Raw genomic sequence first — 56060 nt, 5'->3', positions numbered from 1 at the left:
CCGCCTGCGCCGCACACGGTCAACCAGTTGGCGCAGCACAGCGCCCTGGGCCAGGTGCTGGCCGCCGGCTGGCGCGCCATCAACCACAACCCGCGGTGCAGCCCCGACGAGATGCGCGCCGCCATGGAGGCGGCCGGCCGTCAGGTGGCGCACCAGCTGGAGCGCTACCTGCCGGCGCTGGCGACCATCGCCTCGGCCGCGCCGCTGCTGGGCCTGCTGGGCACGGTGATCGGCATGATCGAGATCTTCGGTTCGCAGGCGCCGGCCGGCTCGCTGTCGGGCGGCAACCCGGCGCAACTGGCGCACGGCATCTCGGTGGCGCTGTACAACACGGCGTTCGGGCTGATCGTGGCCATCCCGGCGCTGATCTTCTGGCGCTATTTCCGTGCCCGGGTGGACGGCTACGTGCTGGAGCTGGAGCTGGCGGCCGAGCGCTTCGCCCGCCACCTGGAGCCGCTGTGCCCCGGCGCCGCCAGGGAGGCGGCGCGGTGAAGTTCCGCCCGCACCCGCCCGAGGAGCCGGAGATCAACCTGATCCCGTTCATCGACGTGCTGCTGGTGATCCTGATCTTCCTGATGCTGACCACCACCTACAGCAAGTTCACCGAGCTGCAGCTGACCCTGCCCGTGGCCGACGCCGACGCGCAGCGCGACCGGCCCAGGGAGATCATCGTCGCCGTCGCCGCCGACGGCCGCTACGCCGTCGGCCAACAGCCCCTCGAAGGGCGCGGGGTGGACGCACTGGCCAGCGCCCTGCGCGCGGCCGAGGCGGCGCCGGACAGCGTGCTCATCATCAGCGCCGACGCCTCCGCGCCCCACCAGGCCGTGATCACCGCCCTGGAGGCGGCGCGTCGCATCGGGCTGCAGCGCATCACCTTCGCCGCGCAGTCGGGCGCGCGGCGCTGACCGAGGGCCCAGCGCCATGCCGCCGCGCGCCCGTGCCGGCCTGGAACGCGCGCTGCGCGCCGCCTGGGCCCGGCGCGGGCCGCTGGCCTGGGCACTGTGGCCGCTGGCGCAGCTCCACCGCGCGCTGACGACGCTGCGGCGCGGCCTGTACCGCGCCGGCGTGCTGACCAGCAGCCGCCTGCCCGTGCCGGTGGTCGTGGTCGGCAACGTCATCGCAGGCGGTGCCGGCAAGACGCCCACCACCCTGGCCATCGTGGAGCATCTGCGCGCGCGGGGCTGGCGCCCTGGCATCGTCTCGCGCGGCCACGGCCGCGTCACGCGCGACGTGCGCGAGGTGCAGCCGGGCGCCGACCCGCGCGACGTGGGCGACGAACCCCTGCTGCTGCGCCGCCGCGCCGGCGTGCCCGTGTGGGTGGCCGCCCGCCGCGCCGAGGCCGGGCGCGCCCTGCTGGCCGCCCACCCCGGCGTGGACGTGCTGGTCTGCGACGACGGCCTGCAGCACCTGGCGCTGGCGCGCGACGTCGAAGTCGCCGTGTTCGACGCGCGCGGCACCGGCAACGGCTGGCCGCTGCCCGCCGGCCCCTTGCGCGAGCCCTGGCCGCGCCCGGTCGACCTGGTGCTGCTGACCGACGGCGACGCCGGCGCCATCGCCCTGCCCCCCGGCGTGCCCGCGCACCGCGCCACCCGCACGCTGGCGCCCGAGGCCGTGCGCGCCGACGGCACCCGCGTGCCGCTGGCCGGCCTGCGCGGCGCGTCGCTGGCCGCCGTGGCCGGCATCGCCCGGCCCGAGGCCTTCTTCGCCATGCTGCGCGACGCGGGGCTGACGCTGGACAGCGCCACGGCGCTGCCGGATCACTACGATTTCAATAGCTATTCGCACATTACCCATGCGGGCCAGAGCCTGATTTGCACCGAAAAAGATGCGCTGAAGCTGTGGCACCACCGCCCCGACGCCCTGGCCGTGCCGCTGGCGCTGCACGTGCCGGCCGCCTTCCTCGCCGCGCTGGACGAGCGGCTGGCGCGCCGGCGCCCCGCGGGGGGCGGGCGATAAACTCGCGTCCACCTCTTCCGCGCACTGAGAACATGGACCCGAAACTCCTCGAACTGCTGGTCTGCCCCGTCACCAAGGGCCCGCTCGACCACGATCGCGAGAGGCACGAGCTGATCTCGCGCTCGGCGCGCCTAGCCTACCCGGTGCGCGACGGCATTCCCATCATGCTCGAAAGCGAGGCGCGCACGCTGTCCGACGAGGAGCTGGCCGCGCTGCCCCCGCGCACGCCACTGGTATGAGCTACCCCCAGGCTCCACTCGCTGCGCGATGTTCCGCCTCCCCCCTGGGAGGGGGCGCACCCGCCGGCCGGGGAAACCCCGGCCACGGGTGCACTGGCATGGCCTGCTCCGCGGCCATTGGGCTCGTTGAGTTTCATGAGTCGCGGGTGGTGCGCAGCGCAATGGATCACTAGGATGAGCTTCACCGTCCTCATCCCCGCCCGCCTCGCGTCCACCCGGCTGCCCAACAAGCCGCTCGCGGACATCGCCGGCAAGCCCATGGTGGTGCGCGTGGCCGAGCGCGCGGCGCTGTCCGGCGCGGCGCGGGTGGTGGTGGCCGCCGACGCGCCCGAGATCCTGGCCGCCTGCGCCGCCCATGGCGTGCGGGCGCTGGCCACGCGCGCCGACCACCCCAGCGGCAGCGACCGCCTGGCCGAGGCCTGCGAGCAGCTCGGCCTGCCCGACGACACCATCGTCGTCAACGTGCAGGGCGACGAGCCGCTGATCGACCCGGCCCTCATCGACGCCGTTGCCGATTTGTTGCCAAATCAGCCCACAGCCCGTATGGGCACTGCGGCGCACGCTATCAAAAGCGTAGAAGAATTCACCAACCCCAACGTGGTGAAAGTCATCACCGACGCCCAGGGCCTGGCGCTGGCCTTCTCGCGCGCGCCGCTGCCCTGGTGGCGCGACGGCTTCGCCGGCGGCATCACCGCCCTGCCGGCCGACCCGACGCCGCTGCGCCACATCGGCCTGTACGCCTACCGTGCCGGCTTCCTGCGCGCCTTCCCCCGGCTGACGCCGGCGCCGCTGGAGCGGTGCGAAGCGCTGGAGCAGCTGCGCGCGCTGTGGCACGGCCACCGCATCGCCGTGCACGTGGCCGCGCACGCGCCCGGCCCCGGCGTGGACACGCCCGAGGACCTGGCCCGCGTGCGCGCCCTGTTCGCCTGACGCCCGGTCGCCGGGACACGGGCCGGCGCATGCTATTCTTGCCCGCCGCCCGATCTTGCACGGGATTCGGCTACAAGACACGCCAGCCCGAACCACGGGCCTCCGGCCACACCACCTGAGGAGCACAATGAAACTCATTCTTCTGGGCGCCCCCGGCGCCGGCAAGGGTACGCAAGCGACCTTCATCTGCCAGAAACACGGCATCCCGCAGATCTCCACCGGCGACATGCTGCGCGCCGCCGTCAAAGCCGGGACGCCGCTGGGGCTTCAGGCCAAGAGCGTCATGGACGCGGGCGGGCTGGTCAGCGACGAGCTGATCATCAACCTGGTGAAGGAGCGCATCGCCCAACCCGACTGCGCCAACGGCTTCCTGTTCGACGGCTTCCCGCGCACCATCCCGCAGGCCGAGGCGATGAAGCAGGCTGGCGTCAAGCTGGATTACGTGCTGGAGATCGACGTGCCCTTCGAATCCATCATCGAGCGCATGGGCGGGCGGCGCCAGCACCCGCCCTCGGGCCGCACGTACCACGTCAAGTTCAACCCGCCCAAGGCCGAGGGCAAGGACGACGTCACCGGCGAAGACGCTGGTGCAGCGCGACGACGACAAGGAAGACACCGTGCGCAAGCGCCTGGACATCTACACCCAGCAGACCCGCCCGCTGGTGGACTACTACAGCGACTGGGCTGCCCGCGACGCCGCCGCCGCGCCCAAGTACCGCAAGATCAGCGGCACCGGCTCGGTCGAGGAGATCAAGGACCGCGCGCTGCAGGCGCTGGCGAGCTGAAGCGCCAGCCCCCGCACCCCTGCCCTGAACGCCCCGCCCTCCGCGGGGCGTTTTTGTTTTCCGCCCCGGGGACTTGCGCCACCCAAGAAACTGGTTAAAAATACAGATACTGGATATCAACACAGGTCAGGCCGATCATGAGTGACACGCCCAAGCTCACCGCCCGCCAGCAGCAGATCCTGCAACTCATCCAGAGCGCCATCGCGCGCACCGGCGCGCCGCCCACCCGCGCCGAGATCGCCGCCGAGCTGGGTTTCAAGTCGGCCAACGCCGCCGAGGAGCACCTGCAGGCGCTGGCGCGCAAGGGCGTGATCGAGCTCACGTCGGGCGCCTCGCGCGGCATCCGCCTGAAGGGCGCCGCCCGCGCCAGCCTGCGCGGCGACGCCTACAGCCTGCCGCTGCCCGGCATGGCGCAAATGGCGCTGCCGCTCATCGGCCGGGTGGCCGCCGGCTCGCCCATCCTGGCGCAGGAGCACGTCGACCAGACCTACCACCTCGAACCCAGCCTGTTCCCCCAGCGCCCCGACTACCTGCTGCGCGTGCGCGGCATGTCCATGCGGGACGCCGGCATCATGGACGGCGACCTGCTGGCCGTGCAGGCCACGCGCGAGGCTCGCAACGGCCAGATCGTGGTGGCGCGGCTGGGCGACGACGTCACCGTCAAGCGCTTTCACCGTCACCAGGGCCAGATCGAGCTGCACGCCGAGAACCCCGACTACCCCACCATCGTGGTGCAGCCGGGCGAGGCGTTCGAGATCGAAGGCCTGGCCGTCGGCCTGATCCGCAACAGCATGCTGATGTAGCCGCACGCCGATCACCGCACCGCCGCAGGTGGCGGGCGTGCAGGTGGCCCGGGCGCTGACGCGCCGCAGGCCATCCACACCCTGCAGCGGTGCGCCCGGCAGGCGCCAGACCGAACTCCGGCCAGCGCTCGCATCGAATCTCGCCTGTGTCCAACCTCGCTCGCACGAAAGGTTTTACATGGGACTGCACCTCGCACCTCGCCCCGCCGCCAACGTCGTCCATCTGGCCGACCACGCCGTGCCCAGCTACCGACGCCCGCGCCCGGCCCTGGGCCGCCCCGGCCCCACGCCGTCGCACGGCGGCGCCTGGGCCGCCATGGCGCGGCAGCGCGCCGCCGAGCGCGCGGTTTCCCCTGCGGCCCCGCCGCGCCCGGTCCTGGCCGCCGCCGTGCGCGTCACCCGCGTGCCGGACGCGGCGCCCGGCGCCGCCGGCCGGCTGCGCGTCTCGGGTCGGCTGATCGACGTGTGCGCCGAGCTGGAGCGCCTGGCCGAGGGCGTCGAGCGCTGAACGCGTGGCATCCCGCGCAGGCGGTCCGTGATCGACCCTCGACGCCAGGCGATCAACCTGCCGCGCCACCGGGCGCGGGCACAATGCGGGAATGAACATCGTGATCCTCGACGACTATCAAGACGCCGTGCGCAAGCTGGCCTGCGCGGCCAAGCTCGACTCCTATCCGGCCAAGGTCTACACCAACACCGTCAAGGGGCTGGGCCAGCTGTCGGTGCGCCTGCGCGACGCCGAGGTGATCGTGCTGATCCGCGAGCGCACGCAGCTCACGCGGGCGCTGGTCGAGAAGCTGCCGCGCCTGAAGATGGTGTCGCAGACCGGCCGCGTGGGCAGCCACATCGACGTGGCGGCCTGCACCGAGCGCGGCATCGCCGTGGCCGAGGGCGTGGGCTCGCCGGTGGCGGCGGCGGAGTTGACCTGGGCGCTGATCATGGCCGCCGCGCGGCGCCTGCCGCAGTACATCGGCAACCTCAAGCACGGCGCCTGGCAGCAGTCGGGGCTGAAGTCGGCGTCGATGCCGCCCAACTTCGGCCTCGGCACGGTGCTGCGCGGCCGCACGCTGGGCATCTGGGGCTACGGCAGGATCGGCCAGATCGTGGCAGGCTACGGGCGCGCCTTCGGCATGCAGGTGATGGTGTGGGGCTCGCCCGCGTCCATGGCACGCGCCCGCGCCGACGGCTACCACGCCGCGCCCACGCGCGCCGAGTTCTTCGCCCTGGCCGACGTGCTGTCGCTGCACCTGCGCCTGAGCGACAGCACGCGCGGCATCGTGCGGCTCGACGACCTGGGACGCATGAAGCCGACCGCGCTGCTGGTCAACACCTCGCGCGCCGAGCTGATCGAGGCCGACACGCTGGTCAGCGCGCTCAACCGCGGCCGCCCCGGCATGGCGGCGGTGGACGTGTTCGAGACCGAGCCCATACTGCAGGGCCACGCCCTGCTGCGGCTGGAGAACTGCATCTGCACGCCGCACATCGGCTACGTGGAGCAGGACAGCTACGAGCTGTACTTCAGCGCCGCGTTCGACAACGTCGTCAACTACCTGCGCGGCACGCCCACCCACATCGTCAACCCTGGCGCGCTGCAGGTTCGGCGCTGAGCGCGGATTTCAAGCATTTTCAGCCTCTAGCCCGCACGGGTATTGCGCTAAAAGCTATTATTTAGGTAGCAATCGACATGCCACTGCCGCTTGCCGCCCTGCACGATAATCTTTTGCCATGAACACTCCTCAATTCCTCACCGTCGGCATCGTCGGCACGGGCGCCATGGGCCGGGGCATCGCGCAACTCGCCGCCCAGGCCGGTTCCACCGTGCGCCTGTTCGACACCCAGCCCGACGCCATCGGCAAGGCGCAGGCCGCGCTGGGCGCCCAGTGGGACAAGCTGGCCGAGAAGGGCAAGCTCACGCCCGAGGCGGCCGCCGGCCACAAGGCGCGCCTGAAGCCCGCCGCGGCGCTGGCCGACCTGGCCGACTGCGACCTGCTGATCGAGGCCATCGTCGAGCGGTTGGACGTCAAGAAAAGCCTGTTCGCCGAACTGGAAGGCATCGTCCAGCCCGGCGCCGTGCTGGCGACCAACACCTCGTCGCTGTCGGTCACCGCCATCGCCGCCGGGCTGAAGCGCCCGGCGCGGTTCGCCGGCTACCACTTCTTCAACCCGGTGCCGCTGATGAAGGTGGTCGAGGTCATCGCCGGCCTCAAGACCGACCCCGCCGTGTGCGAGGCGCTGTCGCGGTACGCGCGCCAGCTGGGCCACACGCCGGTGCAGGCCGGGGACACGCCAGGCTTCATCGTCAACCACGCCGGACGCGGCTACGGCACCGAGGCGCTGCGCATCGCCGGCGAGAGCGTGGCCGACTTCGCCACCATCGACCGCATCCTGAAGGACCAGGTGGGCTTCCGGCTCGGCCCCTTCGAGCTGTTCGACCTGACGGCACTGGATGTCTCGCACCCGGTGATGGAGTCCATCTACCGCCAGTACTACGACGACCCGCGCTACCGCCCCAGCGTCATCACCGCGCAGCGCCTGGCCGGCGGCGTGGTGGGCAAGAAGGTGGGCGAAGGCTTCTACAGGTACGTGGACGGCGTGGCCCAGGTCGCGCCCGAGCTGCCCGTGCCGCAGGTGGACGACATCCCGCCGGTGTGGGTCTCCACCCGAGCCGCGCGCCGCGCCGAGCTGCTGCAACTGCTCAAGGACCTGGGCGCCCGGATCGAGACCGGCCAGTCGCCCTCGCCGCAGGCGCTCACCCTGGTGGCGCCGCTGGGCTTCGACGTGACCACGGTGGCCGTGGTCGAGCGCCTGGACCCCGCGCGCACCGTCGGCATCGACCTGCTGGTCGAGGACGCGGCCACCAAGCGCCGCGTGCTGGCCACCAACCCCGCCACGCGCGCCGACATGCGCGATGCCGCGCACGCCCTGTTCGCGCGCGACGGCAAGGCGGTGAGCGTGATCCGCGACTCGGGCGGCTTCGTCACCCAGCGGGTGGTGGCCACCATCGTCAACATCGCTTCCGACATGTGCCAACAGCGCGTGTGCACGCCGAAGGATCTGGAAACCGCCGTCACGCTGGGCCTGGGCTATCCGCTCGGGCCGCTGGCCATGGGCGACCGTTTCGGCCCCACCAACGTGCTGGAGGTGCTGTTCAACCTGCAGACCGTGTACGGCGACCCGCGCTACCGCCCCAGCCCCTGGCTGCGCCGGCGGGGAGCCATCGGCCTGTCGCTGCTGCACGAGGAGGCCTGAGACGATGGCCGCCGAACTGCGCAGCACGGTCGAGGGCCGCACCCTGGTGTTGACCATCAGCAACCCCGAGCACCGCAACGCGCTGGGGCCCGAGATCTACGCCCCCGGCGTGGAGGCGCTGAACGCCGCCGAATCCAGCCCCGAAGTGCGCAGCGTGGTCATCACCGGTGAGGGCGCCACCTTCTGCGCCGGCGGCGACCTGCAGCGGCTGCAGGCCAACCGGCAGAAACCCCCCGAGGTGCAGGCCGAGAGCATCGAAAGCCTGCACAACTGGATCGAGGCGATCCGCGCCTTTCCCAAGCCGGTGATCGCCGCCGTCGAGGGCGCCGCCGCCGGCGCCGGCTTCTCGGTGGCGCTGGCCTGCGACTGCATCGTGGCCGCGCGCGACGCGGTCTTCGTCATGGCCTACAGCAGCGTCGCGCTCTCGCCCGACGGCGGCGGCAGTTGGAGCCTGGCGCGCCTGCTGCCGCGTCCGCTGGCGGCCGAGCTGCTGCTGGCCGGCGAGCGCATTGGCGCGCAGCGCCTGCACGCGCTGGGCGTGGTCAACCGCCTCGCCGACACCGGCGGCGCGCTGGCCGAGGCGCTGGCGCTGGCCGACAAACTCAATGCCCGCGCGCCCAACGCCCTGGCCAGCGCCAAGGAGCTGCTGAACGAAGCGCCCGGCCATACGCTGACCGAGCACCTGGCCATGGAGCGCGAGCATTTCGTGCGCAACCTGCACCATCCCAACGCCGGCATCGGCATCGCTGCGTTCCTCGACAAGCAGACGCCGCGCTATCCCTAGCACGCCGGCGACGCGCTGGTCCCCCTCGTGACAACGGGGGCCTCCGCAGTCACTCAAACGACAGCCCATGGACGACCCCATTCTTACCATGGAGGAACGCGAGGCGATCAACAGTGGTCGCTGGTTCACCTCCCTTTCCCCATCGCTGCGACACGACATTCTTCGATGCGCCTACGTCAAACGCTATCCGGACGGCGACCTGATCTGCGCCCGGGGCGAGCCCCCAGAGCAGTGGATCGCCTGCGCCAAGGGGGCGGTGCGTGTCAGCTCGACCACACTGTCGGGCAAGCAGGTCACGCTGACCTACGTGGAGCCGGGCATCTGGTTCGGCGACGTGGCGATCTTCGACGGCGAGCGGCGCACGCACGACGCCTATGCGCATGGCGCCACCACCATCCTGTGCGTGGCGCGCGCCGACTTCCAGAAAATCCTGGCCCAGCACACCGAGCTGTACGAGGCTCTGCTGCGCTTGCAGGCGCGGCGCATCCGCCTGCTGTTCGGCCAGGTGGAGGACCTGAACACGCTGCCCCTGCGCTCGCGCCTGGCCAAGCAGCTCAGCCACCTGGTGCGCAGCTACGGCGTGCCCAGCCTGTCGGCGGACGACGAGGTGCGCATCACGCTGCAACTGGCGCAAGAAGAACTGGCGCAGTTGCTGGGCGCCTCGCGCCAGCGCGTGAACCAGGAGTTGAAGACCATGGAGCGCGAGGGCGTTATCCGCATCGAGCCGGCCGGCCTGGTGGTGCGCGACCGGGCGGCGCTGCTGCGCATCGGCGAGGCAGAGCAATAGCATCACTGAAGGAATCATGAGCAGTACCACCGATCAATTCGTCGGCACCCGTCCCGTCTCCGGCGCGCACGCGTTCGACGTGGGCGCCCTTTCGGCCTGGCTGGAACGGCATCTCGAGGGCTTTGCAGGCCCGCTTTCCGTGGAGATGTTCAAGGGCGGCCAGTCCAACCCCACCTACAAGCTCATCACGCCCGCGCGCAGCTACGTGATGCGCGCCAAGCCCGGCCCGGTCGCCAAGCTGCTGCCCTCGGCCCACGCCATCGAGCGCGAGTTCGCGGTGATGACGGGCCTGGCCGGCACCGACGTTCCGGTGGCGCGCATGCATGCCCTGTGCGAGGACGAATCGGTCATCGGCCGCGCCTTCTACGTCATGGAGTGCGTCGAGGGCCGCGTGCTGTGGGAGCAGTCGCTGCCGGGCTTGTCGCCGCCCGAGCGCGGCGCCATCTACGACGAGATGAACCGCGTCATCGCCGCGCTGCACAAGGTGGACTACCAGGCGCGCGGGCTCGGCAACTACGGCAAGCCCGGCAACTACTTCGACCGCCAGATCGGCCGCTGGAGCAAGCAGTACGTCGCCTCGGTGACACAGCCCATCCCCGAGATGGACCGGCTCATCGAGTGGCTGCCGGCGAACATCCCCGCCAGCGCCAAGAGCGACCTCACCAGCATCGTGCACGGGGACTTCCGGCTGGACAACCTCATGTTCCACCCCACCGAGCCGCGCGTGCTGGCGGTGCTGGACTGGGAGTTGTCCACGCTGGGCCACCCGCTGGCCGACTTCAGCTACCACTGCATGTCCTGGCACATCGACGCCGAGCTGTTCCGCGGCATCGGCGGGCTGGACTTGGCCGCGCTGGGCATCCCGAGCGAGGCCGAGTACATCCGCCGCTACTGCGAGCGCACCGGCTTCACCACGCCCGAGGCGCTGGCGCCGGATTGGAGCTTCTACCTGGCCTACAACATGTTCCGCATCGCCGCCATCCTGCAGGGCATCGCCAAGCGGGTGGAAGCCGGCACCGCCTCCAGCGAGCAGGCGCGCGCCAGCGGCGCCCGGGCCCGGCCGATGGCCGAGCTGGCCTGGCGGTTCGCGCAAAAAGCCTAGCGCGCCATCGCCGGCTGCGCCGGCATCCGATCCACTTCATTCCCACCAACCGAGGACGAGACGTCATGGATTTCGATTTCAGCCCCAAAGTCAAGGACATGCAGGCCAAGCTGCTGGCCTTCATGGACCAACACATCTACCCCAACGAGGCCACCTACCTGCGTGAAGTGGCCGAGAACCGCGCCAAGGGCAACGCCTGGATCCCCACCAAGGTCATCGAGGAACTGAAGCCCAAGGCGCGCGCCGCCGGCCTGTGGAACCTGTTCCTGCCGCGCTCGCCGCGCGCGCCCGAGGGCCTGTCGAACCTCGAATACGCGCCGCTGTGCGAAATCATGGGCCGCGTGACCTGGGCGCCCGAGGTGTTCAACTGCGGGGCGCCCGACACCGGCAACATGGAGACCATCGAGCGCTATGGCTCCGAGGCCAACAAGGATGAATGGCTCGAGCCCCTGCTCAAGGGCGAGATCCGCTCGGCCTTCCTGATGACCGAGCCGGCCGTGGCCTCCTCCGACGCCACCAACATCGAATGCTCCATCCGCCGCGAGGGCGACGAGTACGTCATCAACGGCCGCAAGTGGTGGTCCTCCGGCGCTGGCGACCCGCGCTGCGCCATCTACATCGTGATGGGCAAGACCGACCCCGAGGCGCCGCGCCACTCGCAGCAGTCCATGATCCTGGTGCCCTCCAACGCCAAGGGCGTGAAAGTGCTGCGCCCGCTCACGGTGTTCGGCTACGACGACGCGCCGCACGGCCACATGGAAGTGGTGCTGGACAACGTGCGCGTGCCCGCCGGCAACCTGCTCAAGGGTGAGGGCCAGGGCTTCGCCATCGCCCAGGGCCGCCTGGGGCCGGGCCGCATCCACCATTGCATGCGCTCCATCGGTGCGGCCGAGCGCGCGCTGGATATGATGTGCCAGCGCCTGAACCAGCGCGTGGCCTTCGGCAAGCCCATCTCCACCCAAGGCGTGTGGCGCGAGCGCATCGCCGAGTCGCGCTGCATGATCGAGCAGGCCCGCCTGCTGACGCTGAAAGCCGCCTACATGATGGACACCGCGGGCAACAAGGTGGCGCAAGCCGAGATCGCCATGATCAAGATCGTGGCGCCCAACATGTCCACCCGCATCATCGATTGGGCCATCCAGGCGCACGGCGCCGGCGGCGTGAGCGATGACTTCATCCTGGCCAACAGCTACGCCCACCAGCGCACGCTGCGTCTGGCTGATGGCCCGGACGAGGTGCACCGCAACGCGCTGGCCAAGCTGGAGTTGGCCAAGCACGCCGTGGGCGCCAAGGAAGTGGAGATGCCGATCACGCGCGGCTCCTGAGCACCGGCTTCAAGCCAAATTGGCCTGCATCCCGCACGGAATAAGCACTAAAAGCTATAAATAATATAGCTAAAACAAAGACGCGGTGTCCGCCTGGACACCGCGTCTTTTTGTTTGCGCCTCGCGACCGATGCAGGGCGCTTGCCGGCGCCACAATGCACGCCAGTCCATCGAGACTCTCAAGGAGCGCTGCCGTGATCGATGTCTATTCCTGGCCCACCCCCAATGGCCACAAGGTCCACATCATGCTGGAGGAATGCGGCCTGCCCTACCGCGTCCACGCCATCGACATCGGCAAGGGCGACCAGTTCCAGCCCGACTTCCTGGCCATCAGCCCCAACAACAAGATACCGGCCATCGTCGATCCGGACGGGCCGGACGGCACGCCCATCTCGCTGTTCGAATCCGGCGCCATCCTGCTCTACCTTTCGGCCAAGACCGGGCGCTTGCTGCCCCTCGATACGCGCGGCAAGTACGAAGCGCTGCAGTGGCTCATGTTCCAGATGGGCGGCGTCGGCCCCATGCTCGGGCAGGCGCACCACTTCCGCCTCTACGCGCCCGAGAAGCTGTCCTACGCCATCGACCGCTACACCAGCGAGGCCCGGCGCCTGTACGGCGTGATGGACCGCCGCATCGAGCGCACCGGCGCCTACATGGCCGGCACCGACTACACCGTGGCCGACATCGCCATCTACCCCTGGCTGCGTTCATGGCAGAACCAGGGCATCGACTGGGCCGACTACCCCGCGCTGAAAGATTGGTTCGACCGCATCGACGCGCGCCCCGCCGTGCAGCGCGGCGTGCAGGTGCTGGCCGAGCGGCGCCAGCCGGTGCGCAGCGACGCCGAGAAGGAGGTGCTGTTCGGCAAGACGCAGTACCAGCGCCGCTGACCGCGACCGACTCGCGGGTAGAATGCGCGCTTCGTCGGCGTGTAGCGCAGCCTGGTAGCGCATCTGCTTTGGGAGCAGAGGGTCGCGAGTTCGAATCCCGCCACGCCGACCACCTTCTCCACACCGTCCGCACCCTTGCTTTCCTCAACTGCCCGTAGCTCAGTCGGATAGAGCAACGGCCTTCTAAGCCGTGGGTCGGGGGTTCGACTCCCTCCGGGCAGGCCATCCGCCCTTGTGCCGCAGCAAGCTCAGTCGCGCATCCATTGGTCAATCGTGGCGCGCACGGCCTGCAGCACCGGCGCCTCGGTCCGGCCGGCCAGCGTCACCAAGGCATAGCTGCCGTCGGCCCTGAGCGGCGGGTGCGGCTGCAATTCGACCAATTGGCCCTGGTCGAGCAGTGCCCGCGCCGCGGCCAGTACACCTAGAAAGATCGCGTCGGTCTGGCGCACCGTCTCCAGCAGGTTGCCGATGTTCTCGCACTGCACCGTGACGAAGCGGTCTGGATGGGCGCCGGCGCCGAAGCTCTGGATCAGCTGGCGCGCCGACTCGTCGTTCAAGGGCGTGGCGGCGATCGGATAACGGCTGAGCGCGGCGAAGCCCAGGCTACGCTCGGCCAGCAAGGGATGGCCGCGCCGGCAGCAAAGGCCGGCGCGCATCGGCGGCAGTCCTTCGATGCGCAGGTCGTCCGCGGGCGGCACGGCCCGCGCGTCCACGATCAGAGCGTCCAGGGTACGCGCGCGCAGCGCCTGCAACTGCATCTCCACGGGACCGCTCGAAACCACGACCTTGAGGCGCGGGTGGTGGCGCACCAGGTGGGTCAGCAGCGGCACCGTGAGCACGGCGCCGGGCGTGGCGCCGAGGCCGAGGTGGACGGGCCCGCTCGACCCGTCCTGGTGCAGCTTGGCGCTGCGGCTCAGCTCGGAGGTTTCGAGCACGATGCGGCGCGCGCGCTCGACGACGCCGCGGCCGAAGGGGGTGAGTTCGTTACGCTTGCCGACACGGTCCACCAGCTTCAGGCCCAGCTCCTCCTCCAGCGCCAGGATGCTGCGGCTGAGCGCGGGCTGCGTCAGGTGCAGTCGCTCGGCGGCGCGGCTGAACGACCCCGTCTCCGCCAACGCAAGCAGGTGATGCAACTGGCCGAGGTTCATCTGCTTCCGGGCATGAATGATTTTTGGTAATTCAAATCAGGAGAAAGATGAATTTTACCTGCCGCCATCCGGGACGTAGACTGCGCTGGACCCAAGGACCGGTGACGAGACGCAGCCGTCCCGCCTCCGCTCGGGTGACCACAATGACTTCCAAACCTGGAGACCTGATGAGACTGATCAAACGACTGTGCGGCCTGTTTGCCGCCCTGCTGTGCACCGCCACGCTGGCCGCCCCGTATCCGACCAAGCCGGTCATGGTGATGGTGCCCTACCCTGCGGGAGGGCCCTCGGACGGCCTGGCGCGCGCCTACACGACCCCGATGCAGGCCAAGCTAGGCCAGCCAATGCTGGTCGAGAACCTGGGCGGGGTCAGCGGCGGCATCGCCGCTCAGAAGGTGCTGGCGGCGCCGGCCGACGGCTACTACCTGTTCCTGGGCTCGCCCAACGAACTGATCGTCTCGCCGCTGGTCAATCCGGCGATCAAGTTCAAGCCGGAGGACTTCCGGCTGGCGCAACTGCTCACCTACGGCTCCTTGATACTGGTGGTACGCAAGGATCTGCCCGCCAACTCCGTGGACGAGTTCGTCGCCCTCGCCCGCAAGTCCAGCGCCGCAAGCAAGCCATTGAGCTATGGCAGCGTCGGCGTGGGCTCGCTCTACCACCTCATCAGCGAACACATGGGGCAGCGCGCAGGCGCCAAACTGACCCACGTCCCTTACAAGGGCGTCGCGCCGCTGCTGCAGGACCTGGGCGGCGGCCAAGTCGATTTCACGATCGTGCCCTTCCAGGCCTCCACCGGCGCGATGGCCGAGCAGGGCCGCTTCAAGATCCTGGCCAGCCTGGGCGCCACCCGTCCGGAATTGCTCAAGCAGTTTCCCACCGTCGGCGAGAGCACGCAGCTCAAGAATTTCGACTTCACGGTCTGGGGTGGCCTCTTCGTCAAGAAGGGCACGCCCGAGGACGCGGTGCAGCGCCTGCACAAGGCCAGCGATGAGTCCAGGGCAGATGGGGGCGTGCGCGCGTATGGCGAAGCGCAGAGCCTGCTGGAGACGCCGAGGATGTCCCCGCAGGAGCTCACGAAGTTCTTCGAGGCCGAAACCGGGCGCTACCGCACGCTGGCCAAGTCGGTCGGCGTGCAAGCCCAATAGCAAGGCGTCACCCCATGTCACATCATCTTGAGTACATGCATCGGCACGCACAGGAGTTCGTGCGCATCCGCCAGGACATCCACCAGCACCCGGAGCTGGGTTACGAGGAGCACCGCACCAGCGAACTGGTCGCACGCCAGTTGGCGCAATGGGGCTACGAGGTCGAGCGTGGCCTCGGCGGCACCGGCGTCGTGGGGCGCCTCCAGCGGGGCGAAGGCCGGCGCCGGCTCGGCATCCGCGCCGACATGGACGCGCTGCCGATCCACGAGGCCACGGGCCTGGACTACGAGAGCCGCCACGCCGGCGTGATGCACGCCTGCGGCCACGACGGCCATACCGCCATGCTGCTGGCCGCGGCCCGCTACCTGGCGCAGGAAGGCCGCTTCTCGGGCACGCTGAACCTGATCTTCCAGCCCGCGGAGGAAAGCCTGGGCGGCGCCAAGCGCATGCTGGACGAGGGCTTGTTCGACAAGTACCCCTGCGACGCCATCTTCGCGATGCACAACATGCCGGGCCATCCGCAGGGCCGGCTGGTGTTCCGCGACGGCGCCGCCATGGCCTCGTCCGAGCACGTGAAAATCACACTGACCGGCGTCGGCGGACACGGCGCGCTGCCGCACGAGACCCGCGACCCGGTGGTCGCGGCGGCCAGCATCGTGATGGCCCTGCAGACCGTGGTGTCGCGCAACGTCGACCCGCTGAAGATGGCGGTGGTGAGCGTGGGCTCCCTGCACGCCGGCAGCGCCAACAACATCATCCCGCAAAGCGCGACGCTGGAACTCTCGGTGCGTGCGCTCGACCGCGAGGTGCGCGACCTGCTCGAACAGCGCATCCGCGCCTTGGTGACCGCGCAGGCCGAGAGCTTCGGCGTGCAGGCCGAACTGGACTATCGGCGCAACTACCCCGTGCTCGTCAACACGGTGGCGGAAACCGACTTTGCCCGCGCGGTGGGGGTCGAACTGCTGGGGCCCGATCTGGTCACGCTTCATGGCCCGGCGGTGTCGGGCAGCGAGGACTTCGCCTACATGCTCGAGCAGCGGCCCGGCTGCTACCTCCTGATCGGCAACGGCGCGGGCGACAGTGCGGGCGCCTGCATGGTGCACAACCCCGGCTACAACTTCAACGACGACAACGTCGCCGTCGGCGCGGCCTACTGGGCGTGCTTGGCCGAACGCTTCCTGAGCGAGGAGCAGCCCGCCACGGCAGCCTGAAGCCGCGCGGCCGGGGCCGTCAGAACGGCTCGCGGCCCGCCATGCGCGCCCGCACGCGCAGGTCGGGCCCGATGTGGTCCACGGCTCGCCACTCCAGGCGCGTGCCTTGCGCCAGCTCGGCCAGCGGTCCGAGCGCCGCGATGCCCTGCCCTTCCCCCAACAGCAGGGGCGCCTGGTAGAGCAGCAGCTCGTCCACCAGCCCCTCGCGCAGCAGGGAGCCGTTGAGCTTGTGGCCGGCCTCGACGTGGACCTCGTTGACCTCGCGCCGCGCCAGATCCCGCAGCATGGCCGTCAGGTCCACCTTGCCGCGCGCATCGGGCAGCGCCACCACCTCGGCACCGCGCTCCGCCAAGGGCTGCTGGCGCGCCGCATCCGTCTGCGCCGTGTAGATCAGCAACGGGCGCGGCACGGCGCCCCACAGGCGGGCGCCCAGCGGCGTTTCCAGACGGCTGTCGATGATCACCAGCATCGGCTGGCGCGTGGCGCCGGGTAGCCGCACGTCCAGGCGCGGATCGTCCTGCAGCACCGTGCCGATGCCGGTCAGCACCGCGCAGGCGCGCGCGCGCCAGGCGTGGCCGTCCTCGCGCGCGGCGTCCGAGGTGATCCATTGGCTCGCGCCGTTGGGCAGCGCCGTGCGGCCATCGAGCGAGCTGGCCGCTTTCATGCGCACCCAAGGCTGGCCGCGCCGCATGCGGCTGAAGAAGCCGATGTTGAGTTCACGCGACGGCTCGGCGCCCAGCCCCACCTCGACCACGACGCCAGCGGCCCGCAGGCGCGCGAAGCCCTGCCCCGCCACGCGCGGATTCGGATCCTCGACGGCGGCCACGACCTTGTGCACGCCGGCGGCCACGAGCGCGTCGCAGCAAGGCCCCGTGCGGCCCTGATGCGAGCACGGCTCCAGCGTGACGTAGGCGGTCGCCCCCGTGATCGAGTGCCCCTGCCGCGCCGCATCCCGCAAGGCCATGACTTCGGCATGCGCCTGGCCGACGGCCTGGGTGTGGCCCTCGCCGATCACCGATCCGTCGGTACCGACCAGCACGCAGCCCACCGCCGGGTTGGGCGGGCAAACCAGCCGCGCCCGCCCGGCCTGGGCCAGTGCCAGGCGCATGAATTCGTCAACGGCAGCAGACGCCATGGGGTAACCGCCCATCCACTCGCTAAAGCGACAAAGAAAAACGGGTTACGGCTTGCGCGCGTAACCCGTTCAATTTTTGGCGGAGTGGACGGGACTCGAACCCGCGACCCCCGGCGTGACAGGCCGGTATTCTAACCAACTGAACTACCACTCCTGGCAGACAGCTTTTGCGCTCTTGCGAGCCAAGTGCTGCGAACTTGGCGACCCTACGGGGATTCGAACCCCGGTACTCACCGTGAAAGGGTGATGTCCTAGGCCTCTAGACGATAGGGTCAAAACCTTGGAACTGATCCGACTCGACAGTTTGAGATGGTGGAGCTAATCGGGATCGAACCGATGACCTCTTGCATGCCATGCAAGCGCTCTCCCAGCTGAGCTATACCCCCTCTCGGGCGTCGAGCCTCGAATTATATGTCGAATTTCAAGCCAGGCGCAATCGCTGGATGACTTTTTCGCGTTCGACCAACGCCAGCACGGCGTCCAGCGAGGGCGTCTGCGGTGTGCCCAGCACCAGCACGCGCACGGGCATGGCCAGCTGCGGCATCTTGAGCTGGTGCGCGGCCAGGGTGTCCTTGAGGGCGGCGCCGATGGCGGCGGCGGTCCATTCCACGTCGGCCAGCTTGTCGGCCAGCGTGGCGATCGCCGGCTTGACGGCCTCGGTCACGTGCTTGGCCAAGTCCTCGGCGGTGGGGCTCACCTCGGCGTAGAACGCCTGCGCCCAGTCGGCCAGCGCCACGGTGGTGTCGCAGCGGTCCTTGAACAGGCCGCAGATGGCGGGCAGGCGCGCGTCGGCGGTGACGCCGCGCCGAGCGAGCTGCCCGGCCACCAAGGGGACGAGCGCCGCGTCGTCCATGGCCTTCAGGTGCTGGGCGTTGACCCAGCGCAGCTTGGCTTCGTCGAACTGCGCGGCGCTGCGGCCCAGGTGGTCGAGGTTGAACCACTCCAGGAACTGCTCGCGCGAGAAGATCTCGTCGTCGCCGTGGCTCCAGCCCAGGCGCGCCAGGTAGTTGACCATGGCGTCGGGCAAGAAGCCCTCATCGCGGTACTGCGTGACGGGTTTGGCGCCGTTGCGCTTGCTCATCTTCTCGCCCTGCTCGTTGAGCACGGTGGGCAGGTGGGCGTAAATGGGCGGCTCCTGGCCCAGGGCGCGAAAGATGTTGATCTGCCGCGGCGTGTTGTTGACGTGGTCGTCGCCGCGGATGACGTGGGTGATGGCCATGTCGATGTCGTCCACCACCACGCAGAAGTTGTAGGTGGGCGTGCCGTCGGGCCGCGCGATGACGAGGTCGTCCAGCTCGTCGTTGCTGATCTCGATGCGGCCCTTGACCTTGTCGTCCCAGGCCACCACGCCGCCCTGCGGGTTCCTGAAGCGCAGCACGGGCTGCACGCCGGCGGGGACGGGCGGCAGCGTCTTGCCGGGCTCGGGGCGCCAGGTACCGTCGTAGCGCGGCTTCTGCTTGGCGGCCATCTGGCGCTCGCGCAGGGCGTCCAGTTCGGCCACGCTCATGTAGCAGGGGTAGACCTGGCCGGCGGCCTGCAGGTCGGCCAGCACCGCCTTGTAGCGGTCCATGCGCTGCATCTGGTAGTACGGGCCTTCGTCGTGGTCCAGGCCCAGCCAGGCCATGCCTTCGAGGATGACGTCCACGGCGGCCTGGGTGGAGCGTTCGAGATCGGTGTCCTCGATGCGCAGGATGAAGTCGCCGCCGGTGGAGCGCGCGAAGGCCCAGGGGTACAGGGCCGAGCGGATGTTGCCCAGGTGGATGAAGCCGGTGGGCGAGGGGGCGAAGCGGGTGCGCGTGCGTGCGGGGGGTGCAGCGGTCATTTTCGAATCAAATTGGCCTCAGGTCGGCGTGAGAACTACGCCGACAGCTATCAAAATAATAGTTCAGGCGATGCCGTGCAGACTCTGGAGCCCGCGCGCCAGGTCGGCCTGCACGTCGCCCGGGTGCTCCAGCCCCACGGCCACGCGGATCACGCCCTGGCTGACGCCGGCGGCCAGGCGCTGCGCCTCGGTCAAGCGGCCGTGCGAGGTGGTGGCCGGATGGCTGACGATGGTCTTGGTGTCGCCCAGGTTGGTGGCGATGGACAGCAGCCGGCAACTGTCGATGACGTGAAAGGCCCTGGCGCGCGCCGCCTCGGGGCTGCCTGCCGCCAGCTCGAAGGTCACCACGCCGCCGCCCAGGCCGTTCATCTGCCGCATGGCCAATTCATGCTGCGGGTGCGAGGGCAAGGCCGGGTAGTACACGCGCGCCACCTGCGGCTGCGCCTCCAGCCAGCGCGCCACGGCGAGCGTGTGCTCGCAATGGGCCTTGACGCGCACGGCCAGCGTTTCCAGGCCCTTGAGCACCACCCAGGCGTTGAAGGGCGACAGCACCATGCCGGCGGTGCGCACGATGGGCGCGAACTTCTCGGTGATGAGCTGGGCGCTACCACACAGCGCGCCGGCCATCACGCGGCCCTGGCCGTCGAGGTACTTGGTGCCGGAGTGCATGACGATGTCGGCGCCCAGCTCGGCCGGCTTTTGCAGCACCGGGGTGGCGAAGGCATTGTCTACCGCCAGCAGCGCGCCGGCGGTGTGCGCGATCTCGGCCAGCGCGGCGATGTCGCACACCTCGGTGAGCGGGTTGGTGGGCGTTTCGGCGAACAGCAGCTTGGTGTTGGGCTGCACGGCGGCGCGCCACTCGCCCACGTCGGTCTGCGACACCTGCGTGGTCTGCACGCCGAACTTGGCGAATTCCTTGGAGAACAGGTTGAGCGTGGAGCCGAACATGGAGCGCGAGATCACCACGTGGTCGCCGGCCTTGAGCAGCCCCATGATCATCAGCAGGATGGCCCCCATGCCGCTGGACGCGGCGATGGCGGCCTCGGTGCCCTCCATGGCGGCCAGGCGCCGCTCGAAGCTGGTCACGGTGGGGTTGGACGTGCGCGCGTAGGTGTAGCCCTGGCCGCTGGCGAAGCGCTCGGCCGAGGTGGCCGAGTCGGGCTGCACGAAACCGCTGGTGAGGTACAGCGCCTCGGAGTTCTCGCCGTACTGGCTGCGGTCGATGGCGACGCGCACGGCCAGCGTGTCGGGGTGCAAGCCTTCGGGCAGGTCGCGGGAAGGGGTAGGTGGGTTGGCCATGACGAAAAAAGCAGGTGGTGGTGGGGGGGGGGTCGATGAGTGAATTCAGGCGCGCGCCGACTCTTCTTCGTCGTGCACGTTGACGCGCTGCTGGTTCAGGCGCGCGATGTCGCCATCGGTGATGTCGCCGGTCACGTAGACGCCGTCGAAGCAGGAGGCATCGAAGTTGTGCACCTGCGGGTTGAGCTGGCGCACGGCGCGCTTCATGGCGTCCACGTCCTGGTAGATCAGCGCGTCGGCGCCGATGATCTGGCGGATTTCCTCCACGCTGCGGCCATGCGCGACCAGTTCTTCCTTGGTCGGCATGTCGATGCCGTACACGTTGGGAAAGCGCACCGGCGGCGCGGCGCTGGCCATGTAGACCCTGCGCGCGCCGGCCTCGCGCGCCATCTGCACGATCTCCTTGCTGGTGGTGCCGCGCACGATGGAGTCGTCCACCAGCAGCACGTTGCGGCCGGCGAACTCGCTGGCGATGGCGTTGAGCTTCTGCCGCACCGATTTCTTGCGCACGGCCTGCCCCGGCATGATGAAGGTGCGGCCCACGTAGCGGTTCTTGACGAAGCCCTCGCGGTAGGGCTTGCCGATCAAGTGCGCCAGCTCGGTGGCGCTGGGACGGCTGGATTCGGGGATGGGGATCACCACGTCGATCTGGTCGGGTGGCACCATGGAGACCACCCGCTTGGCCAGCGTCTCGCCCAGATTCAGCCGCGCCTGGTAGACCGAGATGCCGTCCACCACCGAATCCGGCCGCGCCAGGTACACGTATTCGAAGATGCAGGGCGACAGTTGCGACCGCGCTGCGCACTGGCGCGCGTGCACGGTGCCCTCCAGCGTGACGAACAGCGCCTCGCCCGGCGCCACGTCGCGCTCCGGCGTGTGGCCCGTACCCTCCAGCGCGACGGTCTCGCTGGCCACCATCACCGCGCCGTCGGCGCCGCGGCCAAAGCACAGCGGCCGGATGCCGAACGGATCGCGGAAAGCCAGCATGCCGCGCCCGGCGATGTGCACGATCACGGCGTAGGAGCCGCGCACGCGCCGGTGCACGCCGGCCACGGCGGCGAACACCTCCTCGGGGCCCAGCGCGGCGCCGCGCGTGGCCTTCTCCAGCTCGTGCGCCAGCACGCCCAGCAGCACCTCGGAATCGCTTTCGGTGTTGATGTGGCGGTGGTCGGTGGAATAAAGCTCGGCCTTCAGCGCCTGCGCGTTGGTCAGGTTGCCGTTGTGCACCAGCACGATGCCGAAAGGCGCGCTGGCGTAGAAGGGTTGGGCCTCTTCCTCGCTGTAGGCGTTGCCGGCCGTGGGATAACGCACCTGGCCCAGGCCACTGGCGCCCGGCAGCGCGCGCATGTTGCGCGTGCGGAAGATGTCGCGCACCATGCCCCTGGCCTTGTGCATGAAGAACTTGCGATCCTGCTGGGTCACGATGCCGGCGGCATCCTGGCCGCGGTGCTGCAGCAGCAGCAGCGCGTCATAGATGAGCTGGTTGACGGGGGCGTTGCTGACGACGCCGACGATGCCACACATGGTTGGGGGTGTCCTGCGAGAGGAAGGTTGGGATCAATCCCGGATTGTCAGGCCGAAAGGTATCTGCCGAAAGCCTCGGGCAGCAGCGGCTGCAGTTGCAGCAGGGCCATGTGCAGCCATTGCACGCTGGCCGATTCGCGCCACCACGCCGCCTGGCCGACCGGCGTCATGCCGGCGAGCGCCGCCACGGCCAGCAGCAGCAACACGCCGCGCAGCACGCCGAAGGCGGCGCCAAAGATCCGGTCCACCGGCCGCATGCCCAGCGCCTTGGCGGCATGGCGCGCGGCCCAGGCCAGCATGCCGCCCAGGAACGCCACGGCGATGAACACCAGCACGAAGCCCGCCGCGTAGCGCACGCCCTGGGGCGAATCGCCCATCGGTAGCCATCGGCCCACGACGTCGGCCGACCAGCGCGCGGTCAGGTAGGCGCACACCCAGCCCACGACCGCCAGCGCCTCGTACAGCAGGCCGCGCCAGGCGCCCAGCAGCAGCGACGCCACCAGCACCCCCAGGCAGATCCAGTCGACGGCGGACACGGGCCACCCGTTCAGCCGACCATGGCGCAGCGCGCCACCCACAGCCCATGGAGCCCACGAAGCCCACGAAGCCCACGAAGCCCAAAGAGTCGAATGGCCGCGGAGCAGGCCACGCCAGTGCACCCGTGGCCGGGGTCCCCCCGGCCAGTGGGTGCGCCCCCTCGAGGGGGGAGGCGAAACATCGCGCAGCGAGTGGAGCCACGGGGGTGGGTCATGTCAGAGCGCGTAGATGCCGCCCGTCAGCCCGGCCTTCTGGAGCGCGGCCGCCGCCTTCTCGGCCTCGGCGCGGGTGGCGTAGGGGCCCGCGCGCACGCGGGTGCGCTTGCCTTCCTTGGTGTCCACCACCTGGACGTAGGTCTTCAGGCCCGCACGCTCGGCCTGCTGGCGCGCCTCGCGCACCTTCTCGGCCTCGGCGAAGGCGCCGATCTGCACGATGAAGCGGCCGGAGTCGGCAGCGCCATCCACGGGTTTGTCGGCACGGCGCCCTTCGAGCGCGGCACGCGCGCGCGCCGCCTCCTCGCGCTTGGCGCGGGCGTCGGCTTCACGCCGGGCCCGCACCTCCTCGTCACGCCTGGCCCTGGCCTCTTCCTCGCGCTTCGCGCGGGCGGCCGCCTCCGCCTGGGCAGCGCTCTCGGTGCGGGCATCGGACTTGTCGGCCGGCCTGGACGCGGCAGCGGCACCGTGGCTGGCGTGCGCCACCATTTCTTCCTTGTCGTCCAGGCTGGACGCCGCCGGCACGCTGGTGCCCCGGGCAGGCTCGGGAATGCGCAGCGGCCGGGCGCCGTCGCGGTCGGGGATGGTGATGGGGGCGTTGACCGCCACCGGGCGCGGCTGGGTGTCGAACAGCAGCGGAAAACCGATGATCGCAGCCAGCACCAGCACGGCGGCGCCGATCAGGCGGTGGCGCGCGCGGCGGCGCAGGCTTTCGATGGTCTCGGCGGGGCCGCCGGCAGCGGATTCATCGGCGCGGGTGCGCGCCGCGGGCTGTGACTGGCCGCTCTGGCGGAACTTGAAAAATGCCATGGATTCCTGGGTCAGCCGCCAGCGTCCCGGCCGGGGGCACCGGCATGCAGGCGCGGAATGCCGTGTTCGAGCACGCCGCCGACGGTGTAGAACGATCCGAAGCAGACGATTCTATCAGTCGCCCCCGCGCGGCCAGCCGCCGCGTCCAGCGCCTCCCGGGGGCTGGCGAACACCTCGGAGGACGCGTCCTGGCGCCGCGTGGCGGCGCGCCACGCCGCCTGCAGCGCCCGCCCCGGCGCGGCGCGCGGGGTGGGCAGGTCGGTGAAGTACCAGTGGTCGACCAACGGGTCCATGCGCGCCAGCATGGGCGCCAGGTCCTTGTCCGCCATGGCGCCGAAGACGGCGTGCGTGGCGGGATAGAAGCCCATCGCGTCCAGGTTGAGCGCCAGCGCCGCCACCGAGTGGGGGTTGTGCGCCACGTCCAGCACCAGCGCCGGCTGGCCGGGCACGACCTGGAAGCGCCCCGGCAATTCCACCAGCGCCAGGCCGTTGCGCACCGCCTGCGCGGTCACGGGCAGGCGCGGGCGCAGCGCCTCCAGCGCCGCCAGCACGCCCGAGGCGTTGACGAGCTGATTGGCGCCGCGCAGCGCCGGGTAGGCCAGCCCGCTGTAGCGGCGGCCGCGCCCGGCCCAGGCCCACTGCTGCGGGTCGCCGCGGTAGTTGAAATCGTGCCCCAGGCGCCACAGGTCGGCGCCGATCTCCAGCGCGCGGTCGGTCACGCTCCGCGGCGGCACCGGGTCGCTGACGATGGCGGGCCTGTCGGTGCGCAGGATGCCGGCCTTCTCCAGCCCGATCTGCTCGCGCGTGTCGCCCAACAGCTCGGCGTGGTCGATGTCGATGCTGGTGATGATGGCGCAGTCGGTGTCGATGATGTTCACCGCGTCCAGCCGGCCGCCCAGGCCCACCTCCAGGATCGCGGCGTCCAGGCCGGCGCGCGCCAGCACGTCGAGGATCGCCAGCGTGGTGAACTCGAAGTAAGTCAAGGAGATTTCGCCCCTGGCCCGCTCCACGCTTTCGAAAGACGCTATTAATTCAGAAGCGTCCACGGCCTGCCCGCGGACCCGGCAGCGCTCCTCGAAGCGCACCAGGTGCGGCGAGGTGTAGGCGCCGGTGCGGTAGCCTGCCGCCGCCAGGATCGACTCCAGCATGGCGCAGGTGGAGCCCTTGCCGTTGGTGCCGGCCACGGTGAACACCGGGCAGTCCAGGCGCAGACCCATGCGGGTGGCCACGGCGCGCACGCGATCCAGGCCCAGTTCGATCGCCGCCGGGTGCAGCCGCTCGCAGTGCGCGAGCCATTCGTCAAGCGTTTTCATCACGATGCGGATTGTCACCGCAACGCACCGGACGCATGGCATCATCGCCCGCCATGGCAACGCCCTCCCTCACCCTCTACGGCATTCCCAACTGCGACACCGTCAAGAAGGCGCGAGCGTGGCTGGCCGGGCACGGCGTGGAGGCACGCTTGCACGACTTCAAGAAAGACGGCGTGCCGCCCGAGCACCTGCGGCGCTGGATCGACGCCGTGGGCTGGGACAAGGTGCTGAACCGCCAGGGCACCACCTGGCGCCGGCTCGATCCCGCCGCGCAGGCCGCCGTCGCGGACGCCGGCAGCGCCGCGGCCTTGTTGCTGGCGCAGCCCAGCACCATCAAGCGCCCGGTGGTGGAATGGCCGGACGGCGCCGTCAGCGTGGGTTTCTCGGCCGACGACTGGCAGCGGCGCCTGCGCGCCTGAGAAGCCGACGCGATGGGGCACTGGCTGTCGCAGTGGACCTTGCTGGGTGTGCCCCTGACCACCTGGCTGATCGGGCTCTGGACCGTCTCCAGCATCTTCCTCACCACCTGGGTCATCCTGCAGCGCCGCGCGCCGGTGTCCACGCTGGCGTGGATCATGCTGCTCAACCTGATGCCGGTGGTGGGCGTGATCATCTACGCCTACTTCGGACCGCAACGCGTCAAGCGCCAGCGCCTGCGGCGCTGGCACACCCGCGCCGCCCTGATGTCGCAGGCGGACATGCGGGCGCTGCGCGCCGACCGCCCCGAGCCGCCCCTCTGGGCCCTGCAGCACGCCCGGCTGATCGAGCAGTCCTGCGGCCTGCCGCCCTCGAGCTGCCAGCACCTGGCGCTGCTGACGAACGGCGGCGCCACGCTGGACGCGCTGCTGCGCGAGATCGGCCAGGCCCGCGCGCACATCCATCTGGAGTACTACATCTTCGAGCCCGACACCACCGGCCAGGCGGTGCTGCGGGCGCTCACCGAGCGGGCGCGCGCCGGCGTGCGCGTGCGGCTGCTGGTGGACGCCATCGGCTCGCCGCGCCTGAGCAGCCGGCGCGGACAGGAGCACTTGGCCGACTACCTGGCCGCCGGCGGCCAGTTCGCGGTGTTCCACCCGACACGACTGGACCGCATCCGCCCGCTCGTCAACCTGCGCACGCACCGCAAGATCGCCGTCTTCGACGGTGCCACCGGCATGCTGGGCGGCATCAACGTCACCGACGACGAGAACGAGCGCGTGCTGCCCGACACCGCCTACCGCGACACGCACCTGCTGATGCGCGGCGGCGCGGTGCGCTGGCTGCAGTACCTCTTCCTGCAGGACTGGACCTATGCCGGCGGCAGCCCCGCGCAGGACGAAGACCTGCTCCCGGCCGAGGCGGCCCCCGCCACGCCGGGCGTGCCTGTGCAGATCGTCGCCTCCGGCCCCGACAACGACGGCGAGGCCATCCACCGCGCCATGATCGACGCCCTGGGCATGGCGCGCGAGCGCATCTGGCTGGCCACGCCCTACTTCGTGCCCACCGAGCCGGCGTGGACGGCGCTGACCAACGCCGCGCTGCGCGGCGTGCAGGTCAAGCTCATCGTGCCGTACCGGAGCGACTCGATGATCGTCACCGCCGCCGCGCGCTCGTACTACAAGGAGCTGCAGGAGGCCGGCGTGCTGGTGTTCGAATACCACAGCCGCATGTACCACGCCAAGACGCTGGTGGTGGACAGGCACTACGCCATGGTCGGCAGCGCCAACTTCGACAACCGCAGCTTCCGCCTCAACTTCGAGGTCGCGGCGGCGGTGTTCGACCGCGGCTTCAACCACCAACTGGCCGAGGCGTTCGACGCCGATCTCTCGCACTGCCAGTTGGTGCCCAAGGACCGCCCGGTGCCGCCGCACCAGCGGCTGTTCGAGGCCGTGGCGCGGCTGGCCTCGCCCCTGCTCTGAGATCCAGGCGTGCTGCCTACAATCGCCGCAGCATCAACCGGAGACCGCCCATGGACGCCCAAGCCACCCCGCTGGCCCTGCTGAAGGACCCTACCCTGCTCAAGACCGACGGCCTCGTCAACGGCAAGTGGGTCAAGGGCAGGCAGCGCTTCGACGTCATCGACCCCGCCACCGGCCGCAAACTGGCCGACGTGGCCGACCTGGGCGCCAAGGAGGCCAAGGCCGCCATCGCAGCCGCCAACGACGCCTGGCCGGCCTGGCGCGGGCTGACGGCCAAGCAGCGCCACGCCATCCTGATGAAGTGGTTCCACCTGCTGACGGCGCACCAGGACGACCTGGGCCGCCTCATGACCGCCGAGCAGGGCAAGCCCCTGCCCGAGGCCAAGGGCGAGGTCGCCTACGGCGCCAGCTTCGTCGAGTGGTTCGCCGAGGAGGCCAAGCGCGTGCACGGACAGACCCTGCCCACCTTCGACAACAACAAGCGCCTGGCGGTCATCAAGCAGCCCATCGGCGTGTGCGCCGCCATCACGCCCTGGAACTTCCCGCTGGCCATGATCACGCGCAAGGTGGCGCCCGCCCTCGCCGCCGGCTGCCCCGTGGTCATCAAGCCGGCCGAGCTGACGCCGCTGACGGCCCTGGCCGCCGCCGAACTGGCGGTGCGCGCCGGCGTGCCCGCCGGCGTCATCAACGTGGTCCCCGGCACCGACGCCGCCGCCATCGGCCGCGTGCTGTGCGAGAGCGACGTCGTGCGCCACCTCTCCTTCACCGGCTCCACCGAGGTCGGCCGCCTCCTGATGGCGCAGTGCGCGCCCACCGTGAAGAAGCTGGCGCTGGAGCTGGGCGGCAACGCGCCCTTCATCGTGTTCGACGACGCCGACCTCGACAGCGCCGTCGAGGGCGCCATGGCCAGCAAGTACCGCAACGCCGGCCAGACCTGCGTGTGCGCCAACCGCCTGTACGTGCAGGACGGCGTGTACGACGCCTTCGTCAGGAAGTTCGCCGCCAGCGTCAAGGCCATGAAGGTCGGCAACGGCTTCGACGAGGGCGTGGCGCAGGGCCCGCTGATCGAGAGCGCCGCCGTCGCCAAGGTGGAAAAGCACGTCAAGGACGCCGTCAAAAAGGGCGGCAAGATCGTCACCGGCGGCAAGCGGCTCAAGGGCCAGTTCTTCGAGCCCACCGTCATCTCCGGCGCCACCGCCGCCATGCTGGTGGCGCGCGAGGAAACCTTCGGCCCCCTGGCCCCCGTGTTCCGCTTCCAGACCGAGCAGGAAGCCATTGCCGCGGCCAACGCCACCGAGTTCGGCCTGGCCAGCTACTTCTACGCGCGCGACATCGGCCGCATCACCCGCGTGAGCGAGGGCCTCGAATACGGCATGGTCGGCATCAACACCGGCATCTTCTCCACCGAGCACGTGCCCTTCGGCGGCGTCAAGCAAAGCGGCCTGGGACGCGAGGGCTCCACGCACGGCATCGAGGAATACCTGGAGATGAAGTACTTGTGCGTGGGGGACGTGCTGAAGTAGCCGGCGATGCGGGACGTTTTCAAGTAAAAAGTGCCTGTAGCCCGCACCAATACCTCGCCAAAAGCTATTAAATATATAGCACCAAAGCCACTTCGCCCCCCTGGACGCCCTGCCGAAGCGGCCCCCTGCCCCATGATCATCCGCTCGCGCCCGCACTGGCTGCGCATGCTGTTCGTCCTGCGCGGTTCGGTCCTGCCCATCATCGCGCCGCAGTTGTTGGGCATCACCGCCTTCGCCATCCTCGTCACCGCGCTGCACGGCCGTCTGTTCGCGTGGAAGATCCCGCTCAACTTCGTGCCGTTCTCGCTCATCGGCCTGACGCTGGCCATCTTCCTGGGGTTCCGCAACAGCACCAGCTACGCGCGCTACTGGGAGGCCCGCACGCTGTGGGGCGCGCTGCTCAACGACACGCGCACGCTGGTGCGGCAGGCGCTGACGCTGACCGACTCGCGGCCGGACGTCGCGCTGCTGGCCACGCGCCTGATCGCCTTCGTGCATGCCCTGCGCCACCAGTTGCGCCAGACCGATCCGGCCGCCGACTTCGAGCGCCTGCTCCCGCCCGGCGACTGCGCCCGCCTGCGACCCGCGCGCTACAAGCCGGCCCTGCTGCTGCTGATGGCCGGCGAATGGCTGCAAGGCCGCCGCCAGGCCGAGCAACTGCCGCCGGCCCTGGTGCAGGCCATGGAGGCGCCGCTCGGCCGCCTGACCGACGCCCTGGGCGGCTGCGAGCGCCTGGCCGGCACGCCGATCCCGTTCACCTACGCCGTCATCATCCACCGCACCATCTACCTGTACTGCGTGCTGCTGCCCTTCGGGCTGGTCGATTCCATCGGGCCGATGACCCCGGTCATCGTCGCCTTCATCGCCTACACCTTCTTCGCGCTGGAGGCGCTCTCCGCGGAGATCGAGGAGCCCTTCGGCACCGAGCCCAACGACCTCGCCCTCGACGCCATGTCGGCCACCATCGAAGCCACCCTGCGCGAGATGATGGGCGAAACCCTGCCGCCGCCGCGCAGCCTGGGGCCGGACGAGTTCATGCTGACCTGAGCGCGCGTGGCGGCGCGGCCCGCAGCCGCCCTCGGGGGGGACGTGGTTCCTAGAATGGACGCCACAACCACCAAGAGACAACGCCCATGACCGCCTCCCGCCCCAACCGCCGCCAGTTCACGCTCGCCGCCGGCGCCACCCTCGCCGCGCCGGCCTTCGCCCAGTCCGGCTGGCCGGCCAAGCCGGTGCGCATCGTCGTGCCGTACACGCCCGGCGGCTTCACCGACCAGATGGCGCGGCTGGTGCAGGCCGGGCTGACGCAGCGCCTCGGCCAGCCGGTCATCATCGACAACAAGCCGGGCGCCAACAGCCTGATCGGCGTCGACGCGGTGGCCAAGGCCGCGCCGGACGGCCAGACCTTCGGCGTGGTGATCGCCGCCTACGCCGCCAACACCACGCTGTACCCCAAACTGCCCTACGACCCGGCCAAGGACCTGCTCGGCGTCTCGCTGCTGGGCGTCTCGCCGCTGGTCGCGGCGGTGAACAACGACGCGCCCTTCAAGACAGCCAAGGAAGTGATCGCCCACGCCAAGGCGAATCCGGGCAAGGTGAGCTTCGGCTCCTCGGGCAACGGCTCGGCGGCGCACCTGACCACCGAGCTGTGGAAAGCGCTTACCGGCACCTACATGATCCACATCCCCTACCGCGGCGCGGCGCCCGCGCTGGCCGACCTGATGGGCGGGCAGATCCAGCTCTTCTTCGACGCGGCGACCGGCCTCATCAACCAGGGCAAGGCGGGCAAGGTGGGTCTCATCGGCGTGGCGGGCGACCGGCGCCTGCCGGTGCTGCCGGACGTGCCCACCTTCATCGAGCAGGGGTTCGCCGGCTTCACCGGCAGCACCTGGGCCGGGGTACTGGCGCCGGCGGGCACGCCGCGCGAGATCGTGCAGCGCCTGTCCAGCGAGCTGGCGGCCATCATCCGCGCGCCCGAGATCCGCGCTCGGCTCGACGCCATGGGCGTGGTGCCGTCCGGCTCCACGCCGCAGGAGTTCGATGCCTTCATCGCCAGCGAGACGGCCAAGTGGGGCAAGGTGATCCGCGCCGCGGGCGTCAAGGCCGAGTGAGGACGGCGCGCGACGCGATGCCCCAACCTGAAGCGCCCGGCTGGCAGGTGGCGTGCCTGTGCGCGCAGTGGTGCGACGCCTGCCGGCAGTACCGCCCGGCCTACGACGCATTGAGGGCGCAGTTCCCCGGCGTCCGGTTCGCCTGGGTGGACATCGAGGACGAGGCACAGGCGCTGGGCGAGCTGGACATCGAAACCTTCCCCACCCTCTTGATCGGCCATGGCGCGCAGGCCATGTTCCTCGGCCCACTGCAGCCCCAGGCCGAGGTGCTGCGGCGCCTGCTCGCGCGCTTCGCCCAGCAGGCACCGGCGCCCTTGCCTGCCGGGCATGAAGCGCACGCCCTGCTCCAGCGTGTGCAGGCTCTGCCCGCGCCCGGTGATCGGTCCGGCTGAGCGGCTTCCACGCCCTGCCGGACCCCGCCTTCCGGACGCCCGAGCAAGAACCCCGGACACCCGCGCATGGCCCATTCGCGCCGCTGTTTCCACAATCCCGCCATACCCTCAACACGGAAAGGCGGCCCCCATGGAAAACATCGAGACGGACTATTTGGTGATCGGCGCCGGCGCCATGGGCATGGCCTTCGCCGACGCGCTGTTCGATCTGAGCGACGACGCGCACATCACGCTGGTGGACCGGCACCACCGGCCCGGCGGCCACTGGAACGACGCCTATCCCTTCGTGCGCCTGCACCAGCCTTCGGCGTTCTACGGCCTCAACGCGCAGCCCCTGGGCGGCGACGCCATCGACGCGACGGGCGCGAACCAGGGCCTCGCCGAGATGGCCACGGGCCAGGCGGTGCTGGACCATTTCGAGCAGGCGCTGCGCCGCAAGCTGCTGCCTTCGGGGCGGGTGCGCTTTGTGGCGATGGCGGAGCACGTGGGCGCGGACGCGCAAGGGCGGCAGGTGCTGCGCTCGCTGCTCGATGGCGGTGAAACCACCGTGACGGTGCGGCGCAAGTTGGTGCACGCCACGCTCACCGGCACGCAGGTGCCTGCCACGCACCCGCCGCGCTACGCCGTGTCGGCCGGCGTGCGCTGCGTGCCGCCCAACGCCTTGCCCGGCATTGCCCGGCCCCACCCGCGCTACACCGTGGTGGGCGCGGGCAAGACGGGCATGGACGCGTGCCTGTGGCTGCTGCAGAACGGCACCGACCCCGCGCGCATCCGCTGGGTTGTTCCCCATGACGCCTGGTTCATCGACCGCGCCAACGTGCAGCCCGGCGTGGCGCAGTTGCCGCGCTTCTTCGGCGCGCTGGCGGCGCAGATGGAGTGCGTGGCGCAGGCCGATTCGCTGGACGACCTGTTCGACCGGCTGGAGGCCACGGGCCAGTTGCTGCGGCTCGATGCCTCGGTGCGGCCCACGCGCTACCGCTGCGCCACCGTCACGCAGGCGGAGCTGGCCGAGCTGCGCCGCATCATCAGCGTGCTGCGGCTCGGGCGCGTGCGCGCGATTGCGCCGGACCGGCTGGTGCTGGAGCGGGGTGCGGCCGACGTGCTGCCGGGCGAGTTGTTCATCGACTGCACGGCCGACGGCATTCCATCCCGGCCCGGCGTGCCCGTGTTCGAGGGCGAGCACGCCATCCACCTGCAGATGGTGCGCCAGTGCGCGCCATCCTTCAGCGCGGCATTCACCGCCGCGGTGGAGTGCCTGGTGGACGGCGGCGCGCAGGCGCGCAACCCGCTGTGCGTGCCCATCCCCCTGCCGCAGCACGACGTGCACTGGGTCACCATGCAGGCGGCCACGCTCGCCAACCGGCAGCGCTGGTCGGCCCACCCGCGCCTGATGCAGTGGCTGGCCGGGTCGCGCCTGGACTACGGCACGCGCATGCGCAGCCAGGTGCCGGCCGACGTGATGCAGCGCTACGTGCGCGCGGTTCAGGTCGCGTCGCCGCGCTGGCCCGCATTGCTGGCGGCCTGCGCGCGCCGCCAGGCGCCGGGCGGCAGCCCGGTGGCGCGCTTGAAGGCGCGCGAGAACGCGGCCTCCGAGTCGTAGCCCACCTCCAGCGCGATGGCCGCCACGCTGGTGGGCGCCTCGCGCAGCAGGCGCGCGCCGCACTGCATGCGCCAGTTGGCGAGGTACTGCATGGGCGCCAGCCCGGTCAGCGCCACGAAGCGCTCGTGCAGCGCGGAGCGCGACAGGCCCACGCGGCGGCCCAGTTCCTCCAGCGTCCACGCCTGCGCGGGGTCGCCGTGCAGCAGCGCGATGGCGCGGCCCACGTGCCGGTCGCGCAGCGCGCCCAGCCAGCCTTCGGAGCCGGGCGGCAGCGCGTTGACGTAGCGCCGCGCGCCATCGACGAACACCATCTCGCTCAGGCGCTGCAGCAGCGCCGCGCTGCCCGCGCTGTGCGCGCCCGACTCGAACACTGCCTGCTCCAGCATCGGCGCCACCCAGGCGCCCACGCCATCGGCCGGCAGGTGCAGCAGCCGGGGCAGGGCGCCGACCAGCGGGTTGAAGGGCCGCAGGTCGCAGGTCGCAGGCGATGAAGCCGCACACCATGATGGTGCTGGCCTCCTCGCGCGGCATCTGCCCCATCTCCAGCAGGCCGCCGCAGAACGACAGCGTTAGCGGCGTGCCCGGCTCCATCTTGTCCAGCACCCAGCGGCCATCGGGCGCGTCCTTCAAACCCGGCGCGCTGGAGACCATGTGCGCGTCGCCGTGCGGCAGCATGACCACGTCGCCCTCGCGCACTTGCAGCGGCGGCTCGCCATCCACCGCAATCCAGCCGCCGCCCTTCACGAACAGGTGGTAGGCCATCACGTGCTCCGCGCCGGGCGCGAGGATGGGCGCCGCCGCGCGCGCGGGCGGCGCCCACACGGCCCACAGCGCGCGGCAGCTCGCATGGAAGAACACCGAGCCGCGCAGGCGCACGCTGCGCAGCACGTCCGACAGCGGGTCGAGCGAAGTGGCGGCCGTCATGGCGCGCCCCGCAGGCCAATGGCGGACGCTGGAGCAGGCCGCGGCGACGCAGGGTCAAGTGCGCAAACGCCCGAATGCCGACCATCAACACACCGGCCAACGTTGCGCCGGACACGCTCTAAACCCAAGGAAATCACCATGACCCTCACCCTCCAATCGGCTCCTGTTCAACAAGCTCCTGCAACCCCCGACTACGCCGCCATCAAGCAGCGCCAGCAGGCCACCTGGGCCAGCGGCGACTATGCCGCCGTCGGCACCACCTTGCAAATCGTGGGTGAATCGCTGGCCGAAGCCGTGGACCTGCGCGCCGACGAGCGCGTGCTGGACGTGGCCGCCGGCAACGGCAACGCCACGCTGGCGGCAGCGCGCCGCTTCGCCCAGGTCACCTCCACCGACTACGTGCCCGCGCTGCTGGAGCGCGGCCGCCAGCGCGCCGAGGCCGAGCACCTGCCCGTGCACTTCGAGGTGGCCGACGTCGAGGCGCTGCCCTTCAAGGCGGGCAGCTTCGACGCGGTGCTCTCCACCTTCGGCGTGATGTTCGCGCCCGACCACGAGCGCGCCGCGAGCGAGATGGCGCGCGTGGTGCGCAAGGGTGGGCGCATCGGCCTGGCCAACTGGACGCCGGCCAGCTTCATCGGCCGCCTGTTCAAGGTGATCGGCGCGCACGTGGCGCCGCCCGCAGGCGTGCGCTCGCCCGCGCTGTGGGGCTCCGAGGCCCACCTGGTGGCGCTGTTCGGCCCGCGCGCCCAGGGCATTCAGGTGCAGCACAAGCACTTCAACTTCCGCTACCGTTCGGCCGCGCACTTCGTGCAGGTGTTCCGCGACTACTACGGCCCCACGCACAAGGCCTTTGCCGCGCTGGATGCCACCGGCCAGGCCGCGCTGGAGCGCGACATCACCGCACTGCTGGGTGAGTTCGACGTGGGCAACGGGCGCGGCCTGGTGGTGCCCAGCGAATACGCCGAAGTCGTCATCACCGTGGCCTGAAGGCGCAGTCCATGCAACCCACACCGCGCCTGGCAAGCCTGCTGGCCGGTGCGGCCCTCGCGGGCTGTGCCGCCACCACCGCGCCCATCACCCCGCCGCCCGATCAGCAGCGCCTGATGGCGCTCGCCGCCCACGGCGTGCAGATCTACGAGTGCCGCGCCACGGCCAACGCCGCGCCCGCCTGGGCCTTCGTCGCGCCAGAAGCCGACCTGTTCGACGCCCAGGGCCGCCACGCCGGCCGCCACGGCGCAGGCCCCTTCTGGGAGCACGCGGACGGTAGCCGCTTCACCGGCAGCGTGCGCGCCCGCATGGACGCGCCCACGGCCGGCGCCATCCCCTGGCTGCTGCTGGACGCGAAGCCCGAGGCGCAGCCCGGCGCCTTCAGCCGCGTGGCCAGCGTGCAGCGCCTGCACACCGTGGGCGGCCAGCCGCCCGCCACCGGCTGCACCAGCGCCACCCTGGGCCAGCGCGTGCGCATGGCCTACCGGGCGGACTACGTGCTGTTCGCGCCCCGTGCCTGAGCCATGTATCTGCTTTCATTTTGATAGCTGCTTGCGCTTGCAGGACAAGGGCTAGAGGCTATTTTAACCCAAAAACCCACCATATCAACCATGCCATACCTCCATCCCTGCGGCCTGCTGCTGGCCGCCGCGCTCGCCTGCGCCAGCGCGGGCAAGGCCCAGGCTGTGCCCTACAGCCTGACCTATGCAGGCACCATCCAGAACTCCCAGATTCCGGGCGTCATCAACGGCGAAAAGTACCAAGTCACCCTGGTGTTCGACAACGGCGGCGCCTCCTCGAACAGCCAGACCTGGGAGGTCAGGCACCTGACCTGCGTCTTCTGGAGCATGAACAACGCGGCAAACGTGCGGTTCATTCAGAACCTCGCTGGCGTGCCGCCGTATGCCGTCGGCAGCGTGACCACCGGTGCGGCGGGCAACTTGCTGACGATGTTTTCCGAAGTCAGTGCGGCTGGCCCCACGCAGCCAGGCCATTACGCCGCGACCGGCCTCCCGGGCGGCGCGGTGAACTGGTGGGCCAATGGCATGAACTACGTTTTCCGGACAAACACCGGCCAGACCCGAACCTTTGAAGACGCGGCCGGGGGCGTGCGGATGCAGGCCGCTTTGTGGGGCAGCCCGAACGTTGTCAGAGGCGGATGCCCCGCCCCCGCAGCACCCTCCGGCACCGTCGCCGTGCCCGCCCTGGGGCCGTGGGGCCTGGCCGCCCTGGCCGGTTCGCTGGGCCTGATCGGCATGCGCCGCAGGGCGCTCAAAATCCTCTGACCCCATACAGGAGCGACTTGCGATGACCGATGCCCTCACCCCCGCCCTGCAAGCCAGCGAAGCCCGCGTGCCCCAGCCCGAGGCGCTGCGCTTGGCATTTGCCCACGCCTGCGCGGAGCGGGTGCGCCACCTGCTGGAGGACGAGGCCGTGGTGCGTTGCCTGGACACCCTGGCCGCCTACGTGCAGGGGCGGGCCAGCCGGGCCGCGCTGGACGGGGCCGCGCGCCAGGCCGCCGTGCTGGCCAACAGCCACCAGGGCTCGCACTCGCTCGACGGCGTGGGCCACGCCGCCGTGTCGGCCAGCTACGCCGTCGCGCACGCCCTGGCCGGCCGTGCCGTGCAGGCGGCGGACTACGCGGCCTATGCGGCCGTGTATGGCAGTGGCGGCTATGGGGCCGTGGGCGACCCTGCGTCGTTCGCGCCCGAGAAGGCCTGGCAACTGGCCCGGCTGGAGCAGGTGGCTGCGGCCCTGGTCCTCAAAGGCGCCGCGCCCTGCGCACGATGAGGTCGTGCAGCGCCCGGGCGGGCGGCGACATGGCCGATCCTTTGCGGCGAAGCAGCACGAACGTGCGCTCGACAACCGGCGTATTCAGCTGCACCAGCCGCAATTGCGGGTAGGCCCCCGGCTGTATCGACAGCTCGGGCACGATGGCCGCGCCCAGGCCCTCGGCCACCAGGCCCACGGCCGTGGCGCTGCGCTGGACCTCATACAGTGCCTGCAGCTTCGCGTTCAGGGGCCCGAGGATCGCATCGAGCGCGGGCCGGTTGCTGCTGCCGCCCCCAGGGACGATCAAGGCGTGGGGCTGCAACTCTTCCCAGCGCAGTTGTCGCCGCCGCGCCAGCGGATGATCTCGCCTGCAAATGAGGGCGAAGCGGTCTTTCAGGATCGGCGTGCTCTCCAGGTCGGAGAAAGGAACGTCGGCCAGGCTGATGCCAAACTCGGCCTCCCGCCGCTGCACCGCCTCCGCAACGCCGTGGGAGGTGTGGTCCAGGATCCGCACGCGGTTGTCGGGATGGTGCTGGCTGTATTCGCGCAGCAGCGCCGGCAAAAACTGCACCCCCACGGTGGGCACGCAGGCAATCGTCACCGTGCCGCGCTGCGAGAGCCCCGTTCCGCTCACTTCGTTGAAAGTGGCGGCCAGTTCATCGAGCAACTGGCGCGCCCGAGGCAGCAAGCTGGCCCCGGCGGCGGTGAGCGAGACGGAGCGCGTCGTGCGCTCCAGCAGTTGCACCCCCAACTGCGATTCGAGGTTCATCAACCGGCGCGTGAGCGCGGGCGATGTCACGCTCAGCATGTCCGCCGCCCGCGCGAAGCTGCCACAGGTCGCCACGCCCACGAAGGCCTGCATGCCCAGCACGTCCAGTTTCATGACAATTTCTCAGCAGTCAGTGCAATCAATTCATTTTACTGATGGATGACGCGTGGCCAGAATCCGCCCCATGCTGCTCATCCTCTCCACCTCCGTCATCGCCACGTCCTTCCTCTCCGGGATTTTCGGAATGGCAGGCGGCATGGTGCTGATGGGCATCCTGCTCGCCCTCATGAGCGTGGAGAAGGCGATGGTGATCCACGGCGTTGCGCAGCTCGCTTCCAACGGCTGGCGCGCCGTGCTGTGGCGGCGCTCCATCCAGTGGCGCGTGCTGCGTGGCTATGCCGTGGGCGCGGCCACCGTGGTGGTGCTTCTGCTGGCGCTCGGCGTCACCCTCAGCCATGCGGTGGTGCTGCTCTTGCTGGGGGCGACGCCCTTCATCGCCTGGCTCCTGCCGCCCTCGCTGCAGCTCAATGTCGATCGGCGCGGCCACGCCTTTGCCTGCGGCGTCGTGTGCATGGGCGTGCAGATGCTCTCGGGTGTTTCAGGGCCGCTGCTGGACACCTGGTTCGTGCGCTCGGGCATGACGCGCCATGAAGTGGTTTCGACCAAGGCCGCCGTGCAGGTGGTGAGCCATGGGACGCGCATCGCTTTTTTCGGAACGCTGCTCGCAACCGCCAACCAGCCGGTGGGCGCGGGGCTGGCCGTACTCCTCGTGGCCAGCGCGATCGTGGGCACCAGCGCCTCGCGCCTGGTTCTTGACCGCATGACGGACGCCAACTTCCGGCAGATCACGCAACGCCTGGTACTGGCCCTGGGCGTCGGCTACCTGGCCACAGGCATCTGGCAGCTTGTGCGCTGACAGTCCACGGCGGAGGCTTCATGACGACGCAGGCAAGCAAGCCATTGAGCGTGATGACTCCGCTCGACCCTTTGTCCGACGTGCTGCGCAGCGTGCGGCTGCGCGGGTCGATCTTCTTTCACGCGAGTTGCCGCGGGGAGTGGTCGGCCCTGGCGCCGTCTTCCAGGGAGATGGGCCCCGCCGTCATGCCAGGCGCCGAGCACGTGATCGAGTACCACATATTCCTCAAAGGCGGCGGCTGGGTCGCGGTCGATGGCCAGCCGCCGCAGCGCATGCACGAGGGCGACGTCGTGATGCTGCCCCATGGTGACGAGCACGTGGTGTCGAGCGCGCCGGGCGTGGCACCGGCCGACGAGGCCGCAGCTGAAGGCAATTGGCTGTTTCGCATGCGCGACGACCCCAAGCCGATCCCGATCACCTACAGCGGCGACATGTTTTGTGCGGGCAGCAGCCTGCCCACGCAGGAATCGAGCACCGTCATCCTCTGCGGCTTCATCGCCTGCGATCTCAAACCATTCAACCCCTTGATCGATGCCCTGCCCAGATTGGTGCACCTGCCCGCTGAAGGCGTTGGGGCGTGGGTAGCGCCGATGCTGGAGCACGCGGCCACCGAGACCAGTGCGAGGCGAGCTGGCGGTGGGGCGCTGCTGCAGCGCGTGAGCGAGATGGTGTTCGTCGATGGTGCGCGGCGCTACCTCGATTCGCTGCCGCCCGAATCGCAAGGCTGGCTGGGCGCGCTGCGCGACCGGCACGTGGGGCGCGCCATCGCGCTGCTGCACGGCGACCCCGCGCAGGCGTGGACGCTGGAGGAACTGGGCCAGCGCGTGGGCCTGTCGCGCTCCGCGCTGCACGAGCGCTTCGTGTCGTTCACCGGCCTGCCGCCCATGCAGTACCTCACTAACTGGCGCATGCAGTGCGGCGCCCGCCTGCTGCGCGAGACCCGCGCCAACGTGGCCTCGGTGGCGCTCGACGTGGGCTACGACTCCGAGGCGGCGTTCGCGCGCGCCTTCAAGCGCTCCACCGGACTGCCGCCGGCCACATGGCGGCGCGCGCAGACGCAAGGAGCTGCCTGAGCGAGTGGGGATGGCAGCCCTTTCACCGCATCGGCGGACGCCTGAGCAAGTGCCGGCGACACACAGTGAAGCGCCCAAAGGCCAGGAAGCGAATCATCGGGACACCGGCCAACGATGTGCCGGCACTTCAACCCACCAAGACATTCGCACACCATGACCACCACCTCCGCAACACAATATTTTTCGGCCATCCCACAACACCAGCCCAGCGGGACCTGAAGCCGCCATGCCCGCGCACTACCCCCTCCTGCTCGGCGGACATCCCGCGATGGCCCTGCTGCACGCAACGGCCGCAGCCGCCATGGAAACGTTGCGTCGCCAAGCCGAGCGCCACGCACGCCGCCGCGCGGCGCACCGCACCGAGCAAGAACTCGGCTGGGTCGATGACCGCACGCTGCGCGATCTCGGCCTCGCCCGCAGCGAAATCGGCTCCATCGCGAGCGAGAGCGCCGGTGACGTCGAAGCGACGCGCCTGCGCATCACGCGCATGTATCGCTGACCACTTCCAACGCAACTTCAACCAGACAAAGAGAGAACCCTCATGAACAGCAAACTCCCTCCCATCGCCCGCGCCGCAGGCGCCGCACTCCTCGCCGCGCTCGCCGTGGGCGCACGCGCCGACGCCATCACGGACTGGAACATCAAGTCCGGCGAGATCCTCATGGAGTCGAAGATGGGCACGCCGCCCGCGATACGTGTCATGGCCATCGTGCAGACCGCCGCCTACGAGGCCGCCAGCCGCGTGGACGCGCGCAAGGCATCGCTGGACGCCGCCGTGGCTGCAGCGCACCGCGCCACGCTGGGCAAGCTGGTGGGCGGGCAGCAGGCCGCGGTGGACGCCGCCTACCAAGCCGCGATCCAGGCGATTCCTGACGGGCCGCAGCGCACCGCAGGCATTGCCGTGGGCGAGCGCGCCGCCGCCGAGGCGCTGGCCGCGGGCGCCAGCGACGGCGCTGCCGCCGCCGAGACCTACCGGCCGCATGCGGCGCCGGGCGCCTACGTGCCCACGGCCATCCCCGCCGCCGTGCCCTGGCCGCAGCGCAAGCCGTGGCTCATGGCCAGCGCCGCGCAGTTCCGCCCCGCGCCGCCGCCCGCCCTCGCCAGCGACACCTGGGTGCGCCACTACAACGAGGTCAAGGCCTATGGTGGCAAGGCGGACAGCCAGCGCAGCGCCGAGCAGACCGAGGTGGCACGCTTCTGGGAGTTCTCGCAGCCCTCGATCTACCACGGCCTGGTGCGCTCGGTGGCGCTGCAGCCGGGCCGCGACCCGGTGCGCAACGCCTGGCTCTTTGCCGTGGTGGCGCAGGCGATGGACGACGCGATGATCGCGGTGTTCGACGCCAAGTACCACTACAACTTCTGGCGCCCGGTCACCGCCATCCGCAATGGCGACACCGATGGCAACGACGCGACGCAGCGCGACCCCGCATGGGCCTCGTTCATCGACACGCCGCTGCACCCCGAGTACCCGAGCGCCCACAGCATCCTCGCCGCATCGGTGGGCGCGGTGCTGCAGGCCGAGGCGGGCCAGGCTGCGCTGCCGCCGCTGTCCACCGCGAGCCCCAGCGCCAAGGGCGCCGTGCGGCGGTGGAGCAGCATCGACGCCTTCGTGAGCGAGGTGGCCGAGGCGCGCATCTCGGGCGGCATGCACTACCGCTTCTCGACCGAGGTGGGCGCGGCCATGGGCCGCCAGATCGGGGCCTTGGCCGCGCAGCGTCTTCTGGCTGCGCGGCAGTAGGCCGCACGGCCGGGGCGGTTTGGCATCGGCTTTTAAGCGCGAGAGTTTCGACATGCTCAGAACGCATCACCCTTCGCCAAGCCGCCGGCCCCGCGACGCACGCGGCATCGCGCTGAGCGGCGCAACCCCTGCCGCTGCGCAGGCCTACGAACGCGCCCTGGCCGCCGTGTGCGCCTGGCGCGAGGGCGCCGAAGCGCAGCTCGACTTCGCGCTGCGCGAGGCTCCTGGGTTCGTGATGGCGCATGCGCTGCGCGCCTACCAGTTGATCTGCAGCCGCGATCCGCAGCATCACCGCGCGGCGCGGCCGGTGCTCGAAGCAGCGTTGCGATTGCGCGCCGACCGGTGCGAGCGAATCCATCTCGCGGCGATCGGTGCCGCACTCGAAGACGACCTGGAGTGCATGCGTGCCTGCCTTGACGACCTGCTGGACGAGCAGCCGCACGATGTGCTCGCGCTGCAGGCCTCGCAGTCCATCGACTATCTGTTGGGCGACTTCGCCCGCATGCTCGCTCGCGTCGAGTCCGTGCTGCGCCGCTTCCCTGCCGAACTGCCGATGCGTGGTTCGCTGCTTGCGATGCAGGCTTTCGCGCTCGCGGAGAACGGTGATCCGGCCCGCGCCGAAGACGCGGCACATGCAGCGCTCGAGATCAACCCGTTCGACGCACGCGCACACCACGCCATGGCCCATGTCTTCGAGAGTGACGGCCGCCCCAGCGAAGGCATCGACTGGATGCGCGAGCACCAGGGTGCCTGGACGCACGGCACGACGTTTCTGACGCACGGCTGGTGGCACACCGCCTTGTTCCACCTCGCAATGCATGACGGCGGCGGCGCGCTGGCGATCTACGACCGGTACGTGCAGGTTACGCACGCTCCTGCGCTGGGAGGCCTGATCGACGCCGCTTCGTTGCTGTGGCGCATCGGACTGCGCGGCCACGACGTCAGCGCACGCGCCGCGCGGCTTGCCGACGCCTGGGAGCCGCACATCGACGACGGCATCTGCAGTTTCGGCGATCTGCACGCGATGCTTGCCTTTGCCCTGGCGGGCGACGGCGCGCGCGCACGGCGGCTCGAAGACGTCCTGCTGCACAGCGCTACGCGTCCCACCCGCCACGGTGCGACCACGCGCGAACTCGGCCTTCCCGGGGTGCGCGCGCTGCGCGCGTTGATGCGTGGCGACACGATGCGCGCCATTCCGCTGCTCGCCAGCCTGCAGCCCCGGGCGCACCGGCTGGGCGGCAGCCACGCACAGCGCAACGTGATGCATCTGACGCTGCTCGCGGCCCTCGATGGGGTTCGGCTGCCGGGACTCGGCGGTCGGCACGATCGCGTCGCCGGTGGGGGCCGCCGCACCCCGACTTCCAAGTCCATACCTCGCCGTCCCCTGGCCCGGCTGCTCGATGCAAGCCCACACGGGCACCGACAGGGCGTGCTGATCTGATGCCCAGGAGTTTCCCATCGTGACCGATTCCGTCTTGCATCTGCATCGCATCGACCCCCAGCCTTCGCCTGCCGTGCGAGACGCCTGCGCAGGGCTCGGCGCGGCGGCCCAGGTCGTCCAAGCCACGCAGGATCTCTACCGGCGCAGGGGCTTTGTCCCGCCGTGGGCGTGCTACCTGGCGGAGAAGGACGCGCGCATCGTCGGCACCTGCGGCTTTGCAGGACCGCCCGTCCACGGAGAGGCCGAGATCGCGTACTTCACCTTCCCCGGCAACGAGGGCCAGGGCATCGCGCGCCAGATGGCCGCCGCGCTCATGCGCGAGGCGCGGCGCACGGCCACGGCCGAGGTTTTCATCGCCCACACGCTGGCGCAGGAAGGGCCTTCCACGGCCATCCTGCGGCGGCTTGGATTCGAGCACCTGGGGGCCGTGGAGCATCCCGAGGATGGCCTGGTCTGGAAATGGCGGGAGCGCTGACCATGGCAACGGTCGAAGCACACTACCGGGACCACCTTGCCCCTGTGTACGCCTGGATGGCCGGAGGGATGGACGCGGCCTGGGGCGCAGGCGCGGCCGAGCTGGACGAACTCGCCCTGGCGCCGCGCTCCGGCGACTTGGCGCTGGACCTTGGCGCGGGCTTTGGCATGCACGCGGTTCCGCTCGCCCGCCGGGGTGTCAGCGTGCTCGCGCTGGATTCGTCCGGGCAGTTGCTCGACGCGCTGGAGCGAAGCGCCGCCGGGCTGCCGCTGCAGACAGTCCGGGACGATCTCCTGAACTTCCCCCGCCACCTCCCCCAATCGCCGCGGTTCATCCTGTGCATGGGCGACACGATCACCCATCTGCCCAGCGCGGCCTCGCTGGAGCGCCTTGCGGTGATGGCCGCCAGCGAGATCGCGCCCGGCGGCGTGTTCGTCATCAGCTTCCGCGACTATTCGCAGGCACTGGTGGGCGACAAGCGATTCATCCACGTCCGAGGTGACAGCGACAGAATCCTGACGTGCTTCCTGGAGTACGCGCCGGATGTGGTGAGCGTTCACGACATGCTCTACCAGCGGACGGGTGACGCCTGGGAAATGACGGTGAGTTCGTACCAGAAGCTGCGGGTGCGGCCAGACCCACTGATCGATCACCTGCGAAGTCTCGGTTTCTCCGTGGAGCGCCAGACCGGCATGCGGGGCATGGTTCGCCTGGTGTGCACGCGGCTGTAGCAGGCTTCTCTGGCACGCAAGCAGTGCGGTCTCGCGCTCCCGCAAGCTTCAGCCCCGGCAGGCCGATCTCGCGTGCGCGCGCTGACGCCCAACCCCTCGCCGCTGCTCACCGGACCTCGGGCATCCCAAAAGTGAGTCAGGCGGCGGACGCGGAACACTCAGCGCGGGCCCAGGCTCTTCGACGCCCCGCGCCCCGCCCTCGCCCCGCTCGCCATGCAGGCGGTCAGCAGGTAGCCGCCGGTCGGCGCCTCCCAGTCCAGCATCTCGCCGGCGCAGAACACGCCGGGCGCGGCGCGCAGTTGCAGATGCTCGTCCAGGGCCTCGAAGGGCACGCCGCCGGCGCTGCTGATGGCTTCCTCGACCGGGCGCGGCGCCGCCAGGTGGATGGGCAGGGCCTTGATGGCCTCGGCCAGCCACGCGGGATCCTGCAGCGCCTCGCGCGGCAGCCATTCGTGCAGCAGCGCGCGCTTCACCCCGTCCAGGCCCAGGCGGCGCTGCAACTCGCTGGCCAGGCTGCGGCTGCCGCGCGGCGCGGCGACGGCGGCCAGCACCTGGGCCGGGGTGCGCGCGGGCAGCAGGTCCAACTCGACATGCGCCCGGCCCTCGGCCGCCAGCGCGTCGCGCAGCAGCGCGGAGGCGGCGTAGATCAGGCTGCCCTCGACGCCAGTGGCGGTGACGACGAATTCGCCTTGTCGCGCGAAGGCAGGTTCGGCCCCCGGCACGCGCAGCGCCACCGACTTGAGCGGCTGGCCGGCGAAGCGCTCGCGGAAGTGGGCGGACCAGCCGCCGGCGGCGTGGTCGTCGGGGTGCGCGCGCCGCGCGGGCGTGGGCGCCACGTCGAAGCCGCAGTTGGCCGGCCGGATCGGCGCCACCGCCACGCCGCGCGCCTGCAACAGTGGCACCCAGGCGGCGTCGGAGCCCAGGCGCGGCCAGCTCGCGCCGCCCAGGGCCAGCACGGCGGCACGGGGGGCGACGCGCTGCCGCCCAGTTGGCGATTCAAAGCAGAATATGCCTGAATCTCGCGTGGATATTTCGTCAACAGCTATTGAATCAGGAGTATCCGGCGCGCCGCCGTCCCGCGCCCAGCCGACCCAGCGGTGCCGCATGTGGAACCGCACCGGCACGCCGCCGGCCACCGGGTGGCGCAGGCGCTGCAGCCAGGCGCGCAGCAGGGGCGCGGCCTTCATCTCGCGCGGGAAGACGCGGCCCGAGGTGCCGACGAAGGTCTCCACGCCCAGCCCCGCCGCCCAGGCGCGCAGGGCGTCGGGGCCGAAGTCGGCCAGCCACGGCGCGATGGCGTGCTGCCGCGCGCCGTAACGGGTGGCGAAGCCGGGCAGCGGCTCGGAATGGGTCAGGTTCAGCCCGCCGCGTCCGGCCAGCAGGAACTTGCGGCCGACCGAGGGCATGGCGTCGAACAGGTGCACGGCCACGCCGGCGGCGGACAGCACTTCGGCGGCCATCAGCCCGGCGGGGCCGCCGCCGATGACGGCGACGTCGCAGGGCAATACGGCATCAGGATCGGTCATGACACGAGGACGTGGCGCCCGTCGCCCGTCAGGAAGGCGGCGCGCACGGCGGCGCCGGGGTAGCGGCGCGCCACGGCGTCGCGGTAGCGCGCCATCTGCGCCTGCAGCGCGGGGTCGCGCTCGGGCTGGAAGGCGCTCTTGTAGTCCAGCACCCACCAGCATTCCGGCTCGGCCGCCGTGGCGCGGCGGCGCACCAGGCGGTCGATGCGCAGGCGCTGGCCCTGGTGGGTCAGCTCGATTTCGTTGAAGGCTTCCAGCACCTCGCCGGCGTTCCAGGCCCAGGCGGCCTCGCCGGCCAGGATGCGCCGCGCCAGCGCGCCGGCGCGCTCGACCTGGTCGGCGCTGGCGCCGAAGCGCCGCGCGGCCTGGGCGGCGCGCTCGGGGCGCCAGCCCCGCGGCGTGTCGCCGGCGTGCTCCAGCAGCCAGTGCATGGCCTCGCCCAGGCGCGAGGCGTCGCTGGGTTCATCCATCTCGGATGCTTCTGTTTCGATAGCTAATGGTTCAATATCCACACTGGTTTCAGGCAGATTTGACATGAAAAACTCGTCTTCCCCGCCGTGCGCCGGCAGCGCGGGCGCCTGGGGCGCGGGCAGCGGCTCGGCCAGCGGCTCGATGCGCTGCCACCAGCTCGACGCCGGCGCGTGGTGCGGTTGGACGCCGGACAGCACCAGCCGCCGGCGCGCGCGCGTCATGGCGACGTACAGCGCGTTCAGCTCCTCGCGCGCGCGGGCGTCGGCCTCGGCCTGCGCCAGGCCCGCCAGGTCGGGCGGCGGCGCCTTCTCGCTGGCGACGAAGGCGAAGCGCGCGGGCGCGGGCGCGTCGCCCGGCCAGTCGATCAGCGCGCCCAGGCCGCCGCGCGGCGCGGCGGCGAAGGCGTCGAGCAGCAGCACGGCGTCGGCCTCCAGGCCCTTGGCGCCGTGCACGGTGAGCAGTTGCACGGCCTCGGGCGCGGCGTGGCGCGGCGCGGGCAGGCGCTGGCGGCGCAGCGCGCGCACCCACTGGTAGGCGGTGAGGAAGCGCCCGCCCTGCACCTGCAGCGCGGCGGCCAGCACGGCGCGCAACTGGGCCACGGTGTGCGCGCGCTCGGACGGCGGCGCGGCGGCGGCGAAGCGCGCCAGCACGTCGCGGTGCTGGTAGATGGCCTGCAGCGCGTCGTGCGGCGGCAGGCTGGTCAGCCACTGGCGGTATTGCATCAGATCGGCATGTAGCCCGCTCCCCGTTTTCGCCGACAGCTCTGTTTTTTGAAGCAAATCGAGCCAGGACGGGCGCCCACCGCCCGGCTGGTCCGCCGCGTCGGCGGCGCGGGCGGCCAGGGCCAGGCACGCCAGATCGTCGTCGCCCAGGCCGAACAGCGGCGACTTGAGCGCGCGCGCCAGCGACAAATCGTGCCCCGGCGAGACCAGCGCATCGACCAGGGCCAGCACGTCCTGCACGGCGGGCAGGTCGCCCAGCAGTTGCTGCTCGGGCTGCTCGCAGGGCACGCCCAGGGCGCGCAGCCCGGCCTGCAGCACGCCCAGCGGCTGGCGCTTGCGGCACAGCACCATGATCTCGCGCGCCGGCGTGCCGCCGGCCACCTGGGCGGCGATCCAGCGCGCGGCCTGGCGGCATTCCAGCGTGCGCAGGCCGTCCTCGATCTCGATGCGCGGGGTGTCCAGGCTGTCGCGCCAGCCGGGCCCGTCCGCGCCGGGCGATGGCGCGTCGGGGCGCGGGACAAGGGGCAGCGCGCCGATCCCGCCGCCGGCCTCGCGCGATTCGGTGGTGTGGGCGCGAAAGCCCGCGAATTCGCCCGCGTCCTGCGCCTGCCGCATCACGCCGTTGACGGCCGCCAGCACGGCGGGCGCGTTGCGCCGCGTGTGGTCGCAGGCCAGCCGGTCGCCGCCCAGGGCCTCGGTGACGAAGCGCTGCGCCGCGGCGAACACGCGCGGGTCGGCGCGGCGGAAGCGGTAGATGCTCTGCTTGGGGTCGCCGACGATGAACACGCTGGGCGCCTGCGCGCCGCCGCCGGCACCGGCGTAGCCGGACAGCCAGGCCTGCAGCGCCTGCCACTGCAGCGGGTTGGTGTCCTGGAACTCGTCGATCAGCAGGTGGCGCACGCGCGCGTCCAGCCGCTCCTGCACCCAGCCGCTGAGGAAGGGATCGGTCAGCAGGGTGAGCGCGGCGCGCTCGATGTCGGTCATGTCGATCCAGCCGCGCTCTCGCTTCAGGAGCGCGAACTCGGCCAGCAGCGGGCGCGTCAGCCGCGCCATCCTCAGGTGGTGCTGGTGCGCGTGGTGCTGCCGCTCGGCCTGGAGCACGGCCAGCAGTTCGTCCTGCGCGGCGCGCACGGCGGCGATACCGGCGATCTTGTCGCTGAACTTGCGCGGCTCGCCTTTCTGCGTGAGCAGGGCGGCTTGCACGTTGGGCCAGTCGCCGATCTGCAATGCCGCCAGCAGCCTGGCGCCGCAGGCGGCGAAGCTGGGCGCGGCGGGCGCCAGGGCCTGGGCGGCGGTAGCCAGCAGGTCCCGCCCGGGCGCGCGCAGCAGCAGCCAGTCGCGGGGCTGGTCGACGCCGGCGAAGCGCGGGTAATACCGGTCGAACGGCGCCACGGCGTCCTCGACGTGGCCGGCGGCGTCGGCCAGCGCGAACTCGACGCGGCGCGCCAGCGCGGCCTCCAGCGCCTCGTGAGCGCGCGTGCGGCCGTGCGCGGCGACCAGCGCGGCGTGGTCGGCGCGCAGGCCCTCGTCGCGGGCGATGACGCGCAGGTAGCGGCGCCAGACCTCGGCGACGGCGTCCTGGTCGTCCTCCAGCAACTCGTAGGCCGAGGGCAGGCCCAGGTCCTGCAGCACCTGCAGCGGCGCGCCGCGCAACAGGGCGGCGAACCAGCTGTGGAAGGTGCGGATCTGCACCGGGCGGCCGGCGTCGAGCAGCGTTTGATACAAATTCTGTAGCTGCTCGCGCAATACCGACGCGGGCTGCGGTCCGATTCCACGCATAACCAGTTGCTGCGTGCATTCGTCGGGCGTGGCGCGGGCGAAGTCGGCCAGCCACTCCTGCAGGCGCTGGCGCATCTCGCCGGCGGCCTTCTTGGTGAAGGTGATGGCCAGGATCTCGTGCGGCGCGCTGCCTTCCAGCAGCGCGCGCAGGATGCGCGACACCAGCATCCAGGTCTTGCCCGCGCCGGCGCACGCTTCCACCGCCACGCTGCGGCGCGGGTCGCAGGCGATGGCGTAGAACGCCTCGCGCGAGACGGGCTGCCCGTTGTGTTCGTAGGCCGGCGCGGTCATGCAGACCTTTCCCATGCGCACCACGGCATTCGCGCGGACAAGGAACGAGAGGCCGCGGAGCAGGCCATGCCCATGGACGCCGCGGAAGGGCGTGGCCCGCCCGCTGGCGCCGCCCCCGGCGAGGGAGGAGGCGCAACAGCGCGCAGCGCGTGGAGTTTGGGGAAGTGCGTCATTCTGACCAGAAATCTCTGCGGCACAGGCCGCGCGCGGCGCACCAGTCGCATACGCTGCCCTCGCCCAATGGGCGCAGCGGCGCGCCTTCGGCGATGCGCGCCAGGTCGGACTGGATGCCGTCGTGCAGCAAGCCGGCCAGCAGCAGCACGTCGGGCGGCTCGTGCAGGCTGGCGGGATCGCGCTCGCCCACGTTCAGGTAGGCGGCGCGCGGCGCGTCGTGGCCGGTGAGCAGGGCGTAGAAGGGCAACTGGGTGTCCTCGCCGCCGGCCTTCAGGCGATCACGGGTGCGCGCCAGGGTCTCGGTCTTGTAGTCGATGACCAGGGGCTCGCCGCCAGGCAAGCGGTCCACGCGGTCGAAGCGGCCTTGCAGCGCCACGCCGGCCAGGTCGGCGCGGGCGGTCTGTTCGGCGGCCTCGAACACGGCGCCGGTGGCTTCGTGCCGCGACAGCCAGGCCAGGTAGCCGTCGCGGATCGCCGGCCAGCCGGCGATGAACGGCAGGAACTCGCCCTCCTCCACGCCTTGGCCGCGCGTAACGCGCCCGGCGGCGGCGTCCATCAGCGCCGCTCGGTCGGCATCGGTCTGGCGCTGCAGGTCTTCGTGGAAGAGGCGCAGCACCTCGTGCAGCCAGACGCCGAAGTCGCGCTTGCCGACGTCCACGTCCAGCTCGCCGTCCTCTTGCAGGCCGAGCTGGCGCAGCGCGAAGAAGCGGTAGGGGCAGGCGCGCAGCATCTCGTAGGCACTGGCCGACAGCGGCTGCGCGGGCAGCGTGGCGCCGCTGGGCGCGGGCGGGCGCACCGGCCGGGCGGCCAGCGGGCGCGGCGGGCGCGGGTCGGCGGCCGGCGTGCCGCGCCCCCGCAGTTGCAGCGCCTGCACCAGCGGCGAGGGCAGCAGCGGCTCGCCGCTGTCGTCGCTGGCGCGCCACAGCACGTCCACGCGCGGCACCTGCAGCAGCACGGCCCAGGCGGCCTGCCGCGCCGCCCGCAGCGCCTCGCGCGCGGGCAGGTGCAAGGCCTCGCGCTGGGCGGCGGTCCAGGAGCCGGGCGGCTCGGGCGCGGCGGGCAGGCGCTGCTCGTCGGCGCCAGGCGCCACGGCAGCAGTGAAGGGGCGGCCGAGCAACTGGCTCATGGGCAGCACGACGACCGGCGCGTCCGGGGAGCGCGGCGGGCGGAAGTCGGCCGCCTCCAGCGTATCGCTGACCCAGCGGGTGAATTCGGGCAGGCGCATGCGCCGCTGCGCGGCCGGCCAGGCCTGCCACGCGGCCTGGTCGGCGGCGGACAGGCCCAGCGCGGCGATGACCGCGGCGCCGGCCGCGTCGCCGGCCAGCAGCGGCCACTGGCCGTCGGCCTGCAGCAGCGCGCGCGCGGCGGCCAGCCAGTCGGCCACGCGGCGCGCGCCCTGCAGCGGCGCGCGCAGGTCCTCGGCCTGTTCGATGACGCCCTCCCGCGGAAACATGGCCACCGCCTGGAGCCAGCCGCGCACCGCCTCGCGGCGCAGGCGCCGCTCCAGCGCGCGCAGCGCCTCGGGCCGAACGGCGGGGGCGAGCTTGAGCCAGTCCAGCACCTCGTCGGTGGAAGCGCGCCCGGCGCACGCCCGCAGCGCGGCCAGCAGGCGGGCGGCGGCGTGGGTGGTGGACAGCTTCCAGCCCGTTTCGTCGCGCAGCCGCACGCCGCGCGCGGCCAGCAGCGCGCTGACGCGGCGGGTGAGCACGCGGTCGCCAGCGGCCAGCGCCACCGGCGCGCGCCCCTCGGCCAGGTGGCGCAGCACGCAGGCGGCGGCGCGCTCGGCCTCGTCCTCGCCGTCGGCGCAGGCGTGCAGGGCGGGATTGGCGGGGGCGGCCTCGGCGTGCAGCGGCAGGACGACGGCGCGCAGGGCGTAGTGCTCGGCCAGGATCGCCGCCAGCGGGTCGGCCTGCAGGCCCTCAACGATGAACAGGGCGTCCAGTTCGCGGTCCACGCGCGGCTCGAACAGCACGTCGGTGGCGTAGTCCGACGCGCCGGCCCAGGCCACGGCGATGCGGCCCAGGGCGGCCTCCAGCGCCAGCGGGCCGCCCTCCAGCGGCGGCAGCGCGGCGCGCGCCCGCGCCATCCAGTCCGGGCGCAGCGCGGCCGGCACGCTGGCGGCCAGTTGCGCCAGTTGCGCGGCCTGCTCCAGCAGCGGGCCGGCCAGCAGTGGGCGCTGCTCGCCCAGACCGGCGCCGTCGAGCAGGGAGGCGGCGGTGAGCAAGTCGCGCCCGTGGTCGAAGCTCAGGTCGCTCGGCCCCGGCGCGAACGTGCCGACGCGCGCGGCCCAGTTGCGCGAGGTTTCGAAGCGCGGCGCGAAGCCGTCCGGAAACTGCGCCGCCCACAGCCGCGCGGCCAGCGGCATGAGCTGCGCGTAGGGCAGCAGCACGACGCAACGCGCGGGGTGCGCGGCCAACTCGCGCATCTCGTGGTCGATCCGCTCCAGCAGGCGGCGCCAGGCTTCGGGGACGGGGCTGGCGCCGTCGCTTTCAGCTATCGGGGCCATAGCAATTTCGAGCCTCGCCGGCGCGCGGGGGAAATCGGGTTTCTGTCACAATGGCCCGCACTTTATCCGCACGCTCGAAAGCGCCCTCCGCAAGGATTTCTCCATGGCCAGTGAACTGATCAAACACGTGAGCGACAGCTCCTTCGAAACCGACGTCCTGCAGTCCGACCAGCCGGTGCTGGTGGACTTCTGGGCCGAGTGGTGCGGCCCCTGCAAGGCCATCGCCCCCACCCTGGACGAGCTGGCCGCCGCCTACGACGGCAAGCTGCGGATCGCCAAGGTCAACGTGGACGACAACCGTCTGGTGCCGGCCAAGTTCGGCATCCGCGGCATCCCGACGCTGATGGTGTTCAAGAACGGCCAGCTCTCGGCCACCAAGGTCGGCGCGCTGTCCAAGGCGCAGTTGTCGCAGTTCATCGACCAGCAACTGGCCTGACCCGCCCCGGTTTTCCTGCCATAATCCGTTCCCAGCAGTCGGCGCGCAGGTGAGCGCCGCCCGGCGCCCTGATCCACAGCGCGCCCGACGCGGGGCCCCGTTGCCGGGCCCCGCCAACCTCCCCCCAAATCGCTTGTTCTTTCGCCCACCGCCCGGTCCGGCCGCGGACTGTGTGCACAACCGCAGCAAACACAACCCATGCATCTGAACGAACTCAAGGCCCTGCACGTGTCCGAACTGCTGAAGCAGGCCGAGGCGCTGGAGATCGACAACGCCGGCCGCATGCGCAAGCAGGAGCTGATGTTCGCCCTCATCAAGAAGCGCGCCAAGACGGGCGAGCAGGTGTTCGCCGACGGCGTGCTGGAAATCCTGCCCGACGGCTTCGGCTTCCTGCGCAGCCCCGACACCAGCTTCACCGCCAGCACCGACGACATCTACATCAGCCCCAGCCAGGTGCGCCGCTTCAACCTGCACACCGGCGACATGATCGAGGGCGAGGTGCGCATCCCCAAGGACGGCGAGCGCTACTTCGCGCTGACCAAGCTGGATGCCGTCAACGGCGGCGCGCCGGAGCAGAACCGGCACAAGGTGATGTTCGAGAACCTCACCCCGCTGTTCCCGCGCGAGCAGATGAAGCTCGAGCGCGACGCGTTCAAGGGCGAGGAGAACATCACCGGCCGCATCATCGATGTCATCGCCCCCATCGGCAAGGGCCAGCGCGCGCTGATCGTGGCCCCGCCCAAGAGCGGCAAGACGGTGATGATGCAGACCATCGCCCACGCCATCGCGGCCAACTACCCCGACAGCCACATGATGGTGCTGCTGGTGGACGAGCGCCCCGAAGAAGTGACGGACATGCAGCGCTCGGTCAAGGCCGAGGTGATCGCCTCCACCTTCGACGAACCCGCCGCGCGCCACGTGCACGTGGCCGAGATGGTGATCGAGCGCGCCAAGCGCCTGGTCGAGCTGAAGAAGGACGTGGTGATCCTGCTGGACTCCATCACCCGCCTGGCGCGCGCCTACAACAACGTCGTGCCTTCCTCCGGCAAGGTGCTGACCGGCGGCGTGGACGCCAACGCCCTGCAGCGGCCCAAGCGCTTCCTGGGCGCGGCGCGCAACGTCGAGGAAGGCGGCAGCCTGACCATCATCGCCACCGCGCTGATCGACACCGGCAGCCGCATGGACGAGGTGATCTTCGAGGAGTTCAAGGGCACCGGCAACAGCGAGATCCACCTGGACCGGCGCCTGTACGAGAAGCGCGTGTTCCCCTCGATCCAGCTCAACCGCTCGGGCACGCGCCGCGAGGAACTGCTGCTGCCGCCCGAGGTGCTGCAGAAGACCCGCATCCTGCGCCAGTTCATGTACAACATGGACGAGATCGAGGCGATGGAGATGGTCATCAAGAGCATGAAGGCAACCAAGACCAACGTCGAGTTCTTCGACATGATGCGCCGTGGTGGCTGAACAAGCCCCCCTGAGTCGGCCTGCGGCCGCCTTCCCCCCAGGAGACGACGCCGGTGGCCGGGCCAAGCCCGCTCCATGGCGTCCGCTGGCATGGCTTGCTCCGCGGCCACCGGCCTCTTGCGCCATGGCACCGAGGCTGACGACCCGCACCGGGCTATAATTTTGGGTTTCGCGGAAAGTACGCTGGATGGGCCGGCGCGGCTGCCGCAGTCGAACGACAAGGATTTCATCATGCGTGAAGGCATTCACCCCAACTACCGCGAAGTCTGCTTCGTGGACCTGTCCAACGGTTTCAAGTTCGTCACCCGCTCTTGCGTGAACACCAAGGAAATGGTGAAGATGGATGATGGCCGCGAGCTGCCGCTGTTCAAGCTCGACACCTCCAGCGAGTCGCACCCCTTCTACACCGGCACGCAGAAGTCGGTGGACAACATGGGCGGCCGCGTCGAGAAGTTCCGCAACCGCTTCGGCAAGGTCGCCCGCTAAAATCGCGCGGCGCAAGCACTGGCCTCCGAGGGCAGCACGGGCAACCGCGCTGCCCTTTTGCTTGGCCGGCCGCGCGCCCGCCGCTCCGCGCTTCCCGCCGCCCACGACGTGAACCAGCCCAGCCCCGCCATCGTCGCCCAGGACGCCGTGCGCCGCCTGCCGCGCTGGGCCCTGCTGCTGCTGTGCGTGGCCTACGTCATCCCCGGCTACGTCGGCCGAGACCCCTGGAAGAACGCCGACATCGCCGCCTTCGGCACCATGCTGGAGCTGCAGGCCGGCGGCCCATGGAGCGATTGGCTGCGCCCCGCGCTGATGGGCGTGCCCACCGACACCGGCGCCCTGCTGCCCTACTGGCTGGGCGCCTGGGTGCTGCAGCTCGCGCCGGCCTGGATGGCGCCCGAATTCGCCGTGCGCCTGCCCTTCGCGCTGATGCTGGCCGGCACGCTGGCGGCCGCGTGGTACGCCGTGTACGACCTGGCGCGGCACCCCAGCGCGCAGCCCGTGGCTTTCGCCTTCGGCGGCGAGGCCCGGCCGGCGGACTACGCGCGGGCGCTGGCCGACGGCAGCCTGCTGGCGCTGATCGCGACGCTGGGACTGGCGCAGTTCTCGCACGAGACCACGCCGGCGCTGGCCCAGTTGTTCTTTGGCACGCTGGTGTTCCATGGCCTGGCGGGCCTGCCCTTCCGGCCGTTGGGCGCGCCGCTGGCGCTGGCGCTGGGCCTGCTGGGGCTCACCCTGTCCGGCGCGCCCGCGACGGCGCTGATCTACGGCGGAGTGGCCACGCTGGCACTGTTGCGCCCCGACATCCCCCACATCGCGCCCGGCGCACGCCAGCGCGCCGTGGGAGTGCTGGGCGCGGCCACGCTGGGCTGCGCGGCGCTGGGGCTGTACGGATCGCTGCTGAGCTGGCAGATCGCACCGCTGCGCACGAGTTGGAGCGACTGGCGCTCGCTCGGGCAACTGTTCCTGTGGTTCACCTGGCCGGTGTGGCCGCTGGTGCTGTGGACGCTGTGGCGCTGGCGGCGCCAGTTGCGCGGGCTCCACCACCATCGCCACCTGGGCCTGCCCCTGCTCATCGCCAGCGTGCCGCTGGCCACCACGGTGGCCACGCGGGCGGGCGACCGCGCCCTGCTGCTGGCGCTGCCGGCGCTGGCGGCGCTGGCGGCCTTCGCCCTGCCCACCTTCAAGCGCAGCGCGGGCGCGCTGATCGACTGGTTCACGGTGCTGTTCTTCAGTCTGTGGGCCATCGTGATCTGGGTCGTGTGGATCTCGATGGAGACCGGCGTGCCCGCCAAGCCGGCGGCCAACGTGGCCCGGCTGGCGCCGGGCTTCGAGCCGGTCTTCCAGTGGCCGGCCTTCGCCGCGGCGCTGGCCGGCACGCTGGCCTGGATCGCGCTGGCGCGCTGGCGCACCGGCCGGCACCGCACCGCGCTGTGGAAGAGCATGGTGCTGCCCGCCGCCGGCGCCACGCTGTGCTGGCTGCTGCTGATGACGCTGTGGCTGCCGGCCCTGAACTACGGCCGCAGCTTCGCGCCGCAGATGCGCGAGGTGCGGCGCCTGGTCGGCGACGCGCCCTGCGTGCAGGTGCATGGCCTGGCCTCGGCCCAGGTGGCGGCGGTGCGCTTCCACGGCGGCTGGACGCCGATGCCGGCGCGCGGCCCGGCCGGCTGCCCCTGGCTGCTGGTGGACGTGGACGCGCTGTCCAGCCTGCCGGCCACGGTATCGATGGCGCAGTGGCGCCAGGCGGGCGAGGTGCGGCGCCCCACCGACAAGGACGAGACCCTGCTGGTCTATCGCCGCGTCGGCACGCCTTGAGCTATACTATTGATAGCTGTTGGCGCAGTATCCACAATGGATAGAAGCCGATTTTCTTGAGAATCAGGTGGGCGCTGGCGCCGGGCGCACCCGCTGCGCCGGCAGCACCAGCGAGAAGGTCGAACCCTGGCCCAGCCGGCTGTCGATGCGCAGCTCGCCGCCGTGGCGCTGCGCCACGTGCTTGGCGATGGCCAGCCCCAGGCCGGTGCCGCCGGACTCGCGCGAGCGGCTGCGGTCGAGGCGGTAGAAGCGCTCGGTCAGGCGCGGCAGGTGTTCGGGCGCGATGCCGGGCCCGGTGTCGGCCACGCTCAGGCTGGCGCGGCCGCCCTCCAGGCGCTGCCAGCGCACGTCGATGCGGCCGCCGCCCGGCGTGTAGCGCACGGCGTTGTTGATCAGGTTGGCGGCGGCGCTGCGCAGCTCGCCAGCGGCGCCGGCCAAGGCGAAGTCGGGCGCGGGGCCGAACACCAGCGTCTGCGGCCGTTCCTGCGCCGGGTGCAACAGCGCCGACAGGCCGCGCGCCTCGGCCTCGCACTGGGCCAGCAGCGCCGTTGGATCGACGGTCTCGGCCAGGCTGGGCGCGGGGCTGCCCTCCAGCCGCGACAGCGTGAGCAGGTCGCTGACCAGCGCCTGCATGCGCGCCGACTGCGCGGCCATGAGCCGCAGGTGGCTGGCGCGCTCGGCCTCCGTCAGCGGCAGGCTCTGCATGGTCTCGATGAAGCCCGCCAGCACCGTGAGCGGGGTGCGGATCTCGTGCGACACGTTGGCCACGAAGTCGCGCCGCATGGCCTCGGCCTGCGCCAGCGCGGTGACGTCGCGCGACAGCATCAGCCGATGCCCGTCGCCGTAGGCATGCAATTGCACCGACAGCCGGACGGGACGGCCTGGCGCGTCGCCCCGCCCCATCAGCGTCACCTCGCGGTCGTCGGGCTGCGCGGCCCAGTGGGCGGCGAACGCCGGCTCGCGCACCAGGTTGGCCACGTGCTGCAGCCGGTCGCGCTCGGCGTCGAAGCCGAAATGCTGCACGGCGATG

Annotated in this window: 52 protein-coding genes, 5 tRNA genes and 2 pseudogenes (2 of these 59 running past the window's edge); 41 read left to right on the top strand and 18 right to left on the bottom strand. The window is 71.0% G+C overall.

The genetic code is table 11. The features are described from left to right. From IPG65_RS11020 to IPG65_RS10940, 17 genes and pseudogenes are all read left to right on the top strand, one after another. Positions 1-492, top strand: partial view of a MotA/TolQ/ExbB proton channel family protein gene (locus tag IPG65_RS11020; protein ID WP_293189358.1) — the 3' portion only. It extends 162 nt beyond the left edge of the window; the window shows 492 of its 654 coding nt (coding positions 163-654); the start codon falls outside the window, past its left edge; its stop codon occupies positions 490-492. After that, complete coding sequence (locus IPG65_RS11015; protein ID WP_293189356.1) at positions 489-905, top strand: biopolymer transporter ExbD; 417 nt, start codon at positions 489-491, stop codon at positions 903-905. Before IPG65_RS11020 ends, IPG65_RS11015 begins: the two co-directional genes overlap by 4 nt. A 16-nt stretch (positions 906-921) precedes the next feature. Further along, on the top strand, positions 922-1956 hold the full coding sequence (lpxK, locus tag IPG65_RS11010; RefSeq protein WP_293189354.1) for a tetraacyldisaccharide 4'-kinase: 1035 nt from the start codon (positions 922-924) through the stop codon (positions 1954-1956). A 32-nt stretch (positions 1957-1988) separates the two neighbouring features. Further along, positions 1989-2195: a Trm112 family protein gene (locus tag IPG65_RS11005; protein WP_293189352.1), complete on the top strand. Its 207-nt coding sequence runs from the start codon at positions 1989-1991 to the stop codon at positions 2193-2195. A 174-nt stretch (positions 2196-2369) separates the two neighbouring features. Further along, positions 2370-3125 carry a 3-deoxy-manno-octulosonate cytidylyltransferase gene (kdsB, locus tag IPG65_RS11000; protein ID WP_293189350.1) on the top strand — a complete coding sequence of 252 codons (756 nt, stop codon included), beginning with the start codon at positions 2370-2372 and terminating at the stop codon, positions 3123-3125. A gap of 127 nt (positions 3126-3252) precedes the next feature. Beyond that, positions 3253-3910: pseudogene (adk, locus tag IPG65_RS10995) on the top strand (adenylate kinase). A 137-nt stretch (positions 3911-4047) separates the two neighbouring features. Continuing rightward, positions 4048-4713 carry a transcriptional repressor LexA gene (lexA, locus tag IPG65_RS10990; protein WP_293189348.1) on the top strand — a complete coding sequence of 222 codons (666 nt, stop codon included), beginning with the start codon at positions 4048-4050 and terminating at the stop codon, positions 4711-4713. Between the two features lie 178 nt (positions 4714-4891). After that, positions 4892-5221 carry a hypothetical protein gene (locus IPG65_RS10985; protein ID WP_293189346.1) on the top strand — a complete coding sequence of 110 codons (330 nt, stop codon included), beginning with the start codon at positions 4892-4894 and terminating at the stop codon, positions 5219-5221. A 91-nt stretch (positions 5222-5312) separates the two neighbouring features. Further along, positions 5313-6320: a D-2-hydroxyacid dehydrogenase family protein gene (locus tag IPG65_RS10980; RefSeq protein WP_293189345.1), complete on the top strand. Its 1008-nt coding sequence runs from the start codon at positions 5313-5315 to the stop codon at positions 6318-6320. A gap of 118 nt (positions 6321-6438) precedes the next feature. Continuing rightward, the gene (locus IPG65_RS10975; protein WP_293189343.1) at positions 6439-7962 is read left to right on the top strand and encodes a 3-hydroxyacyl-CoA dehydrogenase; all 1524 of its coding nucleotides are present in this window, start codon (positions 6439-6441) and stop codon (positions 7960-7962) included. A 4-nt stretch (positions 7963-7966) separates the two neighbouring features. Further along, positions 7967-8746 carry an oxepin-CoA hydrolase, alternative type gene (locus IPG65_RS10970; RefSeq protein ID WP_293189341.1) on the top strand — a complete coding sequence of 260 codons (780 nt, stop codon included), beginning with the start codon at positions 7967-7969 and terminating at the stop codon, positions 8744-8746. Between the two features lie 67 nt (positions 8747-8813). Then, positions 8814-9533, top strand: a complete 720-nt coding sequence (locus tag IPG65_RS10965; RefSeq protein ID WP_293189339.1) for a Crp/Fnr family transcriptional regulator — start codon at positions 8814-8816, stop codon at positions 9531-9533. Positions 9534-9549: 16 nt separating this feature from the next. After that, on the top strand, positions 9550-10635 hold the full coding sequence (locus IPG65_RS10960; RefSeq protein WP_293189337.1) for a phosphotransferase: 1086 nt from the start codon (positions 9550-9552) through the stop codon (positions 10633-10635). Between the two features lie 65 nt (positions 10636-10700). After that, the gene (locus tag IPG65_RS10955) at positions 10701-11960 is read left to right on the top strand and encodes an acyl-CoA dehydrogenase family protein (RefSeq protein ID WP_293189335.1); all 1260 of its coding nucleotides are present in this window, start codon (positions 10701-10703) and stop codon (positions 11958-11960) included. A gap of 194 nt (positions 11961-12154) precedes the next feature. After that, positions 12155-12850, top strand: a complete 696-nt coding sequence (locus tag IPG65_RS10950; RefSeq protein ID WP_293189333.1) for a glutathione S-transferase N-terminal domain-containing protein — start codon at positions 12155-12157, stop codon at positions 12848-12850. 35 nt (positions 12851-12885) lie between these two features. Continuing rightward, a tRNA-Pro gene (locus IPG65_RS10945) sits at positions 12886-12962 on the top strand. A 36-nt stretch (positions 12963-12998) separates the two neighbouring features. Then, positions 12999-13075: transfer RNA gene (locus IPG65_RS10940), tRNA-Arg, on the top strand. A gap of 23 nt (positions 13076-13098) precedes the next feature. Here the strand turns inward: IPG65_RS10940 and IPG65_RS10935 are convergent. After that, on the bottom strand, positions 13099-13998 hold the full coding sequence (locus tag IPG65_RS10935) for a LysR family transcriptional regulator (RefSeq protein WP_293189331.1): 900 nt from the start codon (positions 13996-13998) through the stop codon (positions 13099-13101). Positions 13999-14165: 167 nt separating this feature from the next. Between IPG65_RS10935 and IPG65_RS10930 the strand changes: the two genes are divergently transcribed. Together IPG65_RS10930 and IPG65_RS10925 are read left to right on the top strand one after the other, a co-directional pair. Next, positions 14166-15146, top strand: a complete 981-nt coding sequence (locus tag IPG65_RS10930) for a tripartite tricarboxylate transporter substrate binding protein (RefSeq protein ID WP_293189329.1) — start codon at positions 14166-14168, stop codon at positions 15144-15146. 14 nt (positions 15147-15160) lie between these two features. Next, positions 15161-16357: a M20 aminoacylase family protein gene (locus tag IPG65_RS10925; protein WP_293189327.1), complete on the top strand. Its 1197-nt coding sequence runs from the start codon at positions 15161-15163 to the stop codon at positions 16355-16357. Positions 16358-16376: 19 nt separating this feature from the next. Here the strand turns inward: IPG65_RS10925 and ribD are convergent, their stop codons facing one another. From ribD to folC, 10 genes are all read right to left on the bottom strand, one after another. Beyond that, a complete protein-coding gene (gene ribD, locus IPG65_RS10920) occupies positions 16377-17465 on the bottom strand; it encodes a bifunctional diaminohydroxyphosphoribosylaminopyrimidine deaminase/5-amino-6-(5-phosphoribosylamino)uracil reductase RibD (RefSeq protein ID WP_293190065.1) in 1089 nt (362 codons plus the stop codon). A 104-nt stretch (positions 17466-17569) separates the two neighbouring features. After that, a tRNA-Asp gene (locus IPG65_RS10915) sits at positions 17570-17646 on the bottom strand. Positions 17647-17690: 44 nt separating this feature from the next. Next, positions 17691-17766, bottom strand: a tRNA-Glu gene (locus IPG65_RS10910). A 36-nt stretch (positions 17767-17802) separates the two neighbouring features. Beyond that, positions 17803-17878 (bottom strand) — tRNA-Ala (locus IPG65_RS10905). A gap of 35 nt (positions 17879-17913) precedes the next feature. Beyond that, a complete protein-coding gene (gltX, locus tag IPG65_RS10900; RefSeq protein ID WP_293189325.1) occupies positions 17914-19314 on the bottom strand; it encodes a glutamate--tRNA ligase in 1401 nt (466 codons plus the stop codon). A 63-nt stretch (positions 19315-19377) separates the two neighbouring features. Beyond that, entirely contained in the window at positions 19378-20613 is a 1236-nt protein-coding gene (locus tag IPG65_RS10895; protein WP_293189323.1) for an O-succinylhomoserine sulfhydrylase, read from the bottom strand. Between the two features lie 45 nt (positions 20614-20658). Next, on the bottom strand, positions 20659-22137 hold the full coding sequence (gene purF, locus IPG65_RS10890; RefSeq protein ID WP_293189321.1) for an amidophosphoribosyltransferase: 1479 nt from the start codon (positions 22135-22137) through the stop codon (positions 20659-20661). A 47-nt stretch (positions 22138-22184) separates the two neighbouring features. Beyond that, positions 22185-22673 (bottom strand): CvpA family protein, encoded by a 489-nt coding sequence (locus IPG65_RS10885; RefSeq protein WP_293189319.1) that lies wholly within the window; start codon positions 22671-22673, stop codon positions 22185-22187. A gap of 216 nt (positions 22674-22889) precedes the next feature. Next, the gene (locus IPG65_RS10880; RefSeq protein WP_293189317.1) at positions 22890-23696 is read right to left on the bottom strand and encodes an SPOR domain-containing protein; all 807 of its coding nucleotides are present in this window, start codon (positions 23694-23696) and stop codon (positions 22890-22892) included. An 11-nt stretch (positions 23697-23707) separates the two neighbouring features. Next, positions 23708-25021 carry a bifunctional tetrahydrofolate synthase/dihydrofolate synthase gene (folC, locus tag IPG65_RS10875; protein ID WP_366820535.1) on the bottom strand — a complete coding sequence of 438 codons (1314 nt, stop codon included), beginning with the start codon at positions 25019-25021 and terminating at the stop codon, positions 23708-23710. A gap of 41 nt (positions 25022-25062) precedes the next feature. Between folC and IPG65_RS10870 the strand changes: the two genes are divergently transcribed. The 7 genes from IPG65_RS10870 (at position 25063) to IPG65_RS10840 (ending at position 32533) form a co-directional block, all read left to right on the top strand. Continuing rightward, positions 25063-25428, top strand: coding sequence for an ArsC family reductase (locus IPG65_RS10870; RefSeq protein ID WP_293189313.1), 366 nt, complete (start codon positions 25063-25065; stop codon positions 25426-25428). 12 nt (positions 25429-25440) lie between these two features. After that, on the top strand, positions 25441-26907 hold the full coding sequence (gene cls, locus IPG65_RS10865; RefSeq protein ID WP_293189311.1) for a cardiolipin synthase: 1467 nt from the start codon (positions 25441-25443) through the stop codon (positions 26905-26907). Positions 26908-26957: 50 nt separating this feature from the next. Next, positions 26958-28430, top strand: coding sequence for an NAD-dependent succinate-semialdehyde dehydrogenase (locus IPG65_RS10860; protein WP_293189309.1), 1473 nt, complete (start codon positions 26958-26960; stop codon positions 28428-28430). 132 nt (positions 28431-28562) lie between these two features. Then, on the top strand, positions 28563-29477 hold the full coding sequence (locus IPG65_RS10855) for a bestrophin family protein (protein ID WP_293189307.1): 915 nt from the start codon (positions 28563-28565) through the stop codon (positions 29475-29477). Between the two features lie 86 nt (positions 29478-29563). Beyond that, complete coding sequence (locus tag IPG65_RS10850) at positions 29564-30541, top strand: tripartite tricarboxylate transporter substrate binding protein (RefSeq protein ID WP_293189305.1); 978 nt, start codon at positions 29564-29566, stop codon at positions 30539-30541. A gap of 17 nt (positions 30542-30558) precedes the next feature. Then, positions 30559-30933 (top strand): thioredoxin family protein, encoded by a 375-nt coding sequence (locus IPG65_RS10845; RefSeq protein ID WP_293189303.1) that lies wholly within the window; start codon positions 30559-30561, stop codon positions 30931-30933. Positions 30934-31063: 130 nt separating this feature from the next. Then, complete coding sequence (locus IPG65_RS10840) at positions 31064-32533, top strand: NAD(P)-binding protein (RefSeq protein ID WP_293189301.1); 1470 nt, start codon at positions 31064-31066, stop codon at positions 32531-32533. On the opposite strand, the gene IPG65_RS10835 is transcribed toward IPG65_RS10840, so the two are convergent. Continuing rightward, positions 32416-32955: an AraC family transcriptional regulator gene (locus IPG65_RS10835; RefSeq protein ID WP_293190063.1), complete on the bottom strand. Its 540-nt coding sequence runs from the start codon at positions 32953-32955 to the stop codon at positions 32416-32418. The two genes, IPG65_RS10840 and IPG65_RS10835, sit on opposite strands and share 118 nt — an antisense overlap. Before the next feature lie 127 nt (positions 32956-33082). Then, positions 33083-33457: pseudogene (locus IPG65_RS10830) on the bottom strand (cupin domain-containing protein); the annotation flags it as partial. 138 nt (positions 33458-33595) lie between these two features. On the opposite strand from IPG65_RS10830, the gene IPG65_RS10825 reads away from it, so the two are divergent. The 4 genes from IPG65_RS10825 (at position 33596) to IPG65_RS10810 (ending at position 36235) form a co-directional block, all read left to right on the top strand. Further along, positions 33596-34444, top strand: coding sequence for a class I SAM-dependent methyltransferase (locus IPG65_RS10825; RefSeq protein WP_293189299.1), 849 nt, complete (start codon positions 33596-33598; stop codon positions 34442-34444). An 11-nt stretch (positions 34445-34455) separates the two neighbouring features. Next, positions 34456-34965 (top strand): DUF3455 domain-containing protein, encoded by a 510-nt coding sequence (locus IPG65_RS10820; RefSeq protein WP_293189297.1) that lies wholly within the window; start codon positions 34456-34458, stop codon positions 34963-34965. 90 nt (positions 34966-35055) lie between these two features. Next, on the top strand, positions 35056-35730 hold the full coding sequence (locus IPG65_RS10815) for a hypothetical protein (protein WP_293189295.1): 675 nt from the start codon (positions 35056-35058) through the stop codon (positions 35728-35730). A gap of 22 nt (positions 35731-35752) precedes the next feature. Further along, positions 35753-36235, top strand: a complete 483-nt coding sequence (locus IPG65_RS10810; RefSeq protein ID WP_293189293.1) for a hypothetical protein — start codon at positions 35753-35755, stop codon at positions 36233-36235. Here the strand turns inward: IPG65_RS10810 and IPG65_RS10805 are convergent. Beyond that, positions 36207-37100 (bottom strand): LysR family transcriptional regulator, encoded by an 894-nt coding sequence (locus tag IPG65_RS10805; RefSeq protein ID WP_293189291.1) that lies wholly within the window; start codon positions 37098-37100, stop codon positions 36207-36209. The two genes, IPG65_RS10810 and IPG65_RS10805, sit on opposite strands and share 29 nt — an antisense overlap. A 70-nt stretch (positions 37101-37170) precedes the next feature. Between IPG65_RS10805 and IPG65_RS10800 the strand changes: the two genes are divergently transcribed. From IPG65_RS10800 to IPG65_RS10770, 7 genes are all read left to right on the top strand, one after another. Then, complete coding sequence (locus IPG65_RS10800; protein ID WP_293189289.1) at positions 37171-37902, top strand: sulfite exporter TauE/SafE family protein; 732 nt, start codon at positions 37171-37173, stop codon at positions 37900-37902. Between the two features lie 20 nt (positions 37903-37922). Then, positions 37923-38975 carry an AraC family transcriptional regulator gene (locus IPG65_RS10795; protein ID WP_293189287.1) on the top strand — a complete coding sequence of 351 codons (1053 nt, stop codon included), beginning with the start codon at positions 37923-37925 and terminating at the stop codon, positions 38973-38975. A 226-nt stretch (positions 38976-39201) separates the two neighbouring features. Further along, entirely contained in the window at positions 39202-39474 is a 273-nt protein-coding gene (locus IPG65_RS10790; protein WP_293189285.1) for a DUF1127 domain-containing protein, read from the top strand. Positions 39475-39516: 42 nt separating this feature from the next. Further along, positions 39517-40713, top strand: coding sequence for a vanadium-dependent haloperoxidase (locus IPG65_RS10785; RefSeq protein ID WP_293189283.1), 1197 nt, complete (start codon positions 39517-39519; stop codon positions 40711-40713). 52 nt (positions 40714-40765) lie between these two features. Beyond that, entirely contained in the window at positions 40766-42154 is a 1389-nt protein-coding gene (locus IPG65_RS10780; RefSeq protein ID WP_293189281.1) for a tetratricopeptide repeat protein, read from the top strand. 19 nt (positions 42155-42173) lie between these two features. Beyond that, on the top strand, positions 42174-42629 hold the full coding sequence (locus IPG65_RS10775) for a GNAT family protein (RefSeq protein ID WP_293189279.1): 456 nt from the start codon (positions 42174-42176) through the stop codon (positions 42627-42629). Between the two features lie 2 nt (positions 42630-42631). Beyond that, positions 42632-43360: a class I SAM-dependent methyltransferase gene (locus tag IPG65_RS10770; RefSeq protein WP_293189277.1), complete on the top strand. Its 729-nt coding sequence runs from the start codon at positions 42632-42634 to the stop codon at positions 43358-43360. A 158-nt stretch (positions 43361-43518) separates the two neighbouring features. On the opposite strand, the gene IPG65_RS10765 is transcribed toward IPG65_RS10770, so the two are convergent. The 3 genes from IPG65_RS10765 to IPG65_RS10755 form a co-directional block, all read right to left on the bottom strand. Next, the gene (locus IPG65_RS10765; RefSeq protein ID WP_293189276.1) at positions 43519-44886 is read right to left on the bottom strand and encodes a TIGR03862 family flavoprotein; all 1368 of its coding nucleotides are present in this window, start codon (positions 44884-44886) and stop codon (positions 43519-43521) included. Continuing rightward, positions 44883-48149: an exodeoxyribonuclease V subunit beta gene (locus IPG65_RS10760; RefSeq protein WP_293189275.1), complete on the bottom strand. Its 3267-nt coding sequence runs from the start codon at positions 48147-48149 to the stop codon at positions 44883-44885. Before IPG65_RS10760 ends, IPG65_RS10765 begins: the two co-directional genes overlap by 4 nt. 169 nt (positions 48150-48318) lie before the next feature. Beyond that, positions 48319-50829 (bottom strand): PD-(D/E)XK nuclease family protein, encoded by a 2511-nt coding sequence (locus IPG65_RS10755; protein WP_293189274.1) that lies wholly within the window; start codon positions 50827-50829, stop codon positions 48319-48321. A gap of 103 nt (positions 50830-50932) precedes the next feature. On the opposite strand from IPG65_RS10755, the gene trxA reads away from it, so the two are divergent. From trxA to IPG65_RS10735, 4 genes are all read left to right on the top strand, one after another. Beyond that, a complete protein-coding gene (trxA, locus tag IPG65_RS10750; protein ID WP_293189272.1) occupies positions 50933-51265 on the top strand; it encodes a thioredoxin TrxA in 333 nt (110 codons plus the stop codon). Positions 51266-51463: 198 nt separating this feature from the next. Beyond that, positions 51464-52729, top strand: a complete 1266-nt coding sequence (rho, locus tag IPG65_RS10745; protein WP_293189270.1) for a transcription termination factor Rho — start codon at positions 51464-51466, stop codon at positions 52727-52729. A 231-nt stretch (positions 52730-52960) separates the two neighbouring features. Then, positions 52961-53215, top strand: a complete 255-nt coding sequence (locus IPG65_RS10740) for a type B 50S ribosomal protein L31 (RefSeq protein WP_293189268.1) — start codon at positions 52961-52963, stop codon at positions 53213-53215. Positions 53216-53323: 108 nt separating this feature from the next. Then, on the top strand, positions 53324-55030 hold the full coding sequence (locus IPG65_RS10735) for a hypothetical protein (RefSeq protein ID WP_293189266.1): 1707 nt from the start codon (positions 53324-53326) through the stop codon (positions 55028-55030). Positions 55031-55093: 63 nt separating this feature from the next. On the opposite strand, the gene phoR is transcribed toward IPG65_RS10735, so the two are convergent. Beyond that, positions 55094-56060, bottom strand: the 3' portion of a protein-coding gene (phoR, locus tag IPG65_RS10730) for a phosphate regulon sensor histidine kinase PhoR (RefSeq protein ID WP_293189264.1). 365 nt of this gene lie beyond the right edge of the window; 967 of the gene's 1332 nt are visible here — the last part of the coding sequence; its start codon lies beyond the right edge, outside the window — the gene reads right to left on this strand; it ends in the stop codon at positions 55094-55096.

The sequence above is a fragment of the Ottowia sp. genome, from assembly GCF_016703145.1.
Classification (GTDB): Bacteria; Pseudomonadota; Gammaproteobacteria; order Burkholderiales; family Burkholderiaceae_C; genus Ottowia.
Note: the sequence above shows the minus strand (reverse complement) of the source record. Positions and strands in the feature narration are given on the sequence as shown.

Bases quoted from the DNA above. Each gene is read 5' to 3' on its own strand.
- lpxK (WP_293189354.1), top strand. From the start codon at position 922: ATGCCGCCGCGCGCCCGTGCCGGCCTGGAACGCGCGCTGCGCGCCGCC.
- IPG65_RS11005 (WP_293189352.1), top strand. From the start codon at position 1,989: ATGGACCCGAAACTCCTCGAACTGCTGGTCTGCCCCGTCACCAAGGGC.
- kdsB (WP_293189350.1), top strand. From the start codon at position 2,370: ATGAGCTTCACCGTCCTCATCCCCGCCCGCCTCGCGTCCACCCGGCTG.
- lexA (WP_293189348.1), top strand. From the start codon at position 4,048: ATGAGTGACACGCCCAAGCTCACCGCCCGCCAGCAGCAGATCCTGCAA.
- IPG65_RS10985 (WP_293189346.1), top strand. From the start codon at position 4,892: ATGGGACTGCACCTCGCACCTCGCCCCGCCGCCAACGTCGTCCATCTG.
- IPG65_RS10980 (WP_293189345.1), top strand. From the start codon at position 5,313: ATGAACATCGTGATCCTCGACGACTATCAAGACGCCGTGCGCAAGCTG.
- IPG65_RS10975 (WP_293189343.1), top strand. From the start codon at position 6,439: ATGAACACTCCTCAATTCCTCACCGTCGGCATCGTCGGCACGGGCGCC.
- IPG65_RS10970 (WP_293189341.1), top strand. From the start codon at position 7,967: ATGGCCGCCGAACTGCGCAGCACGGTCGAGGGCCGCACCCTGGTGTTG.
- IPG65_RS10965 (WP_293189339.1), top strand. From the start codon at position 8,814: ATGGACGACCCCATTCTTACCATGGAGGAACGCGAGGCGATCAACAGT.
- IPG65_RS10960 (WP_293189337.1), top strand. From the start codon at position 9,550: ATGAGCAGTACCACCGATCAATTCGTCGGCACCCGTCCCGTCTCCGGC.
- IPG65_RS10955 (WP_293189335.1), top strand. From the start codon at position 10,701: ATGGATTTCGATTTCAGCCCCAAAGTCAAGGACATGCAGGCCAAGCTG.
- IPG65_RS10935 (WP_293189331.1), bottom strand. From the start codon at position 13,998: ATGAACCTCGGCCAGTTGCATCACCTGCTTGCGTTGGCGGAGACGGGG.
- IPG65_RS10930 (WP_293189329.1), top strand. From the start codon at position 14,166: ATGAGACTGATCAAACGACTGTGCGGCCTGTTTGCCGCCCTGCTGTGC.
- IPG65_RS10925 (WP_293189327.1), top strand. From the start codon at position 15,161: ATGTCACATCATCTTGAGTACATGCATCGGCACGCACAGGAGTTCGTG.
- ribD (WP_293190065.1), bottom strand. From the start codon at position 17,465: ATGCGCCTGGCACTGGCCCAGGCCGGGCGGGCGCGGCTGGTTTGCCCG.
- gltX (WP_293189325.1), bottom strand. From the start codon at position 19,314: ATGACCGCTGCACCCCCCGCACGCACGCGCACCCGCTTCGCCCCCTCG.
- IPG65_RS10895 (WP_293189323.1), bottom strand. From the start codon at position 20,613: ATGGCCAACCCACCTACCCCTTCCCGCGACCTGCCCGAAGGCTTGCAC.
- purF (WP_293189321.1), bottom strand. From the start codon at position 22,137: ATGTGTGGCATCGTCGGCGTCGTCAGCAACGCCCCCGTCAACCAGCTC.
- IPG65_RS10880 (WP_293189317.1), bottom strand. From the start codon at position 23,696: ATGGCATTTTTCAAGTTCCGCCAGAGCGGCCAGTCACAGCCCGCGGCG.
- IPG65_RS10870 (WP_293189313.1), top strand. From the start codon at position 25,063: ATGGCAACGCCCTCCCTCACCCTCTACGGCATTCCCAACTGCGACACC.
- cls (WP_293189311.1), top strand. From the start codon at position 25,441: ATGGGGCACTGGCTGTCGCAGTGGACCTTGCTGGGTGTGCCCCTGACC.
- IPG65_RS10860 (WP_293189309.1), top strand. From the start codon at position 26,958: ATGGACGCCCAAGCCACCCCGCTGGCCCTGCTGAAGGACCCTACCCTG.
- IPG65_RS10855 (WP_293189307.1), top strand. From the start codon at position 28,563: ATGATCATCCGCTCGCGCCCGCACTGGCTGCGCATGCTGTTCGTCCTG.
- IPG65_RS10850 (WP_293189305.1), top strand. From the start codon at position 29,564: ATGACCGCCTCCCGCCCCAACCGCCGCCAGTTCACGCTCGCCGCCGGC.
- IPG65_RS10845 (WP_293189303.1), top strand. From the start codon at position 30,559: ATGCCCCAACCTGAAGCGCCCGGCTGGCAGGTGGCGTGCCTGTGCGCG.
- IPG65_RS10840 (WP_293189301.1), top strand. From the start codon at position 31,064: ATGGAAAACATCGAGACGGACTATTTGGTGATCGGCGCCGGCGCCATG.
- IPG65_RS10825 (WP_293189299.1), top strand. From the start codon at position 33,596: ATGACCCTCACCCTCCAATCGGCTCCTGTTCAACAAGCTCCTGCAACC.
- IPG65_RS10820 (WP_293189297.1), top strand. From the start codon at position 34,456: ATGCAACCCACACCGCGCCTGGCAAGCCTGCTGGCCGGTGCGGCCCTC.
- IPG65_RS10815 (WP_293189295.1), top strand. From the start codon at position 35,056: ATGCCATACCTCCATCCCTGCGGCCTGCTGCTGGCCGCCGCGCTCGCC.
- IPG65_RS10810 (WP_293189293.1), top strand. From the start codon at position 35,753: ATGACCGATGCCCTCACCCCCGCCCTGCAAGCCAGCGAAGCCCGCGTG.
- IPG65_RS10805 (WP_293189291.1), bottom strand. From the start codon at position 37,100: ATGAAACTGGACGTGCTGGGCATGCAGGCCTTCGTGGGCGTGGCGACC.
- IPG65_RS10800 (WP_293189289.1), top strand. From the start codon at position 37,171: ATGCTGCTCATCCTCTCCACCTCCGTCATCGCCACGTCCTTCCTCTCC.
- IPG65_RS10795 (WP_293189287.1), top strand. From the start codon at position 37,923: ATGACGACGCAGGCAAGCAAGCCATTGAGCGTGATGACTCCGCTCGAC.
- IPG65_RS10790 (WP_293189285.1), top strand. From the start codon at position 39,202: ATGCCCGCGCACTACCCCCTCCTGCTCGGCGGACATCCCGCGATGGCC.
- IPG65_RS10785 (WP_293189283.1), top strand. From the start codon at position 39,517: ATGAACAGCAAACTCCCTCCCATCGCCCGCGCCGCAGGCGCCGCACTC.
- IPG65_RS10780 (WP_293189281.1), top strand. From the start codon at position 40,766: ATGCTCAGAACGCATCACCCTTCGCCAAGCCGCCGGCCCCGCGACGCA.
- IPG65_RS10770 (WP_293189277.1), top strand. From the start codon at position 42,632: ATGGCAACGGTCGAAGCACACTACCGGGACCACCTTGCCCCTGTGTAC.
- IPG65_RS10765 (WP_293189276.1), bottom strand. From the start codon at position 44,886: ATGACCGATCCTGATGCCGTATTGCCCTGCGACGTCGCCGTCATCGGC.
- IPG65_RS10760 (WP_293189275.1), bottom strand. From the start codon at position 48,149: ATGACCGCGCCGGCCTACGAACACAACGGGCAGCCCGTCTCGCGCGAG.
- IPG65_RS10755 (WP_293189274.1), bottom strand. From the start codon at position 50,829: ATGGCCCCGATAGCTGAAAGCGACGGCGCCAGCCCCGTCCCCGAAGCC.
- trxA (WP_293189272.1), top strand. From the start codon at position 50,933: ATGGCCAGTGAACTGATCAAACACGTGAGCGACAGCTCCTTCGAAACC.
- rho (WP_293189270.1), top strand. From the start codon at position 51,464: ATGCATCTGAACGAACTCAAGGCCCTGCACGTGTCCGAACTGCTGAAG.
- IPG65_RS10740 (WP_293189268.1), top strand. From the start codon at position 52,961: ATGCGTGAAGGCATTCACCCCAACTACCGCGAAGTCTGCTTCGTGGAC.